Origin of the sequence: Streptomyces sp. NBC_01334 (assembly GCF_035983595.1) — a bacterium.
Classification (GTDB): domain Bacteria; phylum Actinomycetota; class Actinomycetes; order Streptomycetales; family Streptomycetaceae; genus Streptomyces; species Streptomyces coriariae.
On the sequence record NZ_CP130718.1, the window covers coordinates 4,179,799 to 4,237,469 of the forward strand.

General features: G+C 71.2%; 49 protein-coding genes, 1 tRNA gene and 1 riboswitch (2 of these 51 only partly in view). Of the genes, 22 read left to right on the forward strand and 28 right to left on the reverse strand.

Annotated elements, in window-relative coordinates; genetic code table 11:
• The 5 genes from OG736_RS18595 to OG736_RS18615 form a co-directional block, all read left to right on the forward strand.
• Positions 1-450, forward strand: partial view of an ABC transporter ATP-binding protein gene (locus OG736_RS18595; protein WP_327183442.1) — the 3' end only. Its footprint begins 603 nt before the window's first position; the window shows 450 of its 1,053 coding nt (coding positions 604-1,053); its start codon lies beyond the left edge, outside the window; it ends in the stop codon at positions 448-450.
• Positions 447-1,088: an ABC transporter permease gene (locus tag OG736_RS18600; protein ID WP_327183443.1), complete on the forward strand. Its 642-nt coding sequence runs from the start codon at positions 447-449 to the stop codon at positions 1,086-1,088. The genes OG736_RS18595 and OG736_RS18600 overlap by 4 nt, the downstream gene beginning before the upstream one ends.
• Positions 1,088-1,759: an ABC transporter permease gene (locus OG736_RS18605; protein ID WP_327183444.1), complete on the forward strand. Its 672-nt coding sequence runs from the start codon at positions 1,088-1,090 to the stop codon at positions 1,757-1,759. The genes OG736_RS18600 and OG736_RS18605 overlap by 1 nt, the downstream gene beginning before the upstream one ends.
• Positions 1,760-1,772: 13 nt before the next feature.
• Positions 1,773-2,711 carry an ABC transporter substrate-binding protein gene (locus tag OG736_RS18610; protein WP_327183445.1) on the forward strand — a complete coding sequence of 313 codons (939 nt, stop codon included), beginning with the start codon at positions 1,773-1,775 and terminating at the stop codon, positions 2,709-2,711.
• Positions 2,712-2,870: 159 nt separating this feature from the next.
• Entirely contained in the window at positions 2,871-3,296 is a 426-nt protein-coding gene (locus OG736_RS18615; RefSeq protein ID WP_442817180.1) for a hypothetical protein, read from the forward strand.
• A gap of 27 nt (positions 3,297-3,323) precedes the next feature.
• Here the strand turns inward: OG736_RS18615 and OG736_RS18620 are convergent, their stop codons facing one another.
• A complete protein-coding gene (locus OG736_RS18620; RefSeq protein WP_327183447.1) occupies positions 3,324-4,139 on the reverse strand; it encodes an SDR family oxidoreductase in 816 nt (271 codons plus the stop codon).
• Between the two features lie 147 nt (positions 4,140-4,286).
• Here OG736_RS18620 and OG736_RS18625 point away from each other — a divergent pair, with 147 nt between their 5' ends.
• The gene (locus OG736_RS18625) at positions 4,287-5,117 is read left to right on the forward strand and encodes a helix-turn-helix transcriptional regulator (RefSeq protein ID WP_327183448.1); all 831 of its coding nucleotides are present in this window, start codon (positions 4,287-4,289) and stop codon (positions 5,115-5,117) included.
• A 418-nt stretch (positions 5,118-5,535) separates the two neighbouring features.
• Here OG736_RS18625 and OG736_RS18630 read toward each other — a convergent pair whose 3' ends face one another.
• Positions 5,536-6,924, reverse strand: a complete 1,389-nt coding sequence (locus OG736_RS18630) for a cystathionine beta-synthase (protein WP_054244172.1) — start codon at positions 6,922-6,924, stop codon at positions 5,536-5,538.
• A 161-nt stretch (positions 6,925-7,085) separates the two neighbouring features.
• Between OG736_RS18630 and OG736_RS18635 the strand changes: the two genes are divergently transcribed.
• The 3 genes from OG736_RS18635 to OG736_RS18645 all read left to right on the forward strand — a co-directional run bounded on the left by OG736_RS18635 (position 7,086) and on the right by OG736_RS18645 (position 10,668).
• The gene (locus OG736_RS18635) at positions 7,086-8,120 is read left to right on the forward strand and encodes an SGNH/GDSL hydrolase family protein (RefSeq protein ID WP_327183449.1); all 1,035 of its coding nucleotides are present in this window, start codon (positions 7,086-7,088) and stop codon (positions 8,118-8,120) included.
• A gap of 220 nt (positions 8,121-8,340) precedes the next feature.
• On the forward strand, positions 8,341-9,561 hold the full coding sequence (locus OG736_RS18640; protein ID WP_327183450.1) for an acetyl-CoA C-acetyltransferase: 1,221 nt from the start codon (positions 8,341-8,343) through the stop codon (positions 9,559-9,561).
• Between the two features lie 297 nt (positions 9,562-9,858).
• On the forward strand, positions 9,859-10,668 hold the full coding sequence (locus OG736_RS18645; protein WP_327183451.1) for a hypothetical protein: 810 nt from the start codon (positions 9,859-9,861) through the stop codon (positions 10,666-10,668).
• A gap of 3 nt (positions 10,669-10,671) precedes the next feature.
• Here the strand turns inward: OG736_RS18645 and OG736_RS18650 are convergent, their stop codons facing one another.
• Complete coding sequence (locus OG736_RS18650) at positions 10,672-10,953, reverse strand: hypothetical protein (RefSeq protein WP_327187642.1); 282 nt, start codon at positions 10,951-10,953, stop codon at positions 10,672-10,674.
• A gap of 134 nt (positions 10,954-11,087) precedes the next feature.
• Here OG736_RS18650 and OG736_RS18655 point away from each other — a divergent pair, with 134 nt between their 5' ends.
• On the forward strand, positions 11,088-11,315 hold the full coding sequence (locus tag OG736_RS18655; protein WP_020128488.1) for a DUF4287 domain-containing protein: 228 nt from the start codon (positions 11,088-11,090) through the stop codon (positions 11,313-11,315).
• 82 nt (positions 11,316-11,397) lie between these two features.
• On the opposite strand, the gene OG736_RS18660 is transcribed toward OG736_RS18655, so the two are convergent.
• From OG736_RS18660 to OG736_RS18670, 3 genes are all read right to left on the reverse strand, one after another.
• Positions 11,398-12,291, reverse strand: coding sequence for a Bax inhibitor-1/YccA family protein (locus OG736_RS18660; protein ID WP_327183452.1), 894 nt, complete (start codon positions 12,289-12,291; stop codon positions 11,398-11,400).
• A gap of 233 nt (positions 12,292-12,524) precedes the next feature.
• A complete protein-coding gene (locus tag OG736_RS18665) occupies positions 12,525-13,700 on the reverse strand; it encodes a 4-hydroxybenzoate 3-monooxygenase (protein ID WP_327183453.1) in 1,176 nt (391 codons plus the stop codon).
• A gap of 183 nt (positions 13,701-13,883) precedes the next feature.
• Positions 13,884-13,967: transfer RNA gene (locus OG736_RS18670), tRNA-Leu, on the reverse strand.
• A gap of 391 nt (positions 13,968-14,358) precedes the next feature.
• On the opposite strand from OG736_RS18670, the gene OG736_RS18675 reads away from it, so the two are divergent.
• Both OG736_RS18675 and OG736_RS18680 read left to right on the forward strand, forming a co-directional pair.
• Positions 14,359-15,129, forward strand: coding sequence for an ABC transporter ATP-binding protein (locus OG736_RS18675; RefSeq protein ID WP_327183454.1), 771 nt, complete (start codon positions 14,359-14,361; stop codon positions 15,127-15,129).
• Between the two features lie 50 nt (positions 15,130-15,179).
• Entirely contained in the window at positions 15,180-17,708 is a 2,529-nt protein-coding gene (locus OG736_RS18680) for an ABC transporter permease (RefSeq protein WP_327183455.1), read from the forward strand.
• A gap of 62 nt (positions 17,709-17,770) precedes the next feature.
• Here the strand turns inward: OG736_RS18680 and OG736_RS18685 are convergent, their stop codons facing one another.
• From OG736_RS18685 to OG736_RS18745, 13 genes are all read right to left on the reverse strand, one after another.
• Positions 17,771-19,060 (reverse strand): class I SAM-dependent methyltransferase, encoded by a 1,290-nt coding sequence (locus OG736_RS18685; RefSeq protein WP_327183456.1) that lies wholly within the window; start codon positions 19,058-19,060, stop codon positions 17,771-17,773.
• A gap of 379 nt (positions 19,061-19,439) precedes the next feature.
• On the reverse strand, positions 19,440-20,834 hold the full coding sequence (locus OG736_RS18690; protein ID WP_142264676.1) for an NAD(P)/FAD-dependent oxidoreductase: 1,395 nt from the start codon (positions 20,832-20,834) through the stop codon (positions 19,440-19,442).
• 453 nt (positions 20,835-21,287) lie between these two features.
• On the reverse strand, positions 21,288-22,229 hold the full coding sequence (locus OG736_RS18695; protein ID WP_327183457.1) for a Ppx/GppA phosphatase family protein: 942 nt from the start codon (positions 22,227-22,229) through the stop codon (positions 21,288-21,290).
• Positions 22,226-22,771, reverse strand: a complete 546-nt coding sequence (locus OG736_RS18700) for a DUF501 domain-containing protein (protein ID WP_327183459.1) — start codon at positions 22,769-22,771, stop codon at positions 22,226-22,228. The genes OG736_RS18695 and OG736_RS18700 overlap by 4 nt, the downstream gene beginning before the upstream one ends.
• An 87-nt stretch (positions 22,772-22,858) precedes the next feature.
• Entirely contained in the window at positions 22,859-23,335 is a 477-nt protein-coding gene (locus OG736_RS18705; protein WP_327183460.1) for an FtsB family cell division protein, read from the reverse strand.
• Between the two features lie 159 nt (positions 23,336-23,494).
• Complete coding sequence (gene eno / locus OG736_RS18710; protein WP_054244161.1) at positions 23,495-24,781, reverse strand: phosphopyruvate hydratase; 1,287 nt, start codon at positions 24,779-24,781, stop codon at positions 23,495-23,497.
• Positions 24,782-25,174: 393 nt separating this feature from the next.
• The gene (locus OG736_RS18715; RefSeq protein WP_327183461.1) at positions 25,175-25,891 is read right to left on the reverse strand and encodes a transglycosylase family protein; all 717 of its coding nucleotides are present in this window, start codon (positions 25,889-25,891) and stop codon (positions 25,175-25,177) included.
• 3 nt (positions 25,892-25,894) lie between these two features.
• Positions 25,895-26,081, reverse strand: a riboswitch (cyclic di-AMP (ydaO/yuaA leader).
• Between the two features lie 205 nt (positions 26,082-26,286).
• Positions 26,287-27,291 (reverse strand): transglycosylase family protein, encoded by a 1,005-nt coding sequence (locus OG736_RS18720; protein WP_327183462.1) that lies wholly within the window; start codon positions 27,289-27,291, stop codon positions 26,287-26,289.
• Between the two features lie 206 nt (positions 27,292-27,497).
• The gene (locus OG736_RS18725) at positions 27,498-28,793 is read right to left on the reverse strand and encodes a cytochrome P450 family protein (RefSeq protein ID WP_327183463.1); all 1,296 of its coding nucleotides are present in this window, start codon (positions 28,791-28,793) and stop codon (positions 27,498-27,500) included.
• Entirely contained in the window at positions 28,790-31,261 is a 2,472-nt protein-coding gene (locus OG736_RS18730) for a tetratricopeptide repeat protein (protein ID WP_327183464.1), read from the reverse strand. The genes OG736_RS18725 and OG736_RS18730 overlap by 4 nt, the downstream gene beginning before the upstream one ends.
• 43 nt (positions 31,262-31,304) lie before the next feature.
• Positions 31,305-32,300, reverse strand: a complete 996-nt coding sequence (locus tag OG736_RS18735; protein WP_327183465.1) for a nucleoside triphosphate pyrophosphohydrolase — start codon at positions 32,298-32,300, stop codon at positions 31,305-31,307.
• Positions 32,301-32,379: 79 nt separating this feature from the next.
• On the reverse strand, positions 32,380-33,024 hold the full coding sequence (locus OG736_RS18740) for a SurA N-terminal domain-containing protein (protein ID WP_327183466.1): 645 nt from the start codon (positions 33,022-33,024) through the stop codon (positions 32,380-32,382).
• 201 nt (positions 33,025-33,225) lie between these two features.
• Positions 33,226-34,056, reverse strand: a complete 831-nt coding sequence (locus tag OG736_RS18745) for a glycoside hydrolase domain-containing protein (protein WP_327183467.1) — start codon at positions 34,054-34,056, stop codon at positions 33,226-33,228.
• 282 nt (positions 34,057-34,338) lie between these two features.
• Between OG736_RS18745 and OG736_RS18750 the strand changes: the two genes are divergently transcribed.
• Positions 34,339-34,728 (forward strand): hypothetical protein, encoded by a 390-nt coding sequence (locus OG736_RS18750; RefSeq protein WP_327183468.1) that lies wholly within the window; start codon positions 34,339-34,341, stop codon positions 34,726-34,728.
• A gap of 115 nt (positions 34,729-34,843) precedes the next feature.
• Here the strand turns inward: OG736_RS18750 and OG736_RS18755 are convergent, their stop codons facing one another.
• Complete coding sequence (locus tag OG736_RS18755; RefSeq protein ID WP_327183469.1) at positions 34,844-35,587, reverse strand: GNAT family N-acetyltransferase; 744 nt, start codon at positions 35,585-35,587, stop codon at positions 34,844-34,846.
• 175 nt (positions 35,588-35,762) lie between these two features.
• Complete coding sequence (locus OG736_RS18760; protein ID WP_327183470.1) at positions 35,763-36,521, reverse strand: HNH endonuclease family protein; 759 nt, start codon at positions 36,519-36,521, stop codon at positions 35,763-35,765.
• A 189-nt stretch (positions 36,522-36,710) separates the two neighbouring features.
• Between OG736_RS18760 and OG736_RS18765 the strand changes: the two genes are divergently transcribed.
• A complete protein-coding gene (locus OG736_RS18765) occupies positions 36,711-36,896 on the forward strand; it encodes an antitoxin (protein WP_327183471.1) in 186 nt (61 codons plus the stop codon).
• A 160-nt stretch (positions 36,897-37,056) separates the two neighbouring features.
• Here the strand turns inward: OG736_RS18765 and OG736_RS18770 are convergent, their stop codons facing one another.
• Entirely contained in the window at positions 37,057-37,998 is a 942-nt protein-coding gene (locus tag OG736_RS18770) for an SCO6745 family protein (RefSeq protein ID WP_327183472.1), read from the reverse strand.
• A gap of 108 nt (positions 37,999-38,106) precedes the next feature.
• Between OG736_RS18770 and OG736_RS18775 the strand changes: the two genes are divergently transcribed.
• From OG736_RS18775 to OG736_RS18785, 3 genes are all read left to right on the forward strand, one after another.
• A complete protein-coding gene (locus tag OG736_RS18775) occupies positions 38,107-38,670 on the forward strand; it encodes a TetR/AcrR family transcriptional regulator (RefSeq protein WP_327183473.1) in 564 nt (187 codons plus the stop codon).
• Positions 38,671-38,732: 62 nt separating this feature from the next.
• Complete coding sequence (locus OG736_RS18780; RefSeq protein WP_327183474.1) at positions 38,733-39,497, forward strand: SDR family NAD(P)-dependent oxidoreductase; 765 nt, start codon at positions 38,733-38,735, stop codon at positions 39,495-39,497.
• Positions 39,498-39,583: 86 nt separating this feature from the next.
• Complete coding sequence (locus tag OG736_RS18785) at positions 39,584-39,955, forward strand: MerR family transcriptional regulator (RefSeq protein WP_327187643.1); 372 nt, start codon at positions 39,584-39,586, stop codon at positions 39,953-39,955.
• A 29-nt stretch (positions 39,956-39,984) separates the two neighbouring features.
• On the opposite strand, the gene mfd is transcribed toward OG736_RS18785, so the two are convergent.
• The 3 genes from mfd to OG736_RS18800 form a co-directional block, all read right to left on the reverse strand.
• On the reverse strand, positions 39,985-43,518 hold the full coding sequence (mfd, locus tag OG736_RS18790; RefSeq protein WP_327183475.1) for a transcription-repair coupling factor: 3,534 nt from the start codon (positions 43,516-43,518) through the stop codon (positions 39,985-39,987).
• A gap of 357 nt (positions 43,519-43,875) precedes the next feature.
• On the reverse strand, positions 43,876-46,455 hold the full coding sequence (locus OG736_RS18795) for an ABC transporter permease (protein WP_327183476.1): 2,580 nt from the start codon (positions 46,453-46,455) through the stop codon (positions 43,876-43,878).
• Entirely contained in the window at positions 46,452-47,240 is a 789-nt protein-coding gene (locus OG736_RS18800; RefSeq protein WP_171397724.1) for an ABC transporter ATP-binding protein, read from the reverse strand. Before OG736_RS18800 ends, OG736_RS18795 begins: the two co-directional genes overlap by 4 nt.
• Before the next feature lie 423 nt (positions 47,241-47,663).
• On the opposite strand from OG736_RS18800, the gene OG736_RS18805 reads away from it, so the two are divergent.
• The 3 genes from OG736_RS18805 to OG736_RS18815 all read left to right on the forward strand — a co-directional run bounded on the left by OG736_RS18805 (position 47,664) and on the right by OG736_RS18815 (position 51,627).
• Positions 47,664-49,229, forward strand: coding sequence for an MFS transporter (locus OG736_RS18805; protein ID WP_327183477.1), 1,566 nt, complete (start codon positions 47,664-47,666; stop codon positions 49,227-49,229).
• Between the two features lie 362 nt (positions 49,230-49,591).
• Entirely contained in the window at positions 49,592-50,020 is a 429-nt protein-coding gene (locus OG736_RS18810; protein ID WP_327183478.1) for a DUF485 domain-containing protein, read from the forward strand.
• Entirely contained in the window at positions 50,017-51,627 is a 1,611-nt protein-coding gene (locus OG736_RS18815) for a sodium/solute symporter (RefSeq protein WP_327183479.1), read from the forward strand. Before OG736_RS18810 ends, OG736_RS18815 begins: the two co-directional genes overlap by 4 nt.
• Before the next feature lie 177 nt (positions 51,628-51,804).
• On the opposite strand, the gene OG736_RS18820 is transcribed toward OG736_RS18815, so the two are convergent.
• Entirely contained in the window at positions 51,805-52,395 is a 591-nt protein-coding gene (locus OG736_RS18820) for a TetR/AcrR family transcriptional regulator (RefSeq protein WP_327183480.1), read from the reverse strand.
• 256 nt (positions 52,396-52,651) lie between these two features.
• Here OG736_RS18820 and OG736_RS18825 point away from each other — a divergent pair, with 256 nt between their 5' ends.
• Both OG736_RS18825 and OG736_RS18830 read left to right on the forward strand, forming a co-directional pair.
• Positions 52,652-53,671 carry an aldo/keto reductase gene (locus tag OG736_RS18825; RefSeq protein WP_327183481.1) on the forward strand — a complete coding sequence of 340 codons (1,020 nt, stop codon included), beginning with the start codon at positions 52,652-52,654 and terminating at the stop codon, positions 53,669-53,671.
• A 42-nt stretch (positions 53,672-53,713) separates the two neighbouring features.
• Positions 53,714-54,589 carry an LLM class flavin-dependent oxidoreductase gene (locus OG736_RS18830; RefSeq protein WP_327183482.1) on the forward strand — a complete coding sequence of 292 codons (876 nt, stop codon included), beginning with the start codon at positions 53,714-53,716 and terminating at the stop codon, positions 54,587-54,589.
• A gap of 117 nt (positions 54,590-54,706) precedes the next feature.
• Here the strand turns inward: OG736_RS18830 and OG736_RS18835 are convergent, their stop codons facing one another.
• Positions 54,707-55,591, reverse strand: coding sequence for a V-type ATP synthase subunit E family protein (locus OG736_RS18835; protein ID WP_327183483.1), 885 nt, complete (start codon positions 55,589-55,591; stop codon positions 54,707-54,709).
• A 228-nt stretch (positions 55,592-55,819) separates the two neighbouring features.
• Positions 55,820-57,671, reverse strand: the 3' portion of a protein-coding gene (locus tag OG736_RS18840) for an SUKH-4 family immunity protein (RefSeq protein ID WP_327187644.1). The gene runs 1,118 nt beyond the window's last position; 1,852 of the gene's 2,970 nt are visible here — the last part of the coding sequence; its start codon lies off the right edge, out of view — the gene reads right to left on this strand; the stop codon is at positions 55,820-55,822.

Below are 57,671 nucleotides of genomic sequence, written 5' to 3' on the forward strand. Positions count from 1 at the left end.
CTCGGCGACCAGATCGCCGTCTTCCGCACCGGCGGCCACCTGGTCCAGTGCGCCTCGCCCGCCGAGCTGCTCGCCCGCCCGGCCGACGACTTCGTGGCCGACTTCCTCGGCGCCGAGCGCGGTCTGAAGCTGCTCTCGCTGAAGACCCTCGCGGACGTCCCGCAGGGCCCGGCCCCCGAGGGCGGCGCCTGGAGCCTCGTCCTCGACGAGGCTCGCAAGCCGCTGCGCTGGACGTCGAAGACCGTCGGCGGAACCGCCGGAACCGACGTGCCCGTCCGGCCGCTCAGGGACTCCGACTCCCTGCTGTCGGCGCTCAACGAGTCGGTCGCCGCGCCCACCGGACTGGTCGCGCGGGTCGACGCCGACGGCGTCCTCACCGGCGTGACGTCCCGCGACGACATCCACACCCACGCCGGACGGGCCCACACCGAGGCACGGGTGGCCGCGTGAGCATCGACTGGTCCTGGATATCCGGGCACACCGACGACCTGACCACCCTCACGATCTCCCACCTCCAGGCCGCCCTGACCGCCGTCCTCCTCGGACTGCTGATCAGCCTCCCCCTCGCGGTGGTCGCCCACCGGATCCGCCCCCTGCGCGGCTTCCTGCTCGGCCTCTCCAACGTCCTGTTCACGATCCCGTCGATCGCGATCTTCGTTCTGCTGCTGCCGGTCAGCGGCCTGACCCGCACCACCACCGTCATCGGCCTGACCGTCTACACCCTGGTCGTGCTGCTGCGGAACACGGTCGAAGGGCTCGACTCGGTCCCCGCGAAGACGAAGGAGGCGGCCAAGGCGATGGGCACGCGCCCCCTGCGCACGCTCCTCACCGTCGAGTTCCCGCTCGCGCTGCCCGTGATCATGGCGGGCGTCCGCATCGCCACGGTCATGTCGATCTCCCTGGTCTCCGTCGCCACCTACATCGGTGACGGCGGCCTCGGCCAGCTCTTCACCGACGGTTTCCAGCGCAACTTCCCGACGCCGGTGATCGCGGGAGTGGTCCTCACGATCCTTCTGGCGGTCGTCGCCGACGCGTTGCTGGTCGGCGTCCAGTACGTCCTCACCCCGTGGAAGAGGCGGCGAGCCTGATGTTCGAACTGTTCAAGAACCTCGGCAGCTGGCTGACCAGCGGCGCCCAGTGGTCCGGCTCGGACGGCATCGCGCACCGCCTCGCCGAACACCTCCAGTACTCGCTGCTGGCCACCCTCATCGCGGCCGCGATCGGCCTCCCCCTCGGCCTGCTGATCGGCCACACCGGCCGGGGCGCGTTCCTCGCGATCAACCTGGCCTCCTTCGGCCGCGCGCTGCCCACCGTCGGCCTGGTCGTCCTCGTCTTCCTGGCCGGCGGACTGTCGATGCTGCCGGTCTACGTCGCGCTGGTCGCCCTCGCGGTCCCGTCGATCGTCACCAACACCTACGCCGGGATGACTGCCGTCGACCCGGACGTGAAGGACGCGGCACGCGGCCAGGGCATGCGCGGCCACCAGGTCATGCTCCAGGTGGAGCTGCCGCTGGCCCTCCCGCTGATCATGACCGGCCTGCGCCTCGCGCTCATCCAGGTCGTCGCCACGGCCACCATCGCCGCGTACGTCTCCTTCGGCGGCCTCGGCCGCTACGTGTTCGACGGCCTCGCCCAGCGCGACCTCGTCCAGGTGCTCGGCGGCGCGGTCCTGGTCGCCGCCGTCGCCATCGCCTTGGACCTGGCGCTCTCCGGCCTCCAGCGCCTCCTCTTCCGACACCGTCCCGCACAGACCGCCTAGGGAAGTCAGCGAAATGAACCGACGCACGATCCTCGGCGGCCTGTTCGCGGCCGCGACCGTCCCCGCCCTGACCGCCTGCGCGAGCGGCATCACCTCCCTCGACAACGAGGGCACCACCTCCGCCGGCGGCGGCGGCTCCAGCAAGGACGGGGTCACCATCGGCACCGCCAACTTCACCGAGAACCAGGTGCTGGGCTACCTCTACGCGGCCGTCCTGGAAGCGGCCGGAGTGAAGGTGAAGGTCCGCCCCAACCTCGGCACCCGCGAGATCCTCATCCCCGCGCTCAGGGGCGGCGACATCGACCTGCTCCCCGAGTACCAGGGCGCCCTGCTGCACTACCTCGACCCGAAGGCGACGGCCACGGAGGAGGGCGCGATGCAGAACGCCCTCGCCGTCGCCCTCCCGGCCGGCCTCCAGGTACTGCCGTACGGCATGGCCGAGGACTCGGACGCCTTCGTCGTCACGAAGGAGACGGCGAAGAAGTACGGGCTGGCCTCCCTCGCCGACCTGAGGAAGCAGAACGGCAAGCTGGTGCTGGGCGCGGCGCCCGAGGTGAAGACCCGCCAGGTGGGCGCGGTGGGCCTCAAGGACGTCTACGGGGTGGAGTTCAAGGAGTTCCGCTCCCTCGACTCGTCCGGCCCGCTGGTCAAGGGCGCCCTGAAGAAGGGCGACGTCGACGTGGCGAACCTGTTCACCACCGACACCGACATCCAGGCCAACGACTGGGTGGTGCTGACCGATCCCGAGAACCTGATCCCGGGCCAGCACATCGTCCCGCTCATCGCCGACCGCAAGGCCGACTCCACCGTCCGCAAGGCCCTCGCGAAGCTCGGCAACGTCCTCACCACCGCCCAGCTCACCGAGCTCAACCGCCAGGTGGACAAGGACAAGAAGGACCCGGAGGACGTGGCGAACGCGTACGCGAAGCAGCACGGGCTCACGAAGAAGTAGGCCCCGCGCTCTCCGCCGACACTCCGCCCGCTCTTCGCCCGCTGTCCCTCGCCCTCCCTCGCCCTCCCGCGAACCCGACTCCGGACAGGGGGGCTATCCCCAGTGCGGCGGGCGTTCCCGCTGCCTAGCCTGGTCGGTATGACGGGATGGGAGACCACCATGGAAGCGCGCGACACGGACCTGAAAAAGGAACTCGACGCCACCCTTGCGACCCGCAGGGAACTGGGCGAGGAGTACGAGTCCGCGCTGGTGGACTCGTTCCTGGAGAAGGTCGACCAGCGCATCGACGGCGCGGTGGAGCGCCGGGTGCGGCGCCAGTTCGCGGAGCAGCAGATGGTGGCGGCCCGGGACGCCCGCTCGCCCAAGGCGACGGACTCGTGGGGCGAGCGCTTCGGCTTCGGCATCGTCTCGCTGGTGCTGGCGGTCCCGCTGTCCGCGATCGGCGCGGGCACCGCTCACCTGCCGGGCCTGATCGTCTCCTGGGTGGGCATCGTCGGCGTCAACGTGGTCCAGGCCGCCCGCTCCCACCCCGGCCTCTTCGGCACCCGTCGCGGCTCCGCGAAGGGCAGCGACTGGGAGGAGTGACCCGGACCCGGGAACGGGCACCGGGGTTCACGCCTGCCGGGTCGGCAGCACCATGATCTGGCGCAGGTTGACGTGCCGGGGGCGGCTGGTGGCGTAGCCGACGACGTCGGCGAGCTCGGCCGCGGACAGCCCGCCGATGGCGTCGAACATGCCGTCCAGCTGCCCGGCCAGCTCGTCGTTGTCGAGGTGCGTCGCCAGCTCGGTCTCCGTCAGCCCCGGCTCCACGTTGGTGACCCGCACGTCCCGCGGCCCGAGTTCGACGCGCAGGGCCTGGGAGAGATAGGTGACGGCCGCCTTGGTGGCGCCGTACACCCCGTAGTTCGGGAACGCGATGTGCGCGGCGATGGACGAGATGTTCACCAGGTCCGCGGACCGACCCGCGGCGGCGGCTCCCACCAGGTCCCCGGTGAAGGCGCGGATCACCCGGAGCACTCCGGTGACGTTGGTGTCGAGCATCCGCCGCCACTCGTCGATCCGGCCGTCGTCGACGGGGTTCGGCAGCATGACGCCGGCGTTGTTGACGACCAGGTCGACGTTCCCGTAGGCCTCGCGGATCCTGGCGGACGCCGCGTCCACCGACGCGTCGTCGGTGACGTCGGCGACGACGGCCAGGGCCTCGCCCCCGTCGGCGCGGATCTTCTCGACGACCGACTCCAGCCGGTCCCCGCGCCGGGCCAGCAGGGCGACCCGGGCACCCGAGGCGGCGAGCAGCACGGCGACGGCCTCACCGATACCGCTGGCGGCGCCGGTGACGACGGCGGTACGACCGGCCAGACTCGCGTACGGGTTCCCGTACAGGTTCTGGTTCTGGTTCACGTACTGGTTCTGGTTCTCGTGCGACATCCGTTGCTCCTGGGAAGGCGGGGCCGGGGTGGTTCCCCGGCGGCACGCACCACCCTCGCCGTCCGCGTCCGCGCTACCCAGGGATGCGCTTTTCCTGGGTCTGCCAGTACCAGGTTCGCGGCCCGCCGCTCCCCTACCATCGAACGCATGGACGGGGATCTTGGGGACTTTCTGCGCTCGCGCCGCGCCCGTATCCAGCCGGAGGAGGTCGGGCTGCCCTCGCACGGGCGCCGACGGGTACCCGGGCTGCGACGCGAGGAGGTGGCGCAGCTGGCCGGAGTGAGCGTCGACTACTACATCCGCCTGGAGCAGGGCAGGGGCCCGAGCGTCAGTGACGCGGTCCTGGACGCCGTGGGGCGTGTGCTGCGCCTGGACGACACGGAGCACGCCTATCTGCACGCCGTCGCCCGCCCCCGCAAGCCGGCCGGGCGACCGGCCGCGCCCCGCGTCCGCGCGGGCGTCCGGTTGCTGCTCGACAGCATGGAGCGCACCCCGGCCTTCGTGCTGGACCAGCGGATGGACGTGCTGGCGTGGAACACGCTCGCCGACGCGGTCTTCGGCTACAGCCGCACCGGGCCGGAGGGCCGCAGCATCCCGCGGCACGTCTTCCTCGACCCCGGCTCCCACGACTTCTACCCGGAGTGGTCCGCGGTGGCCGTCCAGTGCGTCGCGCATCTGCGGATGCTGGCCGGCCACCACCAGGACGACCGCCGGCTGACCGCGCTGGTCGGGGAACTCTCGCTGAAGAGCGACGACTTCCGCAGGCTGTGGGCCGATCATCCGGTCCGGGAGTGCGCGTACGGGGTGAAGCGGATCCAGCACCCGGTCGCGGGCCTGCTGACCTTCCCGTACGAGACGCTGGCGGTCTCGGCGGACCCGGACCAGTCCCTGCTGGTCTACACCCCGGAGGCGGGCTCCGAGACGGAGGAGCGGCTGCGGCTCCTGGGCAGCTGGAAGGCGACGCCGGTCCAGACGTAGTCCTGGCCGGGGTCCGGCGCACACGACTCAGGGCCTGTCCGGTGGACAGGCCCTGAGGGAGGGAAGCTTGCGCGGGGACCGCCGCACCCCCGTTACCGGGGGGCGGGACGACGGCGGTCCCCGCGAGGGACGCGGGCCGGGTCAGGCCGGGCTTGCGCGTCCGTGGCGTCGGTGGAGGTCCGGGAGCCGCTCCGGAGGTCCGTGACGCCGTTTTGGTGCCGGTGGGGCGGGGAGCCGCTCCCGCCCTGCCGACACCCATAAATATGCCGGACGCGTGTTAACCGAGTGCTGCGTGGACGTGACACCCTCGTACCACTTCCGCGAAGTCCACCACTTCGGTAGGCAAACGGAAGTTCAGCGCCCAAGGGGGCCGTTCACCGGAGGTTTCCCCGAGGTTTCGGCCCCTGTCCCCAGGAAGTCACTTCCCGCCCTTGGCCAGGAAGGCCAGCAGGTCCTGGCGGCTGACGACGCCGGTGGGCTTGCCCTCGACGAGGACGATCGCCGCGTCCGCGGTGCCGAGCACGGACATCAGGTCGCCGACCGGCTCACCGGAGCCGACCTGCGGCAGCGGGGCGGACATGTGCTTCTCCAGCGGGTCGTCGAGGGAGGCCCGCTGGGTGAACAACGCGTCCAGCAGCTCCCGCTCCACGACCGACCCGACGACCTCGGCGGCCATGACGTCCGGGTGACCGGCGCCCGGCTTCACGATCGGCATCTGCGAGACGCCGTACTCGCGCAGCACCTCGATGGCCTGGCCGACGGTCTCGTCCGGGTGCATGTGGACGAGGGACGGGATGGCGCCGTGCACCTTGTCGTTGAGGACGTCGGCGACGCGCGCGCTGGGACCCTCGTCCTCGAGGAAGCCGTAGTCGGCCATCCACTCGTCGTTGAAGATCTTCGAGAGGTACCCGCGACCGCTGTCGGGCAGCAGGACGACGACGACGTCGTCCGGGCCGAGCCGCTCGGCGACGCGCAGGGCGGCCACGACGGCCATCCCGCAGGAGCCGCCGACGAGCAGCCCCTCCTCCTTCGCGAGCCGCCGGGTCATCTGGAAGGAGTCCTTGTCGGACACCGGGACGATCTCGTCGGCGACGGTCCGGTCGTACGCGGTCGGCCAGAAGTCCTCACCGACGCCCTCGACGAGATACGGCCGCCCGGACCCACCGGAGTACACGGAGCCCTCGGGGTCGGCGCCGACGACCTGGACCCGGCCCTCGCTGGCGTCCTTCAGGTAGCGCCCGGTCCCGGAGATGGTGCCGCCGGTGCCTACGCCGGCGACGAAGTGGGTGATCCGCCCCTCCGTCTGCTCCCACAGCTCAGGGCCGGTGGAGTGGTAGTGGGAGAGCGGGTTGTTCGCGTTGGAGTACTGGTCCGGCTTCCACGCGCCCGGCGTCTCCCGCACCAGCCGGTCGGAGACGTTGTAGTAGGAGTCCGGGTGCTCGGGGTCCACGGCGGTGGGGCACACGACGACCTCGGCGCCGTACGCCCGCAGCACGTTGATCTTGTCGGTGCTCACCTTGTCGGGGCACACGAAGATGCACTTGTACCCCTTCTGCTGCGCCACGATGGCCAGCCCGACCCCGGTGTTTCCGCTGGTCGGCTCGACGATCGTGCCGCCGGGCAGGAGCTCCCCGCTCTTCTCCGCCGCCTCGATCATGCGCAGGGCGATGCGGTCCTTCACGGAACCGCCCGGGTTGAAGTACTCCACCTTGGCCAGGACGGTCGCCTGGATGCCCTTGGTCACGCTGTTGAGCTTCACCAGCGGGGTGTTGCCGACGAGGCTGATCATCGAGTCGTGAAATTGCACCGTTGTCTCCGGTTGCTTGCAAAAACAGTGGTCGTAGTGGTTACGCCAGGGTACGGCCCGGGCGGTGGCCGGGTCGGCACGTTCACTCCCGGTTGAGATTGGGCGACGGTCCGTACGGGGCAAGGAGTGGGTGTACGGACACGAGGAGGTGGCGTCGAGGCATGACGAGCATGTCGAGGGCGAGAGTGGCCCGGCGCATCGCGGCCGGCGCGGCCTACGGCGGCGGCGGCATCGGACTGGCCGGGGCAGCGGCCGTAGGGCTGGTAGTGGCGGAGGTGCATCTGGCGCGGCGCCAGGTGAACAACGGGGCGCATCCGCACGTCCCGCAGGCGGAGGGCCGCTACGGCCTCGCCTACGACGCGCCCGGGCCCGGCAAGGAACCCCTGCGCCTGACGATGCTGGGCGACTCCACGGCGGCGGGCCAGGGCGTGCACCGCTCCGGGCAGACCCCGGGCGCACTGCTGGCCTCGGGCCTGGCGGCGGTCGCCGAACGGCCCGTGGAGCTGCGCAACGTGGCGCTCCCGGGTGCGCAGTCCGACGATCTCGACCGCCAGGTCGCGCTGGTCCTGTCGGACTCCGACGAGGTGCCCGACGTCTGCGTGATCATGATCGGCGCGAACGACGTGACCCACCGGATGCCGGCCACCCGCTCGGTCCGCCACCTGTCCTCGGCGGTGCGACGGCTGCGCACGGCCGGCACCGAGGTCGTCGTCGGCACCTGTCCCGACCTGGGCACGATCGAGCCGGTCCAGCAGCCGCTGCGCTGGCTGGCCCGCCGGGCCTCGCGCCAGCTGGCGGCCGCCCAGACGATCGGCGCCGTCGAGCAGGGCGGCCGCACGGTCTCCCTGGGCGACCTGCTGGGCCCCGAGTTCGAGGCCAACCCGCGCGAGCTGTTCGGCCCCGACCACTACCACCCCTCGGCGGAGGGGTACGCGACGGCGGCGATGGCGGTCCTTCCCACGGTCTGCGCGGCCCTCGGCCTCTGGCCGGAGGAGGAACGCCCGGACGTCTCCCGCCGCGAGGGTTTCCTGCCGGTGGCCCGAGCAGCGGCGGAGGCGGCCTCGGAGGCCGGTACGGAAGTCACCGCGGCGATGCCGACCGGCCCACGGGGTCCCTGGGCCCTGCTGAAGCGCCGCAGGCGGCGGCGGGTCTCGGAAACAGAACCCGCGTCCCCTGCCAGCCCGTCCGGCGTTTGAGGACGAGGCCCCTTCAGGGCCGACGGAGGTCCGGGGGCACAGCCCCCAGGGCCGGCGCGTGGACACACCCGCACATTCCCCGCCCACCGCCGGAGACCCAAGCAAGCGCTTAGTAAATTGCGGTCAGGGTCACACCGCCATCCCCGTGACCCAGCCCATACGTACGGGTAACTTCCCAGACAGCCGTGCCCGTAAGAACACCCTCGCCAATGGAGCCGTGATGCCCGAAGCCGTCATCGTCTCGACCGCCCGCTCACCCATCGGCCGCGCTTTCAAGGGCTCCCTGAAGGACCTGCGCCCGGACGACCTCACCGCCACGATCATCCAGGCGGCCCTCGCCAAGGTCCCCGAGCTGGACCCGAGGGACATCGACGACCTGATGCTCGGCTGCGGCCTGCCCGGCGGCGAGCAGGGCAACAACCTCGGCCGCATCGTGGCGGTGCAGATGGGGATGGACCACCTCCCCGGCTGCACGATCACCCGTTACTGTTCCTCGTCCCTGCAGACCAGCCGCATGGCCCTGCACGCCATCAAGGCCGGCGAGGGCGACGTCTTCATCTCGGCCGGCGTCGAGACGGTCTCCCGGTTCGCCAAGGGCAACTCCGACAGCCTGCCCGACACGCGCAACCCGTTCTTCGCCGAGGCCGAGGCCCGCACCGAGGCCGTCGCCACGCAGGAGGGCACCACCTGGCACGACCCGCGCGAGGACGGTCTCGTCCCGGACGCGTACATCGCGATGGGCCAGACCGCCGAGAACCTCGCCCGCCTCAAGGGCGTCACCCGCCAGGACATGGACGAGTTCGGCGTCCGCTCGCAGAACCTCGCCGAGGAAGCCATCAAGAACGGCTTCTGGGAGCGGGAGATCACCCCGGTGACGCTCCCCGACGGCACGGTCGTCAGCAAGGACGACGGCCCGCGCGCCGGGGTCACGCTGGAGGGCGTCCAGGGCCTGAAGCCGGTCTTCCGCCCCGACGGCATGGTCACCGCCGCCAACTGCTGCCCGCTGAACGACGGCGCCGCCGCGGTCGTCGTCATGAGCGACACCAAGGCCCGCGAGCTCGGCCTCACCCCGCTCGCCCGCATCGTGTCGACCGGCGTCTCCGGCCTGTCCCCCGAGATCATGGGCCTCGGCCCGGTCGAGGCGAGCAACCAGGCGCTGCGCCGGGCCGGCCTCAGCATCGGCGACATCGACCTGGTCGAGATCAACGAGGCGTTCGCCGCCCAGGTGATCCCCTCCTACCGCGAGCTCGGCATCGACCTGGACAAGCTCAACGTCAACGGCGGCGCCATCGCCGTCGGCCACCCCTTCGGCATGACGGGCGCCCGCATCACCGGCACGCTCATCAACTCCCTCCAGTTCCACGACAAGCAGTTCGGTCTGGAGACGATGTGCGTCGGCGGTGGCCAGGGCATGGCCATGGTCATCGAGCGCCTGAGCTGATCGCCCGGCCGCAGACCCCCAACAGGGCCCCTGCGTAACCGATTCAGCACCTGCGGTGACGGATCAGCCCGGAGTCCGGAAAGCCCCTGGACTCCGGGCCGTTTTGTGATCCAATCTCCCCCAGGATGTGACCTATCTCCCTCCCCGGAGGGATTTACGCAGCTCAGCGCCTTTCGGCACCAAACCCCAGGCCCAAAGTCCTGCCCGTTTCGTGACGTTACGCACTGACAGTTGGATAGTCCACCCTTCAAGCTGATGTAGGAAGTCGGGGGTCGACTTTGAACCGGGAGTACGTCAGTGAGCGCCATGCCGATCGCCTTGCTGGTCACCACGGCCGCCACGGGCGCCGTGGGCGTCGCCGTCCTGCGCACCCTCTTGCAGTTGCGCCGGCAGGTCGCCGCCCTGCACACCCAGCTCGCCAAGGACGCCAGGAACGCCGAGGAGACCGCCGCCGAACTGCGCGGCTTCGTCCCGGCCGCCCGCGGCACCGCCGACGCGGCTGAGATACGCGCCGCCGTCGCCGACGCGCTGGCGGAGGAGCGGGAGCGGGAGCTGGCCGAGGCCCGCGCCTTCTGGGCGGCGCAGGAGGGCCGTGACGCCTCCGACACGCCCACGCTGCTGGGCCTCCCGGACAGCGAGCTGTTCCTGCCCCGTCAGACCGACTTCGTGGGCCTGGAGCCCCTGGAGTCGGTGAGCGAGCCGACCGCGGACGCCGACGAGTTCGCCGGGGACTCCGCCGAACTGGCCGCCGCCCGCCGCCGTCACCCGTCCCACCCCGACTTCGTACCGGTCCAGTCACCGGTCGTGAACGACCACGAGCGCACGGTGGCGACGCTCGAGGAACTGGCCGCGTCCCAGATCGAACTGACCGACGTCCGCCCGGGCCCGCTCGGCACTCTCGACGTCTACGTCTTCGCCGACGGCACCACCCTGTGCATGACCCCGGGCCACCGCGAGACGGCGGAGCGCCTGGCCGCGGCCCTCACCGCGGGCGAGACGCCGTTCCTGCTGGGCGGGTCGGGCATCTCGGGCGCGTACACCCTGACGTTCCAGTGCGGCGCGGAGAACGTCTACATCCTGGCCGACCGGGTCATAGCGAGCCTGTGAGGCTCACACGCCCGCCCGCTTCTGCGCCTGCGCCACCAACTCCAGAGCTTCCTCGACCTGGCCCTCGTCCGTGAGTACGAGGGCCAAGTCGTGCGCCGCGACGGTGATCTGGTCCGCGGCGGCGAACATCCCGGCGTCCGGCATCTCGCGCGGCAGCGCCCCGGGCTCCTCGATGAGCTGCGCGCGCCGGACCAACTCTCTGGCCAGCGCCAGCGCCTCCGTGGCCGCGCCTCTCTGGAGCCGGCTCTGCGAAGCGGCGCGCAGACGATCGGCGAAGTGGTCCACCGCACGGGTGAGGGACGTCGTATCAGCCACGCCGCGAGACTACGCGTCGTACCGGCACTGTTGCCAACGGGCGAACACTCAGGCACCGTGACCTGAAGGACCGGCTTACATCCCCTTTGCTACCGGAGGCGCCGATGTCCCATGTCCTCTCCGAGGAGACCCACCGCAACATACTGGCCCGCATCCCCCATTGCACCGGTCGTGAGGTCGCCGACTGGCTGCGCACCGTCGACGAAGGCCCCGCTCTCCGCTTCGAGGAGAAGGTCAGCTGGCTGCGCGCCGAGCACAACCTCGCGTACGGCCACGCCAAGGCGATCATCCACGAGTACGACCTGAGGAGGGCCGCGCGCAAACTCCTCTAGCGCGCACGCGACACACCACCCTGTGGACACGGAGAAGGGCCCCGGGATCGGATCCCGGGGCCCTTCTCACTGCCTGGGTGGATCAGTCGCTGTTGAGGATCGAGAGGAGTCGCAGGAACTCCATGTAGATCCACACCAGCGTCAGCGTGAGGCCGAAGGCGGCGAGCCAGGCCTCCTCGCGCGGGGCGCCGTACGCGATGCCGTCCTCGACCTGCTTGAAGTCGAGTGCGAGGAAGCAGGCGCCGAGCAGGATGCCGATGACACCGAACACGATGCCGAGCGGACCGCTGCGGAAGCCGAGACCGTCACCGCCGCCGAAGACGGTGAACAGCAGGTTCACGGCCATCAGCAGGACGAAGCCGAGCGCGGCGGCCATCACGAAGCCGTAGAAGCGTCGGTTGACGCGGATCCAGCCCGCCTTGTACGCCACGAGCACACCGGCGAAGACTGCCATCGTGCCCATCACCGCCTGGGCGACGACGCCGTCCGCGATGTACGTGGAGACCGCGCTGGAGATCACGCCGAGGAAGACGCCCTCGAGGGCGGCGTACGACAGGATCAGCGCGGGGGCCGCGCGGCGCTTGAACGACTGGATCAGGGCCAGCACCATGGCGACCAGACCGGCGCCGATGGCGATGCCGTACGACTTGCCGAGGTTGGCCTCGTCGACGGGCAGCAGCACCCAGGACAGCACCGCGGTGACGACCACGGTGCCGAGCGTGGTCGCGGTGCGCGCGACGACGTCGTCCATGGTCATCCGGCCGGTGGCGGCCGGGGCCTGCGGCGGGGCGCCGTACGAGAGGTCCTGCTGGGCGTAAGGGTTCTGCGCGTACGGGTTGCCGGCCTGCTGGGCGTAGGGGTTGCCCTGCTGCGTGCCGACTGCGGGTCCCCCGGCCTGCGGCGCGGCGTTGAAGCCCGCGTAGCCGTTGTCGCGGCTGAACCCCCGTCGCGAGAAGACCGGGTTTCTGCTCCTCATTGCACTCCTCCGTGGCCACACTGCGCGGCCTTGAGCTCAAGGGTAATGGGTAGGCAAAGGATTGACCCTAGTGCTTGGGGAGGATCTTTCCCTCTTCCTGCTGGCCAACACGCTACGTGGCGTCGTGATTCCCGGCACAGGAGGGCCGTATTCATGACCAAGCCGCGACATGGCCGGTACCGCGCGGAGACCGGAGGGGCCCGGACGGGCCCTCGACGGGATCCGCCGTCCGTTCACCCGAACGGGAACCCGGTGTACGCCTCGGCCAGGTCGGTCTCGGCGGCGCGGGAGGAGGCGACCCGCTCCAGCCGGGCCAGCTGGAGACGGTCCTCGAAGGGGGTGGCGTCGGGAGCGCGGTGCAGGAGGGTGGTCATGTCGTACGAGAACCGCTCGGCCTGCCACACGCGCCGCAGACAGGTCTCGGAGTAGGCGTCCAGGAGAGTGGTGGACCCGGTCTCCCTGCGGTGCGTCAGCGCCCGCGCGAAGGTGACGACGTCCCCGACGGCGAGGTTCAGCCCCTTCGCCCCGGTCGGCGGCACGATGTGGGCCGCGTCCCCGGCGAGGAAGAGCCTGCCGTGCCGCATGGGCTCGTGCACGTAGGAGCGCATGGGGGTGACCGACTTCTGGGTGATCGCCCCGCGCTCCAGTTTCCAGTCGTCGTCGGTCTCGAAGCGGCGCTCCAGCTCGTCCCAGATCTGCTCGTCCCCCCACGCCTGCGCGTCCGTGCCCTCGGGCACCTGGAGGTAGAGGCGGGAGACGGACGGGGAGCGCATGGACAGCAGCGCGAAGCCGCGGTCGTGGCGGGCGTAGACGAGCTCGTCGTGCGAGGGCGGCACGTCGGCGAGGATGCCGAGCCAGCCGAAGGGGTACGTCCGCTCGAAGACACGGGTCGATGCGGCCGGGATCGCCTGCCGGGCGACGCCCCAGAAGCCGTCGCAGCCCACGACCCAGTCGCACTCGAGGACGTCCTCGACGCCCTCGTGGCGGAAGCGGATCCGCGGGTGGTCGGTTTCGGCGTCCTCGACGGCCAGCGCCTCCGTCTCGAACAGCAGCGGGCCGCCGTCCTCGAGCTGGAGCGCGATGAGGTCCTTGCAGACCTCGGTCTGCGCGTAGACCATCACCGACCGGCCGCCGGTGAGGGCGGGGAAGTCGACGCGGTGACGCCGCCTGGCGAACCGCAGCTCTATGCCGTCGTGGCGCAGCCCCACGCGGTCCATGCGCTCTCCGGCGCCGGCCGCGCGCAGCACGTCCACCGTGCCCTGCTCCAGGATCCCGGCGCGCTGGCGCTGCTCGACGTAGGCCCGGTCGCGGCTCTCCAGCACGACGGAGTCGATGCCGGCGTTGTGCAGCAGACGGGCGAGGAGGAGGCCGGCGGGGCCGGCGCCGACGATGCCGACGGTGGTGCGCATCGGGCGTTTCCCTTCACTGTTCGCACAGTGAAGTTTTCTTCACTGTATTGGGACGTGAGTCTGCGCTCCTGTTCACCGGGTGTCAACGGTCGAGACGCCGAGACGCATGGGGAAGGAGGGGGCCGACCGCCGCGGCGGTCAATGCCTCGATGGAGGATGCAGCGATCGCCGAGACGTCGGAAGTGCCCAGAGCCGGACTTGAACCGGCACGCCCGCGAAGGGGCAGCGAGGTTTAAGCTCGCCGTGTCTGCATTCCACCATCTGGGCAGGCCTGACAGCTCCGTTGGAGCTTCCGACCCTATCGGGATCCGTCCCTCGAACAGCGGAACAGCGGACCGATGTTGTCTTATTTTATTGACGTCTGAGGGTGCATCAGCACCTGGAACTGGCCATCCGCACTTGCCAGTAGCCTCGCGCGCGGCAACCGCTTGCGTACGCGGAATGACGGAATTTCACCGTCCGAACGAGGTTGCTCCACCGGTTCTTGACGAGCTGGCCCTCAGGGACGGGCGTCATCCCCAGGTATGACACGGCGGTCCACCGTCCGACCCGAGTCTGCCCTCGGAACCGGAACAGCGGGTGACTACACGGCCGTCGGCGGCCGGGACGATGGTTCATGTCCCCCAGACTTGCCGTCGTCCCGTCAGGAGCCACGCCCGTGACCACCAGCCCCCTCGCCGAACGGACCACCGCCGTGGCCGCACGCGCCACGGACCTGTCGAAGATCTACGGACAGGGCGAGACCCAGGTGGTCGCTCTGGACCGGGTCTCGGTCGACTTCCGGCAGGCCGAGTTCACCGCGATCATGGGGCCGTCCGGCTCCGGCAAGTCCACGCTGATGCACTGCGTGGCGGGCCTCGACAGCTTCTCCTCCGGCTCGGTGCGCATCGGTGACACCGAGCTCGGCGCGCTGAAGGACAAGCAGCTCACCAAGTTGCGCCGGGACAAGATCGGGTTCATCTTCCAGGCGTTCAACCTGCTGCCGACGCTGACGGCGATCGAGAACATCACGCTTCCGATGGACATCGCGGGGCGTAAGCCGGACAAGGAGTGGCTGGAAAAGGTCATCGGGATGGTGGGGCTCGCCGACCGGCTGGGCCACCGACCCTCGCAGCTCTCCGGCGGTCAGCAGCAGCGGGTCGCCGTCGCCCGTGCCCTCGCCTCCCGGCCCGACATCATCTTCGGTGACGAGCCGACCGGAAACCTCGACTCGCGTTCGGGCGCCGAGGTGCTGGGCTTCCTGCGCAACTCGGTGCGGGAGCTGGGGCAGACGGTGGTCATGGTGACCCACGACCCGGTGGCGGCGGCCTACGCGGACCGGGTGATCTTCCTGGCGGACGGGCGGATCGTCGACGAGGTGTACGGCCCGACGGCCGACTCGGTGCTCGACCGGATGAAGCAGTTCGACGCCAAGGGCCGCACCAGCTGATCCCCCACCGGGACCGACCGCTCGTCGACGAGCAGGACTGAGAAGAACCCATGTTCCGTACCGCCTTGCGCAACGTACTCGCGCACAAGGCCCGGCTCCTGATGACCGTGCTCGCCGTGATGCTCGGCGTGGCCTTCGTGTCGGGGACCCTGGTCTTCACCAACACCCTTTCCGGCGCCCTCCAGAAGAGCTCCGCCAAGGGCTTCGACCAGGTCGACGTCGCCGTCACCGCCGAGGTCCAGGACGACGTCGGCGACCGCATCGTCAAGACGCCCGAGCTGACCCAGGCGCTGCTGGAGCAGAGCGCGAAGGTGCCGGGCGCCGCGTCCGCCATCGGCGTCGTCAACGGCTTCACCGCCATCGCCGACAAGGACGGCAAGCTCGTCGGCGGCGGCTTCCAGTCGCAGGGCGGCAACTACTGGGGTGACAAGGACGCCCGGTACCCGCTCGCCACCGGGCACGCGCCGAGCGGCGCCGACGAGGTCGTCATCGACTCCCGGACGGCCGAGCGGGCCGGGTACAAGGTCGGCGACACCGTGCGGATCTCCGTCGACGGCCCCGTCCTCAGCCCGAAGATCACCGGCATCTTCACCACCGACGACGGCAACGTCGCGGCCGGCGGCAGCCTCGCCCTGTTCGACACGGCGACCGCGCAGACGCTCTTCGGCAAGACCGGCGCCTACGACGAGATCGACGTCCGGGCCGCCGCCGGGACCTCGCAGAGCGCACTGAAGTCCGCACTGGACAGCGCCCTGCCGAAGGACAGGGTCGAGACCGTCACCGGAAAGCAACTCGCCGACGACCAGGCGGAGATGATCGCCGCCTCGATGAGCGGGATGAAGCAGGGACTGCTGGTCTTCGCCGGGATCGCGCTGTTCGTCGGCACCTTCATCATCGCCAACACCTTCACCATGCTGGTCGCCCAGCGCACCAAGGAACTCGCCCTGATGCGGGCCGTCGGCGCCTCCCGCCGGCAGGTCACGCGGTCGGTGCTGATCGAGGCGTTCGTCGTCGGCACGGTCGCCGGGGTGACCGGTCTCGTCGCCGGCATAGGCATCGGGGCCGGGCTGCGCTCGCTGCTGGGGACGCTGGGGGCGACCGTCCCCGACGGACCGCTCGTCGTCTCGGGCGGCACGGTCGCCGCCGCCCTCGTCGTCGGCGTCGTCATCACCATGCTGGCGGCCTGGCTGCCCGGCCGCCGGGCCGCGAAGATCCCGCCGGTCGCCGCGATGAGCAGTGTGCACGCCACCGCGAGCACCAAGTCGCTGGTGCTGCGCAACACCCTGGGCGCGCTGTTCTCGGCGGCGGGCGTCGCCGTGGTCCTGGCCGCGACGACGATGAGCGGCTCGGACGGCCAGGCCCCCATGGGTCTCGGCGCGGTCCTGCTCATCATCGGCGTCTTCATCCTGACCCCGCTGCTGTCCCGTCCGCTGATCGCGGCCGCCGCGCCCGTCCTGCGGATCTTCGGGGTGTCCGGCAAGCTGGCCCGGCAGAACTCGGTGCGCAACCCGCGCCGTACGGCGGCCACGGCCTCCGCGCTGATGATCGGTCTGACCCTGATCACCGGTATGACGGTGATGGCGGGCAGCCTGCAGAAGTCCATCGACAAGATGGCGTCCTCCGCGATCCGGGCCGACTACGTCGTGTCCATGGCGAACGGCAACGAACTCTCGGCCGACATCGACGAGAAGCTCAAGGCCACCGACGGGGTCACCGCCACCAGCCCGATGCGCAACGCGCCCGGCCGGATCGACGGCACGACCGAGTACCTCACCGGCGTCACCGGCTCCACCATCGGCGGGCTGACCGACCTCAAGGTCGAGGACGGCTCCTTCAAGGTGGGCGGCGGGCAGGTCGTCGTCGACGACGCCACCGCCGAGTCCCACGGCTGGAAGGCCGGCTCGTCCTTCACGGTGAACTACGAGGACGGCAAGAAGCAGCAGCTGACGGTCTCCGGGGTCTACGAGGGCAACGAGCTGATCGAGGGCATCCTGCTGGACAACGCAGCCCTCACCCCGCACCTGACGGACCCGGCCGACATGCGGGTCATGGTCAAGACGTCCGGCGGCACCTCGGACGCCACGAAGGACCGGCTGGAGAAGGCCCTCGGCGCCAACCCGGCCATCAAGGTCCAGAGCAAGCAGGACCTCTCCGACGAGGTCGCGAAGATGTTCACGCTGATGCTGAACATGCTCTACGGGCTGCTCGCGATGGCCGTGATCGTCGCGGTCCTCGGCGTCATCAACACCCTCGCGATGTCGGTCTTCGAGCGGTCCCAGGAGATCGGCATGCTGCGGGCCATCGGCCTGGACCGGCGCTCGGTCAAGCGGATGGTCCGGCTGGAGTCCCTGGTGATCTCGCTCTTCGGCGGGGTGCTCGGCATCGGCCTGGGCGTGTTCTTCGGCTGGGCCGCCGGTGAGCTGCTCGGCACCCGCATGCCGACGTACGAACTGGTCGTGCCGTGGGCCCGGATGGCCGTCTTCCTGTCACTGGCCGCCGGCGTGGGCATCCTCGCCGCGCTGTGGCCGGCCCGGCGGGCGTCGCGCCTGAACATGCTGGCCGCGATCAAGTCCGAGTAGGCCAGGCCCGGTCGGGGCCCCGTCGCGCGATGCGACGGGGCCCCTCGTGCGTCGGGCGGCCGTCAGTTCCAGGTGCGGGCGCGCAGCGGCATCCCGGAGTCGCCCGACCCGGGGGTCCGGACGGCCAGGACCTGGTTGACGCCGATCTGGTTGCGTTCGAAGGCGACGGCGGAGGCGGCCATGTAGAGCCGCCAGACCCGGGCGCGACCGGGGCTGGTGAGGCGGACGGCCCGGTCCCAGCCGGCCTCCAGCCGGGCGACCCAGCGGCGCAGGGTGAGGGCGTAGTGCTCGCGGATCGACTCGACGTCACGGACCTCGAAGCCCGCGCGTTCGAGCTGGCCGACCGTGGTGCCGACGGGGGCGAGTTCGCCGTCCGGGAAGACGTACGCGTCGATGAAGGAGTCCACGCCGTACGCCGACTCGTCGCGCTGCGGACGGCGGGCGATCTGGTGGTTGAGCAGCCGGCCGCCGGGCCGGAGCAGCGCGAACAGGACGTGCGCGTACTCCAGGTACTTCTCGGAGCCGACGTGTTCCGCCATGCCGATGGAGGAGACCGCGTCGAACGGCCCGTCGGCGACGTCCCGGTAGTCCTGGACGCGGATCTCGACCTTGTCGGTGAGCCCGGCGTCGGCGACGCGCTTGCGGGCGAACGCCGCCTGCTCCTGGGAGAGGGTGATCCCGACGACGGTCGCGCCGTGCTCGCGGGCCGCGTGGATGGCGAGGGAGCCCCAGCCGCAGCCGACGTCCAGCAGCCGCGACCCCGCTCTCAGGTCCAGCTTGCGGCAGACGAGTTCGAGCTTGTCGCGCTGGGCGAGTTCGAGGGTGCTGTCCCCGGACTCCCAGTAGGCGCACGAGTAGACCATGGACGGTCCGAGGACGAGTTCGTAGAAGTCGTTGCCGACGTCGTAGTGGTGGCTGATGGCGCGTCGGTCGGTGCGGCGGGTGTGGAGGTGTCCGGTCCGGCGGACCTCTTCACGCGGCGGGGCGGGCGGCAGCGGCGGTCCGGCGAGTTTCAGCAGGCCGCGCACCGCCGAACGGAAGTCCGGGTCGCGCAGCGCCCGGCCGAGCGTGCGAGCGTCCTCGCCGCGCTGCCAGATCAGGCCGGAGATCAGATCGAGAGCGGTGTACAGGTCCCCCTCGACGGCCAGGTCGCCGGCCACCCAGGCGCGGGCGAGGCCGAGTTCGCCGGGCTTGAAGAGGAGCCGGCGCAGGGCCCGGCGATTGCGTACCACCAGGGTCGGCGCGTCAGGCGGGCCCGCCTGCGAACCGTCCCAGGCGCGGACGCGCACCGGGAAAGGGGCTCCCAGCAACTGCTCGACGAGGGCATGGAGCCGCGGCGCGACGTCAGCCATGATGCACACCTCCGTGACGGGTGATCCCGCAATGTCCTGACACCACGTAAACACGGAAGAGCGCGCCGTCCAGTCCCGCGCGGCCGTCACGGCTCGGCAAAATACATGCACAGGGCACGCGTCGCCGACGGCGCTCGGTTCGGGGGCGCCGGCGCGAAGGCCCGGCGCGGACCCCCGATCAGGCTCGGCGGACGCCGAAGGGGCCGCCCGCACCACGGATGGCGGACGGCCCCTTCGGGGGTGTTTCAGTGACCGGCGGCCCGGGGGCCGGAGGTCGGGTGACCGAAGGTCAGACGACCGGAAGTCAGGTGACCGAGGGTCGGGTGACCAGAGGCCAGATGACCGGGGGTCAGGTGACCAGAGGTCGGGTGACCGGAGGTCAGGAGGCCTTGGCCTTCTCGTTCTCGGTCTTCTCGGCGGCCGGCTTCGCGGCGACCGGCGCCGGCTTCGCGGCCTCGTAGAACTCCTCGCGCGGGGACTCCAGCGCACCCAGCGCCACGACCTCGCGCTTGAGGAACATGCCGAGCGTCCAGTCGGCGAAGACACGGATCTTACGGTTCCACGTCGGCATCGCCATACCGTGGTAGCCGCGGTGCATGTACCAGGCGAGACGGCCCTTGACCTTGATCTTCATCTTGCCCATGACGATCATCGCGACGCCCTTGTGGAGGCCGAGGCCCGCCACCGCACCCTTGTTGGAGTGCGAGTACTCCTTCTGCGGGAAGCCCCGCATACCGGAGATCACGTTGTCGCCGAGGACCTTGGCCTGCCGCAGCGCGTGCTGCGCGTTCGGCGGGCACCAGGCGTTCTCGACGCCGGCCTTGCGGGCGGCGACGTCCGGGACCTGGGCGTTGTCGCCGGCGGCCCAGATGTAGTCGGTGCCCTGGACCTGGAGGGTCGGGGCGGTGTCGACGTGACCGCGGGGCCCCAGCGGCAGGCCGTAACGGGCGAGCACCGGGTTGGGCTTGACGCCGGCCGTCCACACGATGGTGTTGGAGTCGACCTCGAGGCCGTTCTTCAGCACCACGTGGCCGTCGACGCAGGAGTCCATGGAGGTGGAGAGGTAGATCTCCACACCGCGGCCCTCGAGGTGCTCCTTGCCGTACTGGCCCAGCTTGGGGCCGACCTCGGGAAGGATCTTGTCGGCGGCGTCGACGAGGATGAAGCGCATGTCCTCGCGGGACACCGTCTTGTAGTACTTGGCCGCGTCCCGGGCCAGGTCCTCGACCTCACCGATGGTCTCCGCACCGGCGAAGCCGCCGCCGATGAAGACGAAGGTGAGCGCCTTGCGGCGGATCTCCTCGTCGGTCGTGGAGTCGGCCTTGTCGAGCTGCTCGAGGACGTGGTTGCGCAGGCCGATGGCCTCCTCGACACCCTTCATACCGATGCCCTGTTCGGCGAGGCCGGGGATCGGGAAGGTGCGGGAGACCGCGCCGAGCGCGATCACCAGGTAGTCGAAGGGCAGCTCGTACGCCTCGCCGACCAGCGGCGCGATCGTGGCGACCTTGCGGTCCTGGTCGATGGTGGTGACCCGGCCGGTGAGGACCTCCGCCTTGGGCAGCACGCGTCGCAGCGGGACGACGACGTGGCGCGGGGAGATGTTGCCGGCGGCGGTTTCGGGGAGGAAGGGCTGGTAGGTCATGTACGACCGGGGGTCGACGACCGTGACGGTCGCCTCGCCGTAGCGCATCTTCTTCATGATGCGCCGAGCTGCGTACAGGCCTACGTACCCACCGCCTACTACGAGGATCCTGGGACGCTCCGTGGTGCTCATGCCATCGAGTATCCACCCGCTCGAGGGGGGTCGCTCGTGCGCCCCTTCACAAGCTTCCCGGGGGTGTGTGCTATCCTCCGCGACCCGCGTGATCCACGTCATGGCGCGGAGCGGGAACCAGCGTGTAGGGCATGGCGTTGTCAATGCCGCGTGAGCTGCCTCTCCGGGCTCGGAAGGGCTCCGTGAGGGCCGCCGGAGACACCCTCCCCGGACCTCCGCGATACGTCCGCGCGCGCCTCTTTTGAACACGTTCACAGAGGTGTTGGGCCCCCGGAAGGGTCAACGGAGACGCCTCTGTCCTCCGACAGGGCCGAATTCCTTGTGAAGAACTTCACGAACTTTCCCGAGGGGGTGCCCCCGGAACGCGTCCGAGGGGCCACGAAGGGCCCCTCGGGTCTGCTCATACGCGCATCCTGCCTGCTCAGCAGAGTGCAGGTAGCGGGTCCGCCGGAGTCACGCGATCGACCAGGCGATGCCGTCGAGGATGTCGTGCTCGCTCACGACGACCTCCTGCGCGCCGATCCGCTCCATGATCGCCAGCAGGACGAGCGCGCCCGCCGCGATCACGTCCACCCGGCCCGGGTGCATCGCCGGATGCGCCGCGCGCTGTTCGTGGGTGGCCCGGAGAAGGTCGTCGCTGATGCTCCTGACCCGGTCGAGACCGATCCGCGCATGGTGGATCTTCGTGGAGTCGTACGCGTCCAGTCCCAGGGCGATCGCCGCGACCGTCGTCACCGAGCCGGCCAGGCCGACCAGGGTGTGCGCCTCGCGCAGCGGGACCGTCCGCTCGGCGAGGTCGAGGGCGGCCTCGATGTCGGCGCGCATCGCGGCGATCTGCCCGGCGGTGGGCGGGTCGGTGACCTTCCCGTCCACGACCAGGTGCCGTTCCGTCATCCGTACGCAGCCCACGTCGACGGAGCGCGCGGCACGCACCCGGTCGTCGCCGACCACGAACTCGGTCGAGCCGCCGCCGATGTCCACCACCAGGAAGGGCTTGGCCAGGTCGGCGCGCCCCTCGAGTTCCTTCGTGGCGCCGGTGAAGGAGAACTCGGCCTCCTGGTCGCCGGTGATGACCTCGGGCTCGACGCCGAGGATGTCCAGCACCCCGCGCACGAACTCGTCCCGGTTCTCCGCGTCCCGGGAGGCGGAGGTGGCGACGAAGCGCAGCCGCTGCGCGCCGTACTCCTTGACGGCGGCCGCGTACTCCCGGCAGGCCGCGAAGGTCCGCTCCAGCGCCTCGGGAGCGAGCCGTCCGGTGCGGTCGACGCCCTGGCCCAGGCGGACGATCGTCATCCGGCGGTCCAGATCGACCAGCTCGCCGGTCTCCGGGTCGGCGTCGGCGACGAGGAGGCGGATCGAGTTCGTACCGCAGTCGACGGCGGCGACCCGGGTCACCGGCCGGCCGCCTTCGCGTCGTCCCGCTCGACCGGCACCACGCACGTGCCCTTGCGCCACCACTGCGGGAGCATCTCCAGGGCCTCGTCGCCGAGGGGGTTCACGCCCGGGCCGGCCGCCAGGGAGTGCGCGACGAGCACGTGCAGGCACTTCACCCGGTCCGGCATGCCGCCCGCGCTCGGGAAGTTCTTCAGCTCCTCGATCTCGTCGCGGCGCCGGATGTAGTCCTCGTGCGCGGCACGGTAGGAGGCGGCCAGCTCCGGGTCGGCCTGGAGCCGCTCCGTCATCTCCTTCATCACGCCGTTCGCCTCGAGCGTGCCGATGGCCGAGTTGGCCTTCGGGCACGTCAGGTAGTACAGCGTCGGGAAGGGCGTGCCGTCGGGCAGGCGGGGGGCCGTCTCCACGACGTCCGGCTCACCGCACGGGCAGCGGTGCGCGATCGCGCGCAGACCGCGCGGCGGCCGTCCGAGCTGCTGCTTGAAGGCCTCGACGTCCGCGTCGGTGGGCTCGGTGCGCGGGGTGGTCGGCGGGGGCGTTTCCATGCCTGTCTTTCTATCGGTTCTGGCCACCGGCTCCGGCCACCGGCTCTGGGTACCGGTTCTGGCTGCGGGTCCTGGCCGACGGTCGGTTCACTGGTCGGAGGCGTCGGACTTGTCGACGCCGTCCCAGACGTTCGAGTACCAGGGGCGGTCGGTCGCCCCGAGGTCGGCGCGGGACTGCCTGGCCGCGTCCGGGTCGATCACGACGAACCCGGTCTCCCCCGGCAGCACGTAGTGCAGCCGCTGGCGGATCTGCTGCTCGGCGTAGGCGTCGTCCTGCCAGCGCGCCTTGAGGTCGCGCAGCTGCTCGACGCGTTCGCCGGCCTGCCGCTTCTCGCGCTCCAGATCGGCGATCTCGGCGCGCTGGGAGACGTACTGGCGCATCGGGTAGGCCAGGGCCACGATCAGCGTGCACAGGACGAGCGCGAGAAGCGCGGCACGGCCGGTGAGCCGGGAGCGGCGGGCCTGGCGCTTGGTCTGGGAACGGTAGACCCGGGCCGCGGTCTGCTCGCCGAGCAGCTTGATCCTGGTCGCGGTGGAGAAACGGTCCCGGTCCTTCACGGCCACTGCTTCCCGCCTCCCGTCTCACACGTGCGTACGTCCCCGCACACGGTACGGGACCGGTACGGGGACGTACGTACGACTGGCGGAGCCTTGCCCCGGTTGGGGTCGGCGGCGTCAGTCCTTGCTGTGCCCGAGGTCCGCGGAGCGGACGTGCGGGAAGGTTCAGCCCTTGAAGCGCGGGAACGCGCTGCGGCCGGCGTACACCGCGGCGTCGTCGAGGATCTCCTCGATGCGCAGCAGCTGGTTGTACTTGGCGACGCGGTCCGAGCGGGCCGGGGCGCCGGTCTTGATCTGACCGCAGTTCACCGCGACCGCGAGGTCGGCGATGGTGACGTCCTCGGTCTCGCCGGAGCGGTGGGACATCATGCACTTGAAGCCGTTGCGCTGGGCCATCTCGACGGCGTCCAGGGTCTCGGTCAGCGAACCGATCTGGTTGACCTTGACGAGCAGGGCGTTGGCGGAGCCCTCCTCGATGCCGCGGGCCAGACGCTCGGGGTTCGTGACGAAGAGGTCGTCGCCGACGATCTGGACCTTGTCGCCCAGCTTGTCGGTGATGACCTTCCAGCCGGCCCAGTCGTCCTCGTACAGCGGGTCCTCGATGGAGACGAGCGGGTACGCGGAGACGAGCTCCTCGTAGTACTCGGTCATCTCGGCGGCCGAGCGGGACTTGCCCTCGAACTCGTACTTGCCGTCCTTGTAGAACTCGGACGCGGCGACGTCGAGAGCGAGCGCGATCTGCTCGCCGGGGACGTAACCGGCCTGCTTGATGGCCTCGATGATGAGGTCGAGCGCGGCGCGGTTGGACTCCAGGTTCGGGGCGAAGCCGCCCTCGTCGCCGAGGCCGGTGGACAGGCCCTTGGTCTTCAGCACCTTCTTGAGGGTGTGGTAGACCTCGGCACCCCAGCGCAGGGCCTCGGAGAAGGACTCCGCGCCGATCGGGGCGATCATGAACTCCTGGATGTCCACGTTGGAGTCGGCGTGCGAGCCGCCGTTCAGGATGTTCATCATCGGCACCGGCAGCAGGTGCGCGTTGGGGCCGCCCAGGTAGCGGAACAGCGGCAGGTCGCTGGCCTCGGAGGCGGCGTGCGCGACGGCGAGCGAGACGCCGAGGATGGCGTTGGCGCCGAGCGAGCCCTTGTTGTCGGTGGCGTCCAGGTCGAACATGGCCTGGTCGATCAGGCGCTGCTCGGTGGCGTCGTAGCCGACGAGCTCCGGGCCGATCTGCTCGATGACGGCGAGGACGGCCTTCTCGACACCCTTGCCGAGGTAGCGGTTGGGGTCACCGTCGCGGAGCTCGATGGCCTCGAAGGCACCGGTGGAGGCGCCGGACGGAACGGCGGCACGACCCGTGCTGCCGTCGTCGAGGCCGACCTCGACCTCGACCGTGGGGTTGCCTCGGGAGTCCAGGATTTCCCGGGCTACGACGACGTCGATGGACGGCACGAGCATCTCCTTCTTGGGATGTGACGCTGGTTGTGCGGGGCCCAGGGGTCTTGACGAGCCCTTGCTGAGCCTTGCGACTAGAGCCTAACCGCCCCGGGACCGTCGGCAGCCGACCGACCGTCCCGTGGACAGACAGACGGTACCTATTGTTTCCGCCCGGAACAAAGGGGGTGGCCGAGAAAAGCCGACAGGAAGTGACGAACGGGCAAAGAGAAACCCCGCTCCGGTGCGTACGGGGGAACACGCACCGGAGCGGGGAGCCCGTGGGGACGGGGGGTGACCCTCACGAGGTCTTCAGTGTGCCGACCTCGGATATGAGGGCGCTGTGGCTTCTCTGGGGGCCAGGTGTCACTTCACGCGAAGCGACGCCCTGGGCGCAGGGTCATTTCAGGCGCAGTGTCACTTCAGGTGCAGCTGCTGGCCCGGGTAGATCAGGTCGGCGTCGACGACGATGTCCTTGTTCAGCTCGAACAGCTTCGCCCAGCCGCCCTTGACCTTGTGCTTCTCGGCGATGGTGCTGAGGGTGTCGCCCTTGACGACCTTGTACTCGCCGTCACCCTTCTTGACCTTCTTGCCGGTCGGGGTGGTGACCGTCTTGGAGGCGGCCGGGCGGTCGGTCGAGCGGGAGGCGCTCTGCTCCTCGGTCGAGCGGCTGCCGGTGCTGCCGCTGCTCGACGAGCCGGCGGAGCCGGAGGAGCTGGACGAGCCGGAGCTCGAGGAGTCGGCGCTCGAGCCGTTGTAGGCGGCGCCGGACAGGCCGGTGCCGCAGACCGGCCAGGCACCCTTGCCCTGACCGGCGAGGACCTTCTCGCCGATGGCTATCTGCTGGGACTTGGAGGCCTGGTCGGCGGTGGAGGCGTAGGCGGTGCCGCCGTACGCGGCCCAGGTGGACGCCGAGAACTGGAGACCGCCGTAGTAGCCGTTGCCGGTGTTGATGGACCAGTTGCCACCGGCCTCGCACTGGGCGACCGCGTCCCACTCGGAGGCGGTGGCGGCGGAGGCGTTGCCGGCCGCCATCAGCGGAGCGGCGATGGCGACGCCGGTGACGCCGGCGAGCGTGGCGACGCGGGTCGCCTTGGAGGGACGGCGGTGCTTGCCCTTACCGGAAAACAGCATGGTGGATCCCCTCACCGACGCCTGCGAGGTGAGCTGTCGGGTTCGGGCCGTGTGAGTTGCCCGGCCACTTCCTCGCCCGTCGGAGCGCTGCTCCGTGGGAGGTGTGGCTTCACCCCGAGCCGTTCCGGTCAACCGACCGGCGCGGCACTTACCTTGGGTCCCCCGCTCCTGCCTACGGCGCTTGACGCGACGACTGTTCCCGGGTCGTCGCTGGCAGGATTCGGCGTTGCGACGGCCGGGGCTCGGGTTGCCGAGCGGCCTCGACCGTAGACACGCGATCGGCGGAATTTCAAAGACGATCAGGGCTTCTGAGACTCATCCCACACTTTCACCAAAACGGACATTCGGCGCGAAGTGTGACGCGAACTCCCGCTGCTTTTCTTGGGCTTTGCGCCCTATTCCACCCCTGTGTCGAGAGTCTGACCGGCGGCGATGTTGCTCGGGTCGACGCCGATGAGGTCCCTGTTCTCGTCGTAGAGGGCACGCCATCCACCGTCGAGACCAAGGGAGTCGGCGATGGACGCGAGAGAGTCGCCCTCCTGGACGACATAGGTGGCCGCTGCATGCCGGCCCGCGGAGGCGGCGGCGGTGCCGTCCACGCCGGCGTCGGTCGCGCTCTTGGTCGCGGCCTCGTCGGCGGTGGCGCCGCGGTGCTTGCCCGAGCCGAGGGAGCCGGTGTCGACGAGGCTCCAAGAACCTTCGTCCTGGACGTATTTGTCCGAGTCGTCCGCACCCGGGGTCGCCGTGGGCGAGCCGTCGCCCGTCGAGCCGTCGCTCCGGCCGCCGGACGTGCCGGATTCGCCCGTGGCGGCGGAAGAGGACGAAGGGGAGTAAGCGGACGCCGAAGGCGAACCGGCGGAATCAGCGGACGAGTCGGACGATCCGGTCGAGGAGTCGTCGTCGGCCGTGGAGCCCGAGGATCCGGACAACCCCCTGGACAGGTCGGACAATCCGGAAGACCCAGATGAGTCGGACGAGTCGGACGAGTCGTCCGCCACGCCGGTGTCCACGTTCAGCGCGCCGTTCTCCTGGGTGAGCCCGGAGGTCAGCCCGCAGGTGCCCCACGCGCCGATCCCCTCGGCCGCGAGCACCTTCTGCGCGACGGCGATCTGCTGGCTGCGACTGGCCTGGTCGGGGCTGGTCGCGTAGTCGAGGCCGCCGTGCGCCTCCCAGTCCTTCTGGGTGAGGCTCAGGCCGCCGTACTCGCCGCCCCCCTCGTCGGCGCTCCACGAGCCGCCGGTCTCGCACTGCGCCACCTTGTCCCACACCGTGCCGTCCGCAGCGCTCGCGCCGGAGGCGGCGAGCAGCGGGATGGCGATGGCGGAGCCCGTCACTCCGGCCGCGACAAGGAGTGCCGGGGCCTGGCGGGGGCGACGGTGACGACCGTTCCCGGAGAGCATGCGAGGGGCCTTTCTCTGGACAGCACTGACCGGCGCGGCGGGTGGAACCGATGTCGTCGCGCTGACGAGAGAACGTATCGGCAGACGATCACTTGTCACAAGTTAATGCCGCGCAGATCACGTGAAGATCACAGACTTGAGTGTTGGTCACCTTCACTCCGCCGAGCGGTCACACTCCGGCTGACATCCGGTCAGGTATGGATCACTTATGAACCGGAATGCACCGGAGTGAACTCGACCGGCAAAGTCCGCAGTCCGCGCATGATGAGCCCGCCGCGCCACCTCAACTCGGTTGGATCCACGGCCGGTCGGAGATCGGGCAGCCGGGTGAGCAGGGTGGCCAGGGCGGTCTGCCCCTCCAGCCGGGCCAGCGGGGCTCCCAGGCAGTAGTGGATGCCGTGGCCGTAGCCGAGGTGCTGGTTGTCACGGCGGGACAGGTCGAGGGTGTCGGGGTCCGAGAAGCGCGCCGGGTCACGGTCGGCGGCTGCCAGCACCACGAGCACGGGATCGCCCGGCGCGATGTCCTGGCCGCCGATGCTCAGCGGCTCGGTCGCGAACCGCCAGGTGGCGAGTTCCACGGGGCCGTCGTAGCGCAGGAGTTCCTCGACGCCCGTTTCGAGGAGGCCGCGGTCGCCGTCGTCCTCGGTGAGGGACCGCTGGAGGCGTGCGCGCTGCTCGGGGTGGGTGAGGAGGGCGTAGGTGCCGTTGCCGATGAGATTGACGGTCGTCTCGAAGCCCGCGAACAGCAGGATGAAGGCCATGGCGGCGGCCTCGTTCTCGGTGAGGTGCTCGCCGTGGTCCGAGGCGCGGATCAGACCCGAGAGGAGGTCCTCGCCGGGAGCCGGGTCGGCGGGAAGCTCCGCGCGCTTGCGGTGGATGAGCTCCAACAGATAGCCGCGCATCTTCTTCACCGACCGCGCGACACCGCCCCGCGGACCCCCGCCGTGCCGGATCATCATCCCCGCCCAGTCGCGGAAGTCGTCCTGGTCCTCACGCGGGACGCCCAGGAGGTCGCAGATCGCGTAGATGGGGAGAGGGAAGGCGAAGTCGTGGATGAGGTCGGCCTTCCCCTCGGCGGCGAACCGGTCGATGAGCTGATCCGTCAACTCCTGGACCCGGGGTGCGAACTCGGCGACCCGGCGCGGGGTGAAGGCCTTGCTGACGAGCCGTCGCAGCCGGGTGTGGTCCGGCGGGTCGATGTTGAGCAGATGCGTCATCAGCTCGGCCTTGCGCTCACCGGGGATGCCGGTCCTGCCCTTGGCGTGCGCCGGTTCGTCGTGGTGCGCCGGGTTCTTGGAGAGCCGCTGGTCGGCGAGGGCCTGTTTCGCGTCGGCGTACCGGGTGACCAGCCAGGCCTCGACACCGCTGGGAAGAACGGTGCGGTGCACGGGCGCGTGCTCGCGCAGCCAGGCGTAGGCGGGGTAGGGGTCGGTCGCGAACTCCCAGGTGAAGAGTTCGGGAGCGGTGCGGTCCGGGTTGTCTGTGTCGGGCTGCTCGGTCACTCCCTGACCGTAGCGGTGTCCTCGCTGCGCTCCGCGAGGGCCTTCCGCGCGGCGGGGTGCCCCATGTCGGCGGCCTTGCGGTACCAGAGGGTGGCTTCGGCCGGGTTGTCCTGCTTCTCGAGGAGCAGGGCGAGCCGGTAGGCGGCGTAGGCGTCGCCCCGGGCGTGACCCTGCTCGTACCCCTGGCGGGCCTCTTCCGGGAGCCCCATCTTCTCCGCCACGACGGCCTGGTGCGTGGCGTCCAGCCTGCCGTCGCCTGCGAAGTAGCCCGCGGCGTCGTCCAGGCTCTGCCGCGGCTTGCGGATGTCGGCCAGCAACTCTGCGGCCCCCTCGTCGCCGTCGGCGGCGGCGCGGGCCAGCAGTACCTCGGCGGCCTCTTCCTCGTGACTCAGCAGGAAGGACACGGCCGCGCTGCGCGCCACCGGGGTGTATCCCTGCATCTCGGCACCTATGTAGTGGTCCATCGCCTCGCTGAGGTCGCCGCGCCCCAGCAGCAGGTCACCCAGCCGGTGCGTCGCCGCCATGTCGGCGTCGGCCACCGCCTTGCGCAGCCACTGCTCGGCCAGCGCCAGGTGCGCCTCCCCGACCAGCCGCGCCTGTGGACCATCGGGCTTCGCCTCGGCCGCCACCCGCAGATAAGGCAGCGCCTCCTCCGCCTCCCCCTGCCCGAGGAGCCGCTCGCCCACCTGCCCCGCCAGCTCCTTCTTCCCCGCGTCCACGGCCTTGCGCAGCCAGTCCAGCGCCGTCGCCTCGTTCTCGGAGAGCAGGCTCAACATGTGCATCGCCCCGGCGTCACCGTCCCGCGCCCTGGCCGAGAAGAGGATGTCGGCGGTCGCACGGACGTTCAGGTGCACCCCGGCGTCGTATTTCGTCCCCTCCAGCGCACAGCGCCAGACGGCTTCCGGGACCGCCCTCGCGGCCTCCTGCTCCATGTCGGCCACCAGCGAGCCGTACGGCCGCCAGGTCTCCTCGCTCTCCCCCACCCGGAGCGGCGCTCCCGGTACCAGCATCCCGGTGACCCCGTGCAGCGGCTGGACGGCCCAGTCGACTGCTTCCTGGAACGACTCCGCATCCGGACGCCCCGCCGACCGACCCGCCCCGTAGCTCCGGCACGTCTCCTCCAGCAGCCGACGGGGGATGTCCCCGGTGACGCCGCAGCGGGCGAGATCCGTCGCGGCCCGGATCAGCAGGTACCCGTACGGATGGCGGCTGTTGGAGCGCCCGGCCCGCTGCCACTGCGCCCGGAGTTCCGCGCCGATGGCCAGGTACTGGGTGACGCCGGTGGCGCCGCGCCGGTCGAGGGCCTCGCCGAGCCGGTCGTCGCGCAGGCCGGTCAGCCGCTCGACCTCCTGCTCGCTCCACCCCGAACTCACCCGCTCCGACCGGGCCAGCGTCATCAGCCGGGACGCGGGTCCGCCTCCGAAGCGATGCGTGTCGTAGGCGTCGTCGCCCATGGTGGCCACCACCGGGACCCCGAGCGTCCTCAGCTCGGCCAGCAGGCCCACCGTCAGGCCGTGCTCGCCGAGGTGGCCCTCCAGCTCGTCCAGCCAGAGCACGTACGCGCCGTCCCGGCCGCGCAGCAGGGCGGGCAGTCCGCGCAGGTCCGTGCCGGGGGCCGGCGCGTACACCCGGGTACCTGGCTCGGTCTCGCGGACCACGGCCGCCCAGGCCGTCCTCGACTTGCCGGTGAGCGGGCCGCCCGTGATCACCAGCAGCCTGTCCTGCGTGGTCCAGCCCCGCAGCGTCTCGTCGAGGTCACGGGGCACGTACGGCGGCAGCCCCGGGCCCGTCGCGCGCCGCCCGGCGGGCCGAACGCCCAGGGTCACCAGGTCGGCGCCCTCCACCGTGGGCCAGCCGGCGGGGTCGGGCACCACGAAGACGCCGGGCGGCGTGGCATAGGTGTGCTGGTTCAGAACACCCACGACGGGACCGTGGTAGTTGCCGCCGTAGTAGCCGACGGCGTCACCGGAGGAGGCCAGGGCAGCGGGCCCGGAAAGCGGGGCAGCGGGCCCGGAGAGCTGAGGAGTCCGCTCGGAGAGCTGAGGAGTCCGCTCGGAGGATCGGGCAGGGTGCCCGGAGAGCTGGGCGGCAGGCTCGGACACCTGCGGGACCCGCTCGGAGGACCGGGCAGTGGGATCGGCGCGCTGGGGAGTGGGCTCAGGCAGCCATGGAGTCTGCTCGAAGCGGTCGATCAGCTCGAACAGATCGGTGAGCGCTCCTCCCTTTCCGGACAGGAGCCAGGCCTCGAAGTGCCGGCCCTCGACCTCGACGAGTGTCTCCTCTGAGCCGTCTGAGCCGTCTGAGCCGTCGAACGGAGAGGTGATCTGCGCCGGAACCGACCCGGCTCCCCCGTGTCGCACGAACCACTCGACGAACGCCCGCCGGATCTCCTCCCGGTTCTCCGACAGCAGCCCCCTGTTGAGCACCTCCGCGGCCCAGACCGCCAGCTCCTCCGACTCCCGTTCCATACAAGCCCCCGCACCCCACGAACCGGATCAGGAGCTCACCGTACTAACCATCGACCCCCTCGACACCCCGGATCGCGTCCCGGTACGCCCGGGCCGCCGCGCGCAGGGCCGCCTCCGGGTCGACGCCCTCCGATTCGGCTCGTGCCGCCAGGGCCAGCAGTTCGTAGCCGATGCCCTCGGCCGTCGGCAGCGGCACCTCCAGCCGTGCGGTGCGGGCCCGGGACACCAATTTCGCCGCGAGGGCCAGGCCGGGCTGGTGGAGGGGGACGCCGTCCGTCACCGACTCCCGCCGCTTCTCCGCCGCCTTCGTGCGCAGCCAGTGCTCCTTCACTTCCTCCGGGGTGGTGGCCGTGGCGTCGCCGAAGACATGGGGGTGGCGGTGGATGAGCTTGGCGACGATCGTGCCCGCGACGTCGTCGACGGAGAACGGGGACTCCTCGTCCTCCTCGGCGATGCGGGCGTGGAAGACGACCTGGAGCAGGACGTCGCCCAGCTCCTCGCGGAGTTCGTCGTGGTCGCCGTCCTCGATCGCCTCGACCAGTTCGTACGACTCCTCGACCGCGTACTTCGCCAGGCCCTTGTGGGTCTGCTGGGAGGACCACGGGCATTCGGCGCGGATCCGGTCCATGACCTGGACGAGGTCGAGGAGCCGGGCGCCGGGGAGGTCGTAGGAGGCGGGGAGCAGTTCCAGGTCGGGCATGGACACGCGGCCGGAGCCGGCCAGGCGGGCCAGGCCGTCGGTGAGGGCCGGTTCGCCCTCGCCGGTGGCCACGACCACGACCGTGCGGCCGTCGGCGCAGGCGGAGAGCAGTTCCTCGGCGGTCGGGGAGGTCTCCTCGACGGTGATGCCCGCGTCCCGCAGATAGGGCAGCTGCGGATGCGCGCCGTCCGCGCACAGCACCCGGTCCGCCGTGCGCAGGGCCTGCCAGGCGGGCCAGGACAGCAGGCCGGGGGCGACGCGATGGCTGGTGGTGAGCAGGACGACGCGGCCGGGGGCGTCGGCCGTGGTGTGGGCAGCGTCGGAGCTGATGGCGTTCACACCCCGAACGTAACCCACGCCCGTCAGCGGCCCCGCGAGTTATCCACAGGAAGGGCCGACCGGTCATACGGTCACATGGTCACGTCGTCTGCTGCGTCCCGGCCGCCGAGATCTCCCGTACCCAGGGCGTCTTCGCGTCGACGCGGGCGACCTTCTGCGCGTCCCAGTTCCCGTAGCGCGGGTTGAGATCCACGTCGAGTGCCTTGGACGCCTTGGACAGCGCGTTCCAGAAGGCCGGCTGGCTGGTGTCCGTGCCGAGTTCGGTGGCGAGTTTCTGGGCCTCCAGCTGGAGACGGAGGTTCTCGTCGAGACGCTGCGGCGGAATGCCGTACTGCTGGAGCCACGCCGTCTCCAGGCCCTTCGCGCCGCCCGCCTGCTGCTCCAGGCCGGCCCGCATCTCCTGGACCTCCCGGCGGCTGACGGTGATGCCCGCGTCCTCGGCGGCGCGGTGCAGCACCTTGTCGAGGACCATGCCGTGCAGGGTGTCGCGGGCGAGGGAGCCGGTCTGGGCGACGGCCTGCGCGTACTGGGCGTCGTCGGTGACCGCGGCCCGCTGGGCCGTGCGCACCTCGTTCACCCGGCTCTCCAGTTGCGCGACGGTGATCCGCTGGTCGCCGACGACGGCCGCCGCGCCGGGATGCGCGTCGTTCCCGCAGGCGGCGAGGAGAGGGGCCGCCACGATCGCGGCGGACAGCAGGAGCGCGGTGCGACGACGGCGGTGCAAGGGAAACCTCCCGAGGAGATTGTGCGACGGTGCACAAAGTCTTGCGGTGATCGATGTTAGGCAGTGGGGCGGCTGGGGCCAACCCATTCGACCAACGATTCACCAGGACTTCGGGCACCGCCGCGCCCGCTCGTCGCCCGCTCTTCGGTGCGAGGGCTCAGCCCGCCGCGCGCGGGGCACCCCTCACGAGGGCGATCCGGTTCAGCCGACGATGGCGACCGGGGCGTCCCAGGCGTCGCGGTCCACGGTGATCGTGTAGCCGCCGCGGGTCTCCTTGCTGTTCACCATGTACTGATGACCACGGCTGTGGCCGGTGTACTGGGTGGCGCCCCACGGCCAGTCGGTGGTCGTGGTGTCCTTCTTGTCCCACAGGGCGTACCAGAGGTTGCCCGGCAGGTCCGTCTTGTTCGTCGCGGTGGCGACGGCCTTGGCGCTGGAACTGCTGAAGCCGTAGTAGCCGGCCCGGTACGTCTTGGCGCGCAGCGTCTTGGTGAAGGAGCGCACATACGTCAACACGGCGTCGTTGCACGCCTTGTTGGTGATGTCGTAGGGCTCCATGTCGAGGTAGACCGGGCTGCCGGCCTTCATGCCGAGCGCCGAGGCCTTGGCGACCGCGTCCGCGCCGTCGGTCGCGCCGAGGGAGGCGGCCGTGGCGGCGGTGAGCTTCTCGGGGCTGGAGCCGGTCTGGCAGGACGGCTGGGCGCCCACGTAGATCGGGATCAGCTTCCAGCCGGCCGTGTTGACCGACTTCACCCAGGAGGCCGTCAGGTTGGGCTGCGCGCAGCCACGGTTCTTGCCGCCGACGTAGACGGCGGCGCCCCCGTAGTAGCCGTCGGTCTTCCAGGCCTTCATCGCGGCCAGCGAAGGCGCGGTGCAGGCATCGAAGGCGCGGCCGGTGTACGTCTTCTGGGCGGGCCAGGTGGTGGCCGCCATCGAGGTCTGCGCCGCTATCCCGGCCCCCGCGAGGACGGCCGCGCCGGCCACACCCCACGTGATGTATCTGCGCTTTCTGGACTGCCGGTGCTCGGCCATCCCCACCCCATCGTTCGTTTTTCGCGTACGGCGCTGTCGCTGCGTACGGTCGTGTCCGGCTGAAATCCCCTGATTCGGTGCGACGATACGGCCTCGGCTCGACGTCCAGCACCTGAACGGAACGCACGGTAACCCGCGGCCTGTCACCGATCGGGAAACGCAGGGCCCTCATAGACACAAGATTCACTCATGTCACAGTAAAGAAGCGATGCCCTGCAGCGGCCTGTCCGTGTCCTACCCTTGGCCCCTGGTGACTTGGGGGGCGACATGACAATGCCGACGATGCCGACCGGGGCGGGCGCGGAGAGACAGCTGACGGCCGGCTGGTTCCAGCGGCTCGCCTGGGTGGCCCTGGTCTGGGGCTCGCTGGGCTTCCTGGTGTGGGTGCCCTTCCTGTACGTGGCGATCCGCCGCGGCCTGTCCTCGGACTGGGTGGCCTTCGGCTCGTTCGCGCTGTACGAGTGCGCGATCCTGCCGTGGGCGGTGATCACGCCCGACGGCGACGGGGACGCCCTCTTCGGCGTCGCCATCCTGGTGACCCTGCTGACGGCGACGGTGCTGCTGCTGTCCGCGGTGTTCGACAAGAAGATCCCGACCGCCCAGCCTGTGTACGGAGCGGCCATGGCCCCTCAGGGCCAGCCGTATCAGCAGGGCTATCCGTACGGGCGGTAGCCGCCGCGCGCCAGGGACTTCGGGCGCGGCACGGGGGGCAGGGGGGGAACGCTCCGGGTACCGCCGGCAGCGACACCGCCCGCCCGCCCCGAAGAGGGTGCCCGCCCCGAAGACCTCAAAGAGGGTGCCGCATCCACACGTTGGGCTCGACGTACACCGCGTAGTCCCGCTCCGGCTCGCACCGGACGGGGACCAGCGCGCCGGGCACCTCGACGTCGCCCTGCGTGTCGAAGGGCAGCCCGGTCCAGCGCCGCCACTCCGCCAGCGAGCCCGCCACCGTCATCGACGCCGGCGCGACCCGCTCGATGCTCGCGCCCGCCCGGGCGTGCACCCGCAGCCACGGGTCGTACGGCAGCCCGTCCTCCCGCACCCGGTGCGCGTACTCCTCGATCGGAGTGCGCGGCTCGAGGTGCTTGGCGTTCGGCCGGACCGGGGCCACGACCTCGGTGAAGCCCTTCGCCCGGGCACTGTCCCGCATCGCCGCGAGCATCCGCCCGGACAGGCCGAGACCCTGCGCGTGCGGGGCGATGACGATCGAGATCGCGCTCACCGTGTCGGGCCGCGCCCCGCTCCGCTGATCGGCGAAGGCCCAGACGAGCACCTGGTCCCAGCCCCGGGCGGGCAACCCGCCCCGGCCGTCGGCGTGCAGGGCGAACGGCACGCTGTAGGCATGGGCGACGACCTGCCCCCGCTCGTCCTGCGCGAACAGCACGTACTCCGGGAACTCGACGGGGATCCGGCCGTAGTGCGCGTTGCCCACCGGGTCCTGTGTCGCGAACTCCGGCCAGGTGTCGGGCATGTCCTGGACCGGGCCGAGCATGTCGGGACGGTCGGCGAGGCTGGACACCTTCAGTTCCATACGGTCACGGTAGGCGAGGAGCCGAGCGGACGGGACTGGATTTCGGCGGCCTCGGCAGTCTCGGCGACCTCAGAGGCTCGGGGCTCTCGGTCGGCTGCTTCGCCGGGCGCCGGAGGACCGCCGTAGGCCCACGTGAGGCAGCCCCCGGTGCCGCCGCTGGTCTGCCGACCCTCACTCACCCCGCGTGGAAACGCTCCGGCGCCTTCGTGGGGTTGCCCCCGGTGGGGAGTTTCTGGGCGGGGCAGGTCTCCAGGACCTTCTCCATCGCGGACTTCTCCGCCGCGGTGACCCACAGTTCGTATTTCTTCTTCACGGCGACCTGCGCCGCTACGTACGTGCACCGGTAGGCCTTGTTGGGCGGCAGCCAGGTCGCCGTGTCGCCGTCGCCCTTGGAACGGTTGGTGCTCGCGTCGACCGCCAGGAGGTTGAGCGGATCGTTGGCGAGAGCGATGCGCTTGCCGGCGTCCCAGTACTTGGCGCCCTTCTGCCAGGCGTCGGACAGGGCGACCACGTGGTCGATGTCGACCTTGCTGCTGCCACGCCGGTACGTCACGTCCTTCCCGGAGTACGGGTCCGACTCCAGCACACCGTAGGACACCTTGCACACGCCGCCGGTGAACTTCACCTCCTCCAGGTCGCGCTTGAGTATGTCGTCACGGGTGTCGCAGGAGTTGGAGTCCGTGTCCGCCCAGGCGGAGCCGAACTTCTCCCGGTCGTAGCCGGTCTTGGGTGCCCGTCCCTTCACGGCCAGCGACTCGGCCGCCGCGAGAGCCGCTCCGCCGCTCCCCGCTCCACCGCCCGCCGTCGCTCCCGCACCACCGGAACCCGCGCCGGAACCGGAGTCCGAGCCGGTGACCTGCTCCTTGCATCCGGCCAACGAAACGGCACACATCAGCACGGCGGCGACCGCCGCCCCACCCCTCAGACGCTTCACGCGCCCCTCCCCTTGCCTGCCCGACGCCACCCCGCACAGGGCGCTTTCCCCTGACGGGGACTGGCACACACGGTAGCGAGGGAGCGCTCGGGGGCAGTCGGGAGGTCCAGACCACCATCGACTCAAGTGGGCATCTCGTACTTGTCGGGAATATCGTCGGTGGAGAGTCACCTCCGGAAGGAGCTCTGGATGGGCATCCTCGACAGGTTCAAGAGCAACAAGACGGCACAGGACAAGGCCAGGAACATGTCCGACGCCGCGGAGCAGAAGGCGAACGAGAAGACGGGCAACAAGTACGAGTCCCAGGTCGACTCCGGGCAGCAGAAGCTGAACGAGCGGCTCGGCATGGACGAGGAACGGCCCGACCAGCCCTAGCCCGCAGTCTCGACCCGGACCCGGCCGCAACGCCCGGCCGCAGCCCGGCCCGAAGACTCATGGGGCCGAGCCACCGACATCACCCGGCACATGAGGCCGTCCGCGCAGAGCGAGCCCGCCGCGGGCGGCTTCACCCTGTCCCCCGGCGGAGCGGCGGCGCTCACACCCTGCCGATGCCGAGCGTCGACTCCGAGGGCAGCAGTCCGGATCCCAGCACCGCGACCCAGTAGTCGCCGAGGAGTGCGGCCAGGCGTTCCGTGAACTGCGGGCCGAGGGCCTGCCAGGGACCGAGCGCCAGCCGGTCGGTGTCCTCCTCGACACGGCGCCGCAGCTCACGGCCCGCTTCCGTCGCCGTACCGTCCGCCTCGAGCAGGCCCCTGGCCGCCAGCCGCTCGCTCGCCGCCGCCCATTCCTCGCGGGTCCAGCCGCGGCTCTCGAAGCGCTCGACGGACGCGGCACCTATCGCGGCGAAGGACACCAGCGCCTCGGCCGGGTCGAGGCCGGCGAGAAGCAGGGCGGCGAGATGACCGTCGCCGCGGTGTTCCCGCAGGACGGTCGCCGCCTGCCAGAGCTGGAGGTGGGGCTCCCTCGGCCACTCCAGCGCGGCGTTGGCCGCGGCGAGCGGGCGCCCTGCCGTGACGGCCGCCTCGGCGGCGCGGCGGGCGAGAGCGGCGGCCTCGGCCAGCTCGGGACTGTCCACCAGGTCGCCGAACAGCTTGCGGTACAGCCGGTCGATGCCTCTCCGTCGCGCCGCCAGGGCCGCTTCGGGCGTGGCGACCTTCCAGGCGTCCTCGACGTACCGGGCGACCATGGCGGGCTGGAAACTGTAGAAGGCGGAGGTCACCGCCTCGGCGCTCACCGGGCCCAACGGGGCGGCACGCAGCGGGAAGTAGCTCCCCCAGCGGTCCTCGGTCGAGTAGCCGAGCGCGCCGGCCTCCTCGAAGACCTCGGGCGCGTAGTACACCACCGCGTGCAGCGGCTCCAGCAGATGCCAGAGCCTGCGCGCCTGCGCCGGCGCGACCTGTTCGCCCCGCGCACCCGGCCCGAACCGCTCGCCCCGCTCGGCCTGTTCGGTTGCCTGGTGCTCGTGATTCTGGGACATGACGTCTCCCCCTCGTCGCGTTCGGACATCGACCACAACTTGACACTGACAAGATTGCCGGAACCTCGCGAACTTGTCAATGCCTAGATACCGCGTACGCTGCTGTCCATGAGCGACCGGCCCTACCACCACGGTGACCTGCGGCGCGCCATCCTGGCCGCCGCCCTCGACGTCATCGCCACCGACGGCCCCACCGGGCTGAGCCTGCGCGACCTGGCCCGCCGCGCCGGTGTCTCGCACGCGGCGCCGGCCCACCACTTCCGGGACCGCACGGGTCTGCTGACGGCGATCGCGGCCGAGGGGCACGGGCTGCTGGCCGGCGCGCTGGCGGAGGCGACGGATCTACGGGACGCGGGCGTGCGCTACGTCCGCTTCGCGCGCGAACACCCGGCGCACTTCCAGGTGATGTTCTCGCCCGAGCTGCTGCGCGCCGACGACCTGGAGCTGACCACGGCCCGCGCCCTGTCGGCCGCCGCCCTGACCGACGCCATCGCCACCACCGCACCCGCCGGGGACGGCACGGACGCCCGGCTGGCCCGTATCGCCGTCTGGTCCCTGGCCCACGGCTTCGCCACCCTCCTGCTCGGCCACAACCTCGACGGCCTCCTGGGCGACGAGGACCCCGAGGAGGTACTCCGCGCGCTGCCGATGGTGCTGTTCCCCTCCGCCTGATCACGACGGGCCCGAGCGCGCGCTTGACCTTGACACCGGCGTCAGGGTCCGACGATCGCCCCATGAGTCCGAGTCAGCAGCACAGCAGCCGTACCGTTGTCGTCACCGGCGCGGGCACCGGGATCGGCCGCGCCACCGCCCACGCCTTCGCCGCGCAGGGAGCGTGCGTGATCGCCGTGGGCCGGCGCCCGGCACCCCTCGCCGAGACCGCCGACCACGACCGGGACCGCATCGTCCCGCTCGCCGTGGACATCACGGCCGAGGACGGACCGGCCACGGTCGTCCGCACAGCACTCGAACGGGGTGGCGGCCGGGTCGACGTCCTGGTCAACAACGCGGCGATCGTCGACGCCTCGTCCCTGCGCACCTACACCCGCGACTCCGTCGCGCCCCAGCTCGCGACGAACCTGATCGCCCCCGTCCTGCTCACCCAGGCCGCGCTGCCGGCCCTGACGGACACCCGGGGCGTCGTCGTGAACGTGACGACGGCCGTCGGACAGCGCGGCTGGCCCGGCAACTCCCTGTACGCGGCCGGGAAGGCGGCCCTCGAAGTGCTCACGCGCAGCTGGGCGGTCGAGCTCGCGCCGCTCGGGATCCGCGTCGCCGCGGTGGCGCCGGGCGCGATCGAGACGCCGATCGCCGACCACAGCGGCCTCACCCCGGAGCAGCGTGTCGCGATCCGGGCGTGGCAGCTCGAGCACACCCCCCTCGGCCGGGTCGGCCGGCCGGCGGAGGTCGCCTGGGCGATCACCCGACTGGCCTCACCTCAGGCCTCGTTCATCACGGGAGTGATCCTCCCGGTGGACGGCGGAGCGGTGGTCGCATGAGACTGGCGCGCATGCAGCAGACCGGCCCGGACGACGACGACCGATTCCCCTCCGGCGAGGAACGCTCCCGTCCGCCCGGGCGCGCGCTGCGCATCGGTGAGGTCGGCAGGGCGACCGGTGTCTCGGCGCGGGCACTGCGGCACTACGAACAGGCGGGGCTCATCGTCTCCGAGCGGGCCGCCAACGGCTACCGTCTCTACGACCCCGCCGTCGTCGTCCGCGTCCGCAACATCCGTCATCTGGTGAACGCGGGGCTCACCTTGGACGACGCACGCGTCTTCCTGCCGTGCCTGGACCGGGACGTGACGGCGTCACCGCCGAGCGGCCGCAATCTGGCGGTCGCACTGCGGCGTCTCGCGGTCATGGACGAGCGGATCGCGGCCCAGGTCGCGGTCCGCGACCGTCTCGCGGCGGCACTGGCCGAGGCCACCGGCGGACGGATCCGACCGGTGGCCTGAGGACGACCGCGCCCTACGACCGCCGCGCCCTACGACCCCAGCACCGTCGCCAGCAGCTCGCCCACCCAGCCCAGCAGTTCGCGTCCGACCAGCGGCTTGCCGCCGACCTTCGCGGTCTTCGGGCGGGGCACCAGGATCTGGTGCGCGGCCGGCTTGAGGACGGTCCCGGGGTAGAGCCGCTTGAGGCGCAGCTCCTGGGACTCGCGCAACTCCACCGGCGCGAAGCGGATGTTGGGCCCCTGGAGCACGATCTCGCCGACGCCACACGCGCGTGCCAGCATCCGCAGACCCGCCACCAGCAGCAGGTTCTCCACCGGCTCCGGCAACTTGCCGTAGCGGTCGACGAGTTCCTCGCGGACCGCCTTGACGTCCTCCTCCGAGTTGGCGGAGGCGATGGCCCGGTAGGCCTGGAGGCGCAGCCGCTCGCCGGGCGCGTAGTCGTGCGGGACGTGCGCGTCGACGGGCAGCTCGATCTTGACCTCGAGCGGCGGCTCCTCCTCGACCCCGCCGGACTCCAGCTGACGCCGGTAGTCCGCCACGGCCTCGCCGACCATGCGGACGTACAGGTCGAAGCCGACACCCGCGATGTGACCGGACTGTTCGCCGCCGAGCAGGTTTCCGGCGCCCCGGATCTCCAGGTCCTTCATCGCCACGTACATGCCCGCGCCCATCTCGGTGTGCTGGGCGATCGTGGCGAGACGCTCGTGGGCGGTCTCCGTGAGGGGCTTCTCCGGCGGGTAGAGGAAGTAGGCGTAGCCGCGCTCGCGCCCGCGTCCGACCCGGCCGCGCAGCTGGTGCAGCTGGGACAGACCGAAGGTGTCGCCGCGCTCCACGATCAGCGTGTTCGCGTTGGAGATGTCGATGCCGGACTCGACGATCGTCGTCGAGACGAGCACATCGAACTTCTTCTCCCAGAAGTCGACGACCACCTGCTCCAGCGCCGTCTCCGACATCTGGCCGTGGGCGGTGGCGATGCGCGCCTCGGGCACGATCTCGCGCAGTTTCGCCGCCGCGCGGTCGATCGACTCGACCCGGTTGTGGATGTAGAACACCTGGCCCTCACGCAGCAGTTCGCGGCGGATGGCGGCGCCGATCTGCTTCTGCTCGTAGGGGCCGACGAAGGTGAGCACCGGGTGGCGCTCCTCCGGGGGCGTGGTGATCGTCGACATCTCGCGGATGCCCGTCACCGCCATCTCCAGCGTCCTGGGGATCGGGGTCGCCGACATCGTCAGGACGTCCACGTTCGCGCGCAGCTTCTTCAGCTGCTCCTTGTGCTCGACACCGAAGCGCTGTTCCTCGTCGACGATGACCAGGCCGAGATCCTTGAACTTCGTCTCGGAGGAGAACAGCCGGTGGGTGCCGATGACGATGTCCACCGCGCCCTCGTGCAGCCCCTCCAGGGTGGCCTTCGCCTCCGTGTCCGTCTGGAAGCGGGAGAGCGCCCTGACGTTCACCGGGAACTGCGCGTACCGCTCGCTGAACGTGCCGAAATGCTGCTGCACGAGAAGGGTGGTGGGCACCAGGACGGCGACCTGCTTGCCGTCCTGTACGGCCTTGAAGGCGGCCCGGACGGCGATCTCCGTCTTGCCGTAGCCGACGTCGCCGCAGATCAGGCGGTCCATCGGGACCGTCTTCTCCATGTCGTCCTTGACCTCGGCGATGGTCGTGAGCTGGTCGGGCGTCTCCGCGTAGGGGAAGGCGTCCTCCAGTTCGCGCTGCCAGGGGGTGTCCGTGCCGAAGGCGTGGCCGGGGGCCGCCATCCGCGCGCTGTACAGCTTGATCAGGTCGGCGGCGATCTCCTTGACCGCCTTCTTGGCGCGCGCCTTGGTCTTCGTCCAGTCGGCGCCGCCGAGCCGGTGCAGCGTGGGTGCCTCGCCGCCGACGTACTTGGTGATCTGCTCCAGCTGGTCGGTCGGGATGTAGAGACGGTCGCCGGGCTGGCCGCGCTTGGCGGGCGCGTACTCCACGACCAGGTACTCGCGCGTGGCGCCCTGGACCGTGCGCTGCACCATCTCGATGTAGCGGCCCACGCCGTGCTGCTCGTGGACGATGTAGTCGCCCGCCTCCAGGGTGAGCGGATCGATGGTCTTCCTGCGGCGCGCGGGCATGCGCGCGCCGTCCTTGCCGGCCGCCTTCTGGCCGGACAGGTCGGTCTCCGTGAGCACGGCGAGGCGGAGCGCCGGGTCGACGAACCCGTAGTCGATCGAGCCGCAGGAGACGTGGACGACGGAGGGACTCAGCTCGGTCAGGTCCGCGTCGAGGCGGGCCGCGACGCCTTCGCCGCCGAGCACCTCGACCGTGCGGGCCGCCGGGCCGTGCGCCTCGGTGACGAAGGCGACGCGCCATCCGTCGGCCAGCCAGCCCTTGGTGTCGGCCAGCGCCTTCGCGGTGTCGCCCCGGTAGGTCTCGGGAGCGTGCATGCCGAGCTTCAGGGTGCCGGCGTCCAGCTCCTCGTCGGCCGCGAACGGCGACACCGACCACCACATCATGTCCAGCTCGCGCGCGTGGTCACGGACGTCCGCGATGGACCACAGGGAGGCCGCGCCGACGTCGATGGGTGCCTCGCCGCCGCCGGCGGTGGCCGCCCAGGACGCCTGGAGGAACTCCTGGGACGTGGCCACCAGGTCGGTGGCACGCGTGCGTACCCGCTCCGGGTCGCAGACGACGGCCATCGCGCCCTTGGGCAGGACGTCGATCAGCAGCTCCATGTCGTCGACCAGCACCGGGGCCAGGGACTCCATGCCCTCGACGGCGATGCCCTCCGCGATCCTGCCGAGCAGCTCGCCCAGCTCGGGGTGCTCCTCGGCGAGGGCACCCGCACGCGTGCGCACCTCTTCCGTCAACAGGAGTTCACGGCACGGCGGGGCCCACACGCCGTGTTCGGCGACTTCCAGGGAGCGCTGGTCGGCGACCTTGAAGTAGCGGATCTCCTCCACGTCGTCGCCCCAGAACTCGACGCGCAGGGGGTGTTCCTCGGTGGGCGGGAACACGTCCAGGATGCCGCCCCGTACGGCGAACTCGCCGCGCTTCTCGACGAGTTCCACGCGCGCGTAGGCGGCCGCGGCGAGGGCTTCGACGATGTCGTTCAGGTCGGCGGTCTGACCCGTGCGCAGAGCCACCGGTTCCAGGTCGCCGAGGCCCTTGACCTGCGGCTGGAGTACGGAGCGGACCGGCGCCACGACGACCGAGACCCGGCCGGTCTCCGGGTCGTCGGGGCGCGGGTGGGCCAGCCGGCGCAGGATGGCGAGGCGGCGGCCGACGGTGTCGCTGCGCGGGCTGAGGCGCTCGTGCGGGAGCGTCTCCCAGGAGGGGTACTCCACGACGCCGTCCGGTGGGAGCAGCGAGCGCAGGGCGGCGGCCAGGTCCTCGGCCTCGCGGCCGGTGGCCGTCACCGCGAGGACCGTGCGGCCGGTCTCGCGGGCGAGGGCGGCGATGGCGAAGGGGCGGGCCGCCGGGGGGCCGACCAGGTCGACGTGCATGCGGTTGCCGTCGGCGGCCGCGGGGATCGCTTCCGCGAGGGCGGTGTCCTTGACGACGGCGTCGAGCAGACCGTGCAGGCTCATGGAGGGCTGGGCTTTCCGTCCGAGGGGCCGGGGTGCGTCCGGGGGGCGGGCGTACCGGGGTCCGGGGTGGGCAACGCGAAGGGCCCGACGCGTGTCACGGGCCGGGGGTGTCCAGCGTACGTCGGGGCGGGGTTGTTCGCCGGGGGCTGTGGACAACCACGGGGGCGGTGGGGGCTGTGCACGACTTTCCTCGCCCCCGCCGCGCCTTCCCTTCCCGACCTGGGCGCCGCGCCCCCGGAGCCCCGCTTTCGGCCCGGCCTGCCTCGTCCTCAAACGCCGGACCGGCGGAAAGACACGAAGGAGCCCGGCACCGAGAAGACCCCCGTTCTTCTCGGTGCCGGGCTGGTTCGGGTGGGGCTAGTCCGTCGCGATCGCGTTCAGGACGTTCATGCGGCCCGCGCGGAACGCCGGGATCAGGGCGGCGAACAGGCCCACGAAGGCGGAGCCGATGAACACGCCGATGATCGTCGGCCACGGGATCTCGAGGACGTTCAGGCCCTGGAGGGCGAGGAGCTGCTGGGCGGTGGCGCCCCAGCCCATGCCCAGACCGAGGCCCAGGAGGGCGCCGAAGAGGGCGATGACGACCGACTCCATGCGGATCATGCGGCGCAGCTGACGGCGGGAGAGACCGATCGCCCGCATCAGGCCGATCTCCCTCGTGCGCTCCACCACCGACAGCGCGAGGGTGTTCACCACGCCCAGGACGGCGACGATGATCGCGAGGGCGAGCAGGCCGTAGATCAGGTTCAGCAGCTGCCCGATCTGGTCCTTGAGCTCCTGCTTGTAGTCGGTCTGGTCGCGGACGGTGTACTGCGGGTAGTCGTGCAGCGCCGACTTCAGGGACGTGTACGCGGCGTCCTGCTGCCCGTCCTTCGCCGTGGCGAAGACCAGGTCGTCGAGCGGCAGCTTGTCGGCCGGGACGTACTTCTTGAGGGTGGCGATCGAGGTGTACATCGCGCCCTGGTCGATGACGGCGTCACTGCTGGTGATCGCGCGGACCGTCAGCCGGGCCGTGGAGCCGTTCTTGAAGGCCACCGAGATCTTGGAACCGAGGGCGATCTTGTGGTCCTCGGCGAACTTCTCGTGGACGGACATCGAGTCGGGACGGTAGGCGTCGGCGAGGTTGCCGGCGACGGTCTCGACGCGCAGGTCGGTCGCGTAGGTCGGATCGGCCGCCGTGATCGCCGTCTTGTCGAGCGTCTTGCCGTCGGGCGTGGTGAAGTCGGCCTCGGTCCACTTGTACTCGGTGACCCGCTCCAGGCCCGGCGTCGACTTGATGGCCTGCACCGCCTGCGGGGTCATCAGCTGACCGCCGTCGCTCTGGATGATGAAGTCCGTGCCGACGCTCTTGTCGAGCTCCTCCGTGGCGGAGGCCACCATGGAGGAGCCGACCACCGACAGACAGGCGACCAGCGCGAGGCCGATCATCAGGGCCGCGCCCGTGGCGCCGGTGCGGCGCGGGTTGCGCAGCGCGTTGCGCTCCGCCATCCGTCCGACCGGGCCGAAGGCCCGCAGCACGATCGCGCCCAGCACCCGGACCACCGCGCCCGCCAGCAGCGGGCCGATCACCACGAAGCCGATCAGGCTCAGCACCACGCCCAGGCCCAGCCAGAGCGAGCCCTCGGCGGCCTTGTCGGCGGCTGAGGCGAGGTAGAGGCCCAGGCCGCCGGCGCCGGTGAGGAGCAGGCCGATGACGGCCCGTACGGCGCCCGCCTTGGCGTCGGCGGGGGCGCCGGCGTCGCGCAGCGCGGCCATCGGGGAGACCTTGCCGGCCCGGCGGGCCGGGAGGTACGCCGCGAGCACCGTGACGACGATGCCGAGGCCCATGCCGACCACCGGGGTCGTCCAGGCGACCGTCAGGTCGTCCGTGGACAGGTTCATGCCGGTCATGCCCATGAGCTTCATCAGCCCGACCGCGATGCCGACGCCCGCGCCGACGCCGAGGAGCGAGCCGACCACGCCCAGCAGCAGGGCCTCCGCGAGAACGGACCGGTTGACCTGCTTGCGGCTGGAGCCGATGGCCCGCATCAGGCCGATCTCACGGGTGCGCTGCGCGACCAGCATGGAGAAGGTGTTGATGATCAGGAAGATGCCGACGAGGAAGGCGATCCCGGCGAAGCCGAGCATCGCGTACTTCATCACGTCCAGGAAGCCCCCGACGCTGTCGCGGTTGGCGTCGGCGGTCTCCTTGGCGGTCTGCACCTTGTAGTCGGCGCCGATCTCGGCCGCCACGTTCTTCTTCAGCTGCGCGTCGCTCACACCGGACGCGGCCGTCACGTTGACGTTCGTGTAGACGTTCGACTCGCCGACCAGGGCCTCCTGGGCGGTCTTCGTGTCCAGGTAGAAGATCGCCGCGCCGGGGTTGGTGACCTGGAAGGCGGCGATGCCGGAGATCTTCGCGGTGTGCGTGCCGACCGCGGTGATCACGCCGATCTCGTCGCCGAGCTTCAGATGGTGCTTGTCGGCGGTGTCCGCGTCCACCATCACCTGGTCGGAGCCCTTGGGCGCCGCACCGTCGGTGATCTCCATGGTGCGGGCGTCGTTGCCGTTCCAGTTGCCGACGATGGTGGGCGCGCCGCTGGTGGGCGACAGGCTGTCCTTGTCGGCGTCGACGACGGTCGCGGAGGTCGAGAAGACGGTGCCCTCCGCCGACTTCACCCCGTCCGCCTTGCGGACCGCGCCGAGCACGGAGGCCGGCATGACCGGCGGCTTCCCGTTGTCGGATGTCGTCTCGCCGGTGTCCGAGGCGCCCTTCGCACTCACCGTCACATCGGAGGAGGTGCTGGCGAAGAGCTTGTCGAAGGTGGTGTTCATCGTGTCGGTGAAGACGAGCGTCCCGCAGACGAACGCCACCGACAGCAGGACCGCCACGGCCGACAGGGCCATGCGCCCCTTGTGCGCGTAGAAGTTGCGCATCGAGGTCTTCATGACGGTCATGACGTACGCCCCCGCGCGTCGAAGTCCTTCATCCGGTCCAGGACGGTCTCGGCGGTCGGCTTGAACATCTCGTCGACGATCCGGCCGTCCGCGAGGTACAGCACCCGGTCCGCGTAGGAGGCCGCCACCGGGTCGTGCGTGACCATCACGATGGTCTGGCCCAGGTCGTCCACCGAACGGCGCAGGAAGCCCAGGACCTCGGCGCCCGCGCGCGAGTCGAGGTTTCCGGTCGGCTCGTCCCCGAAGATGATCTCCGGGCGGGCGGCGAGGGCGCGCGCCACGGCGACGCGCTGCTGCTGACCGCCGGAGAGCTGGGTGGGCCGGTGCCTGAGGCGGTCGGCGAGTCCGACGGTCTCCACGACCTGGTTCAGCCACGCCTTGTCCGGCTTGCGGCCGGCGATGTCCATCGGCAGCGTGATGTTCTCTATCGCATTGAGCGTGGGCAGCAGGTTGAACGCCTGGAAGATGAACCCGATCCGGTCCCGGCGCAGCTTGGTGAGCTTCTTGTCCTTGAGCCCGGTGATCTCGGTCTCGTCCAGGTAGATCTGCCCGGACGAGACGGTGTCGAGACCGGCGAGGCAGTGCATCAGCGTGGACTTGCCGGACCCCGAGGGGCCCATGATCGCGGTGAACTGACCGCGGGCGATGTCCACGTCGACGTGGTCGAGAGCGACGACACGGGTCTCACCGGACCCGTACGCCTTGACGACCTGCCGCGCCCGCGCGGCTACGGCCGTACGCCCTCCAGTGCCCCCGTGCCTGGGAATGGTCACAGCCGAAGTCACGGTAAGTCTCCTATGTCGGATGTAAGAAGCAGATGAGCAGCGCATCGGATGTGCAAGGGATGGTGCGAGGCGCTACGTCGAAGAGTCTGTCGGCGGGAGGGGGTCCCTCGCGCTGGTGCTCGGGCCCGTCTTTCCGGGGGGTTAACCCCACCCCCCGGAAGTGGTGCCGGCCGCCCCCCAGCGGCGTAAAGCCAGGTTAAGGACGGGACCCCGCCCATCTCCTCCTCCGGCAGTACGAACCCTCCCCGAGCCGTAGTACGGAGGTACCCCTAGGGGCCGTCCACCGTGAGGTGGAGGGTCCTTCGGGGTCGTCTCCACCCTCCGGCCCAGTCAGGCTCCACCCTCCCGCGACGCGAGGGTCAAGTGGGAAGCTGACCCCCGGCAGTTAGATGCAAGGGGCACGGGAGATACGGGGGGCATCAGGTGGGGGACATCCAACCGGCGACACGCGAGGCCGCGCGGCCGACCGCACCGGGCAGACGGGGAGCGGTCGTCGCCGCCCTCATGCTCTCCATGGCGCTGGCCGCCCTCGACTCCACCGTGGTCTCCACGGCCGTCCCGCAGATCGTCGGCGACCTGGGCGGGTTCTCCGTCTTCTCCTGGCTGTTCTCCGGCTATCTGCTAGCCGTGACGGTCACCCTGCCGGTCTACGGCAAGCTGTCCGACACCTTCGGCCGCAAGCCGGTGCTGGTCGCCGGGGCGGTCCTCTTCCTGCTCGGCTCGCTGCTGTGCGCCCTGGCGTGGAACATGGGGGCGCTGATCGCGTTCCGCATCGTGCAGGGCCTGGGCGGCGGGGCGTTGCAGGGCACGGTGCAGACGCTCGCCGCCGACCTGTATCCGCTGAAGGAGCGGCCGAAGATCCAGTCGAAGCTGTCCACGGTGTGGGCGGTCTCGGCGGTCGCGGGGCCCGGCCTGGGCGGGGTCCTGGCCGCCTACGCGGACTGGCGCTGGATCTTCCTCATCAACCTGCCCATCGGGGCGGTGGCGTTGTGGCTGATCGTCCGTCATCTGCACGAGCCGCAGCGCCAGTCGTCGCCGTCCGGGCAGAAGACGACTCCACGCGCGCGTGGCGGGTCGCGGGTACGCGCGACGCGTGGCGCCACGCGTGCACGCGCGCGTGTCGACTGGGCGGGTGCGCTGGCGGTGTTCGCGTGCGGCGGGGTGCTGCTGACCGCGCTGGTGCAGGGCGGGGTGGCGTGGCCGTGGCTGTCGGGGCCGTCACTCGCCCTGTTCGGTGCCGGGCTGGCGCTGGCAGGGCTCGTCGTCGTCATCGAACGCCGGGCGGCGGAGCCGATCATCCCGGGCTGGGTGTGGCGCCGCCGTACGATCGCGGCGGTCAACCTCGCGCTCGGCGCGCTGGGTCTGCTGATGGTGGCCCCTACGGTGTTCCTGCCGACGTACGCCCAGTCGGTGCTGGGCCTGGGGCCGGTGACCGCCGGGTTCGTCCTCTCCGTCTGGACCCTGAGCTGGCCGCTGTCCGCCGCCCTCAGCCAGCACGTCTACCGGCGCATCGGTTTCCGTGACACGGCGCTGCTGGGCATCGGCGCGGCGACGCTCATCCTGCTCGCGTTCCCGTTCCTGCCGTATCCCGGCCAGGCCTGGCAGCCGGCCCTGCTGATGCTGCTGCTCGGCGCCGCGCTGGGCCTCTTCCAGCTCCCGCTCCTGGTCGGCGTGCAGTCGACGGTGGGCTGGTCGGAACGCGGCACCACGACCGCGTCCGTGCTGTTCTGCCGTCAGACCGGGCAGACGATCGGCGCGTCGGTGTTCGGCGCGGTGGCCAACGGGGTGCTGGCGGCCCGGCTGGGCGGCGCGGGCGATCTGGACTCCGTCACCCGCGCCCTCGCCGCCGAAACGGCGCCCGAGGCCGTCCGGGACGCCGTCGCGAGCGCCGTTCACGCCGTCTACCTGGGCGCGGCCTGCGCGGCGGCCCTCGCCTTCCTGGTGCTGCTGTGCGTGGCCCCACGACGGTTCCCCGTGCTGACGGACTGACGGCCGACGGGCCGAGCTATCGACAGACCGACGGGCCGACCGATGGGCTGACGGGCAGACGGGCCGACCGACGGGCCGACGGACCGACCGATGGGCTGACGGGACCGGGCGGCCGGCCGATGGCCCCACCACGCTTCCGTGAAGATGATCACCACAAAGGCCACAGGAGCCACACAGATGTGGGGTTAACGCGGGTAACACCCCAGGTCAGGCGGCATTTCGCGCAGTAAGCGCATACCGACCACTCAGTTTGGTGAAAACCCTTCGCAGCCGCCGTACTCCCGAGTAACGTGCGTCCCTCGCACCACCCCCCACTCCCTGCGGTCCGCCGCCACGGACCCGAGCCACGCAAGGAGCACGGGATGTCACACGACCCGTCACACCCCGGCCCGACCTACCCATGGCAGCCGCCACCCCAGCCGCCCGAGCCACCTCGGCGCCGGCCGGCCGACCACGCCCCGCTGGGGCGCCACAGCGACCTGCGGGTCCTGCGCGGCGCCTACCGCCGCCAGCGGCGGGTGGCCACACTCACCGCGCTCGGCTACTTCGTCGTCTTCCTGGTCCTGTCGGCGTTCGCGCCGTCCCTGATGACCGGCAGGGTCGCCACCGGCCTCCCCGCGGGTCTGCTGCTCGCCCTGCTGCAACTCCCGGTCACCTGCGCGGCGATCTTCCTGTACGAGCGCACCGCCCGCCGCCATGTGGACCCGCTCGCGGACCGCATCCGCAAACTCTCCGAGATCGACGCGAAGCGGGACGCGCGCGGAACCCGTACCAAGGAGGCCGGACGATGACGGAGTTCAGCGACGACGCGCAGACGATGTCCCTCGTCGCGTTCACCGCGATCGCCACGATCACGTTGCTGCTGTGCGTGATGACCGGCCCCGACCGCGACGACCTCGCCGAGTTCTACACCGGCTACCGCTCCCTCTCCCCGCTGCGCAACGGCCTGGCCATCGCGGGGGACTACATCTCGGCGGCCACCGTCCTGGGCACCGGCGGGGTGATCGCACTGTGCGGCTACGACGGTGTCGTCCTCGCCCTCAGTACGGCACTCTCCCTGATGCTGATGATGTTCCTGCTGGCCGAACCGCTGCGCAACGCGGGCCGGTTCACCATGGGCGACGCGCTGGCCCGCCGGATGCCGGGGCGTGCGGTGCGCATCACGGCGTGCGCGGTGACACTCGCCGCGCTGTTGCCGATGATGCTCGTGCAGCTCGCCGGCACCGGTCAGCTGCTCGCCTTCATCCTGGGGTTCTCCGGCGCCTCGGTGAAGACGGGATGTGTCGTCTGCATGGGCGTGCTGATGATCAGCTACGCGGCGATCGGCGGCATGAAGGGCACCGCCCTCATCCAGATGCTGAAGATCGTGATGCTGCTCGGCTCCGGCACGGTCATCGCCGTGCTCGTCCTGTACCGCTTCGACTGGAACCCGGGCACCCTCTTCGACGCGGCGGCCGAGGGCAGCGGCGTCGGCGACGCCTTCCTGCACTCGGGGCTGGAGTTCGCCGGCGGCCCCTTCCCCCGCGTCGACATGATCACCGCCCAGTTGTCGGTCGTCCTGGGCGGCGCCTGCCTGCCGCACATCACCATGCGCATGTACACCGCCTCCAGCGCCCGTCAGGTACGCCGGTCGATGTCCTGGGCGGTCTCCGGCGTCGCGCTGTTCGTGCTGATCATGACGGTCGTAGGCTTCGGCGCGACGGCGATCGTCGGCCGCGCGGTGATCGCACAGGCGGACCCGCAGGGCAACACCGCCTACCTGCTGGGCTCCCGGGGCGCCTTCGGCAGCGAGGTCTCCACGGCCGAGACCCTGCTCTTCACGACCGTCACGACGGCGATCTTCCTCACCGTGCTCGCCTCGGTCGCCGGCATGATCCTCGCCTGCGCCAACTCCCTCGCCCACGACGTCTTCGCGGCACGCGACCCGCAGATGTCGGCGCGCCGCGAGATGCTCCTGGCCCGGCTGTCCGCGCTGGCCGTCGGCGTCCCGACGATCCTGCTCGCCGCCCAGGTCCAGCACCGCAGCCTCCAGCCCCTGGTCACCCTCTCCTTCTGCCTCGGCGCCTCGGCGCTCGCTCCCGCCCTCGTCTACAGCCTCTTCTGGCGCCGCTACACCCGGACGGGCCTCCTCGCCACCCTCATCGGCGGCACCCTGTCCGTCCTGATCCTCATGCCGGGCACCAACCTGGTCTCGGGCTCGCCCGTCTCCGCCTTCCCCGAGGCCGACTTCAACTGGTTCCCCTTCACCACCACGGGCATCGTCACCGTCCCCCTGGGCTTCGCCTTCGGCTGGCTGGGCACGGTGGTCTCGGGGCACCGCAAGGCGGAGGAACAGCGCCGCCAGTACGAGGCGGTGGAGGGCTGGATCCTGGCGGGCGCGGGACGCAGGGAGGCGTGAGCGCGGGCGGTGCGGACGCTCACCCACCGCGCCACACCGACCGCCGCGGACCGACCGCCCCAGGCCGACTGCCCCATGCCGGCCGCCTGACGGCGGTCAGTGCAGTCAGTACGGTCGATGCGGTCAGTACGGTCGGTGCGGTCAGCCCAGTCAATGCAGTCAATGCAGTCAATGCAGTCAATGCGGACGACGCAGTCCCGCGACGAGGAGTTCGACCAGTCGGGGCGGGTCGTAGCGGGGGTCGTTGTCCGCGCCGACGCACAGGTTGCCGACGCCGCGCATGACCTCGTAGGCCTGGAAGCCGGGCCGGATCTCACCGGAGGCGGCCGCGGCGTCGAGCAGTCGGCCGCACACGGGCACCAGGCGGTCGAGGAAGTACGCATGCAGCGTCTCGAAGCCCGCGTTGTCGGACTGGAGCACGGCGGCGAGTCCGTGCTTGGTGGCCAGGAAGTCGACGAAGAGGTCGATCCATCGCCCCAGCGCGGCGTACGGGGTCGGGCCTTCCGCCAGCAGGGCCGGACCGGCTTCGGCGCAGGCGTCGACCTGGTGCCGGTAGACGGCGATGATGAGGTCCGCCCGCGTCGGGAAGTGGCGGTAGATCGTGGCCGTCCCGACGCCGGCCCGGGCCGCGATGTCGCGCACCGGCGCTTCGACGCCCGCCGTCACGAAGATCGCGGCGGCCGCGTCGAGCAGGGTCTCCTTGTTGCGCCGGGCGTCCGCCCGCTGGGGCCGGGCCGTGTGCCCCGCACCCCGGTCACCGTCGTTCACCGCGCCGCCTCTCCTCCGCCTGCTCGCCCACTGCCTGCCTGCTCACTGTCCGCTTGCTCACTTCCCGCTCGCTCACTGCCTGGCTCGCGCTCAGCGGACCGGCCTGCCATCCACCCTGTTGCTAAACGGAACAACGTTCCGTATGTTCAAACGGGACACGGTTCCGTTTGCTCATCATGCCAGAGCGGCGGGCTCGTGACCAAGCCACGCACGCGTGGCGACACGACGCCTCATCCTCGAAGAGGAGACAACGGTCATGCAGTACCGCACTTTGGGCCGCACCGGTGTGCAGGTCAGCTCCCTCGCGCTCGGCGCCATGAACTTCGGCAGGATCGGGCGCACCGGCCAGGACGAGGCCACCGCCCTCGTCGACGCCGCCCTCGAGGCCGGGATCAACCTCATCGACACCGCCGACATGTACAGCGACGGCGAGTCGGAGGAGATGGTCGGCAAGGCCATCGCCGGTCGGCGCGACGACGTCGTGCTGGCCACGAAGGCCGGCATGCCCATGGGCGACGAGCGCAACCGGCGGGGCAGCTCGCGCCGCTGGCTCGTCACCGAGCTGGACAACAGCCTGCGCCGGCTCGGCGTCGACCACGTGGACCTCTACCAGATCCACCGATGGGACCCGAGCACCAGCGACGAGGAGACGCTCTCGGCGCTGACCGACCTCCAGCGCGCCGGAAAGATCCGCCACTTCGGCTCCTCGACCTTCCCGGCCTATCGCATCGTGCAGGCCCAGTGGGCCGCCCGCGAGCACCACCTGAGCCGCTACGTCACCGAGCAGCCCAGCTACTCGATCCTCCAGCGCGGCATCGAGACCCACGTCCTGCCCGTGACCGAGGAGTACGGGCTCGGCGTCCTGGTGTGGAGCCCGCTGGCCTCGGGCTGGCTCACGGGCGCGATCCGCGAGGGCCGGCCCGTCACCACCAGCCGCTCGACGTTCATGCCGCAACGCTTCGACACCGCCGTCCCCGCCAACCGGGCCCGGCTCGACGCCGTCGAGCAGCTGGCCGCGGTCGCCGACGAGGCCGGGCTGACCATGATCCAGCTCGCGCTCGGCTTCGTGACCGCGCATCCCGCCGTGACGAGCGCGCTCATCGGCCCCCGCACACCGGACCATCTGCGCGCGCAGCTCGCCGCCGCGGACACCGTGCTCTCCGCCGATGTGCTCGACGCGATCGACGCCGTCGTCGCCCCGGGCACCGACCTCGCCGCACACGAGAAGTTCGACACCCCGCCCGCGCTCCTCGACCCGTCACTGCGGCGCCGCTGACCCGCGGGACGGCCTCCCCTCACCGAAGGAAGCGACCACTCCATGTCACCCACACCCCGGCCCCGCTTCGGGATCATGACCGCCCCCATGCAGGTCGACTACCACGACGTCTTACGGGTCTGGCGCGAGGCGGACGCCATCCCGGAGATCGAGCACGCCTGGCTGTTCGACCACCTCATGCCGATCGGCGGCGACCCCGACGGCCCCACCCACGAAGGCTGGACCCTGCTCTCGGCGCTCGCCGCCCGGACCCGACGGCTGCGGCTCGGCGTCATGGTGACCAGCAACCGCTTCCGGCCGCCCGCGATGCTGGCCAAGATCGCCACGACCGTCGACATCGTCTCCGGCGGACGGCTCGACTTCGGCATCGGCGTCGGTTCGCGCCCCGACCACCCGCTGGCCCGGCGCGAGTACGCGGCGCACGGCCTGCCCTTCCACGACACGGCGCACGCCGTGGGGAGCCTCGCCGAGGCCTGCACGGTGATCCGACGGTTGTGGACCGAGGAGAAGCCGTTCGACTTCGACGGCATTTACCACCGGCTCACCGGCGCGTTCGGCAACCCCAGACCCGTCCAGCGCCCACACCCGCCGATCCTCGTCGGCGGCCGCTCGGCCGCGACCCTGCGCGTGGCCGCAGAACACGCCGACCTGTGGAACATCCCGGGCGGCGACCTCGACGACGTCGTCCGCCGCAGCGCCCTCCTGGACCGCTACTGCGCCGAGATCGGCCGCGACCCCGCATCGATCACCCGCTCGATCCACCTGCCCGTCTCCTACGACCGGCCCGACGCCACCCGGGACGCGGTCGGCGACGCGATCGCCGCCGGCTTCCGGCACATCGTCCTCGGACTGCCGACGCCCTACCCCGCCGACGCCGCACGGTGGGTCGCCGACGAGATCGTCATCCCGTCGTCGTAGACACCGGCCGTCCGCGCGGCCGACAACTGCGGCCGGGTCCCGATCCCGCAGGGTCCCGATCCGCCACGTCCCAATCTCACCGGTCCTGATCGCGTCAGGCCCCGATCGCGTCAGGTCCTAGTCGACCGTGCGGCCGGTGAGTGCGCTCAGGCTGTTGCGTACGTGGTCCATGTGCGCCTGCACGTCGTCCCGACGTTCGCCGTGCTCCCGCAGCAGCCGCTCCGTCTCGTGGACGACGCGCTCCTCCCGGGCGTGCGCCTCGGCGAGAAGCTCGGCGGCACGCGCGTGTGCCTCTTCCTGACAGAGGCGGTCCGACTCCTCGGCCTCCGCGTACGCCTGCTCGGCCTCGGACAGTGCCGCCTCGGCGCGGGCCATCGCCCGATCGTGCCGCGCGTCCAGGGCGGCGGCGCGCTCGGCCTCCTCGCGCTCCGCCGCAGCCCACCGCTCGGCCTGCTCCTTCTTCTGTTCGGCGAGCATGCCGGCGGTGCGCTGCCGCACCTCACGCAGGGCGCCCAGCGCCTCGCCCCGATACTCCTTGACCTCGCGCCGGGTGCCGATGCGGAGCTCGTCGGCCTCGGCGCGGGCCGCGAGCAACCGCTGGCGGGCGCGTTCCTCGGCCTCCGCGCGCAGCGCGTCCGCCTCCTCCTGCGCCGCGCGGCGCACGTCGAGGGCGCACGTCTCGACGTATGCGAGGTGCTCACGCGCTTCACTCCGCGCGTCGTCGCGGACCGCCGCCGCCTCTTCCAGCCCGAGCTGGAGAATGCGCCGTGCGCGCTCCCCGAGGGATTCGTACGTCTGCGGCGCGAGCCGGGTCACCACCTCGCGCAACCGCTCGGCCTCCTCCTCCATCTCCCTGGCGAGCACCGTGAGCCGGGCGGCCCGCTCCCACGCGGCGTCCCGGTCGGCGCAGAGGGCGGCGGTGTACGCCTCGACCTGTGCCGGGCGGTAGCCGCGACCGCGAACGGTCACGAACCCCGGCGGTGACATCGATGCGCTGCTCATCCTGTAACCCCTCGCCACCCGACGGACACGACATGATTATTTCGCGCATATCTTGATGGATCGGGCGTAAGGGTTCATAACGCGACACTCCGCGCACAGGTCACGGCCAGCCCCGAACGCAAAGGGGCCGGACCCGATCATCCGACCGGGTCCGGCCCCATTCCGTCCTGCTCGCCCGCGTACGCGTACGAGGTTCCGCGCGCCCTTACGAGGCGCGGCGACCGCCCGTCACAGCAGTCCGTCCCACATCTGCTCCAACAGCACCGACCACCAGCTCTCGGGCGAACCGAGCGCCGCCGGGTCGAGCGAGGCCAACTGGGCCTGGAAGTCGACGGTCCAGCGACCCGCCTGCTCCTGGTTCAGACCGAACCGCAGCCGCCACATCCGCCCCAGCAGCGCCAGACAGCGCGCGAACTCCGGCAACCCGGTGTTCACGAACTGCGGCGGTACGGGCGCACCGCCCGGCCCCGCCTCCACCGGCACGGCGACGATGTTCGCCGTGCCGTACTGGACACAGATCGCCTTGCCGAAGTCGCTGCCCATGACGAGGTACGAGCCCGCGTCCGACGCCGGCTGCACGCCCCGTTCGGCCGCCAGCTCCGCCAGCGTCGGCACCGGCCGGCCCGGCTGGGCCTGTGCCCAGAAGAACGGCCCCATGTCCGCCGGCAGACCCGCCACCACCAGGGTGTGCGCCACGACCGGCGGCACGCCCTGCCGGGACACCGCGGCCTGCTCGAAGCGGAACACCGCCGGCCCGAACACCGCCGCCAGCTCCTGCCCGATCGCCTCCGGCGGCAACGGCGGCGCGGCCTGCACCGGCGGCAACGGCGCACGAACGGGCGCCGGACGCGCCGGTCCGTCCGCCACCTGGTGCAATTCGCCCTGGTGCGCCAGCAGCTGCTGCATGCCCTGCTGCCGGCTCGCGTGATCCGTGCCGTACGGCGCGATGCTCGTGATCCGGGCCTGCGGCCACTGCTCCCGCATCATCCGCGCGCAGTAGGCGCCCGGCAGCTCGCACGACTCCAGCTCCGTGTGCAGCTCCAGCACCTGGTCCGGCGGCACGTTCATCGCCCGCAGCTCGTGGAAGATCTGCCACTCCGGGTGCGGGGTCCCCGGCGCCGAACGCCGGATCAGCTGCTGCTCCGAGCCGTCCTGCGCGCGGAAGCGCAGCACGGCCTGATAACCCGGGCCGACCGTCGGCAGCCCCTGCTGCTGCGGATACCCGTACGCGGGCGGCTGCCCCGGCGCCGGCCCGCCCGGCGGCATCGGGGGCTGAGGGGCGCCGGGAGCCGTACCGGGGGCGGGAGCCATGCCCGGGGCACCCGGGAAACCGGGCGCCGCGGGAGCGCCGGCAGCACCCGGGAACCCGGGGCCACCGGGAGCCTGCGGCGGCGGGGGTGCGCCGGGGCCACCCGTGTGGGGCCCGGCCAGCATGGTCTGCGCATGGTGGACGACACCGGGCCCGCCGGGCGTACCGGGGGCGCCAGGGAAGCCAGGAGCACCGGGAGCCTGCGGTGCACCGGGGGCACCCGGAGCGGCCTGCGCGCCGGGCATACCCGGAGCACCGGGCGCGCCAGGCGCGTGCGGCGCACCCGGGACGCCAGGCGGCTGCGGCGCGCCCGGCCCCATCCGGCCGGGGTCGGCGAGCATCGTCGCGGCGTGGTGAACGCCACCGGGAGGCGTACCCCCGGGCGGGTTCGGCCCGGCGGGCGCGCTCGGCGCACCGGGCACACCGGGAGGCTGTGGCGCACCCCCCGCACCCTGACCCGCGCCCGGACCACCCGGGCCACCCGGACCCGCGGACCCGTCCGGGCCGAGGGACGACACGAGCTGGGTGGGCACATAGCCGCCCGCCGGGGTACCGGGCGCACCCGGGCCGGAAGGCGGCGGCGGAGGCGTGTTCCCCGGTCGCGCGCCCGGCGTTCCCGGCGCACCCGGCGGAGGCGGCGGCTGCGCCCCTCCACCACGCTGACGACGCGGAGGCGGCGCCGCCTTGCTGGTCGCGGCGTCCGCGATGTCACCGGCGTTCGGCGCGAGCGGTCGCGCGGGCGTGCCCGGACCGGCCGGAGGCGGCGTACCG

Excerpts from the sequence above, each read along its gene's own strand:
- OG736_RS18605 (WP_327183444.1), top strand. The coding sequence starts at position 1,088 with ATGTTCGAACTGTTCAAGAACCTCGGCAGCTGGCTGACCAGCGGCGCC.
- OG736_RS18610 (WP_327183445.1), top strand. The coding sequence starts at position 1,773 with ATGAACCGACGCACGATCCTCGGCGGCCTGTTCGCGGCCGCGACCGTC.
- OG736_RS18615 (WP_442817180.1), top strand. The coding sequence starts at position 2,871 with ATGGAAGCGCGCGACACGGACCTGAAAAAGGAACTCGACGCCACCCTT.
- OG736_RS18620 (WP_327183447.1), bottom strand. The coding sequence starts at position 4,139 with ATGTCGCACGAGAACCAGAACCAGTACGTGAACCAGAACCAGAACCTG.
- OG736_RS18625 (WP_327183448.1), top strand. The coding sequence starts at position 4,287 with ATGGACGGGGATCTTGGGGACTTTCTGCGCTCGCGCCGCGCCCGTATC.
- OG736_RS18635 (WP_327183449.1), top strand. The coding sequence starts at position 7,086 with ATGACGAGCATGTCGAGGGCGAGAGTGGCCCGGCGCATCGCGGCCGGC.
- OG736_RS18640 (WP_327183450.1), top strand. The coding sequence starts at position 8,341 with ATGCCCGAAGCCGTCATCGTCTCGACCGCCCGCTCACCCATCGGCCGC.
- OG736_RS18655 (WP_020128488.1), top strand. The coding sequence starts at position 11,088 with ATGTCCCATGTCCTCTCCGAGGAGACCCACCGCAACATACTGGCCCGC.
- OG736_RS18660 (WP_327183452.1), bottom strand. The coding sequence starts at position 12,291 with ATGAGGAGCAGAAACCCGGTCTTCTCGCGACGGGGGTTCAGCCGCGAC.
- OG736_RS18665 (WP_327183453.1), bottom strand. The coding sequence starts at position 13,700 with ATGCGCACCACCGTCGGCATCGTCGGCGCCGGCCCCGCCGGCCTCCTC.
- OG736_RS18680 (WP_327183455.1), top strand. The coding sequence starts at position 15,180 with ATGTTCCGTACCGCCTTGCGCAACGTACTCGCGCACAAGGCCCGGCTC.
- OG736_RS18685 (WP_327183456.1), bottom strand. The coding sequence starts at position 19,060 with ATGGCTGACGTCGCGCCGCGGCTCCATGCCCTCGTCGAGCAGTTGCTG.
- OG736_RS18690 (WP_142264676.1), bottom strand. The coding sequence starts at position 20,834 with ATGAGCACCACGGAGCGTCCCAGGATCCTCGTAGTAGGCGGTGGGTAC.
- OG736_RS18700 (WP_327183459.1), bottom strand. The coding sequence starts at position 22,771 with ATGGAAACGCCCCCGCCGACCACCCCGCGCACCGAGCCCACCGACGCG.
- eno (WP_054244161.1), bottom strand. The coding sequence starts at position 24,781 with ATGCTCGTGCCGTCCATCGACGTCGTCGTAGCCCGGGAAATCCTGGAC.
- OG736_RS18715 (WP_327183461.1), bottom strand. The coding sequence starts at position 25,891 with ATGCTGTTTTCCGGTAAGGGCAAGCACCGCCGTCCCTCCAAGGCGACC.
- OG736_RS18720 (WP_327183462.1), bottom strand. The coding sequence starts at position 27,291 with ATGCTCTCCGGGAACGGTCGTCACCGTCGCCCCCGCCAGGCCCCGGCA.
- OG736_RS18730 (WP_327183464.1), bottom strand. The coding sequence starts at position 31,261 with ATGGAACGGGAGTCGGAGGAGCTGGCGGTCTGGGCCGCGGAGGTGCTC.
- OG736_RS18745 (WP_327183467.1), bottom strand. The coding sequence starts at position 34,056 with ATGGCCGAGCACCGGCAGTCCAGAAAGCGCAGATACATCACGTGGGGT.
- OG736_RS18750 (WP_327183468.1), top strand. The coding sequence starts at position 34,339 with ATGCCGACCGGGGCGGGCGCGGAGAGACAGCTGACGGCCGGCTGGTTC.
- OG736_RS18755 (WP_327183469.1), bottom strand. The coding sequence starts at position 35,587 with ATGGAACTGAAGGTGTCCAGCCTCGCCGACCGTCCCGACATGCTCGGC.
- OG736_RS18765 (WP_327183471.1), top strand. The coding sequence starts at position 36,711 with ATGGGCATCCTCGACAGGTTCAAGAGCAACAAGACGGCACAGGACAAG.
- OG736_RS18770 (WP_327183472.1), bottom strand. The coding sequence starts at position 37,998 with ATGTCCCAGAATCACGAGCACCAGGCAACCGAACAGGCCGAGCGGGGC.
- OG736_RS18775 (WP_327183473.1), top strand. The coding sequence starts at position 38,107 with ATGAGCGACCGGCCCTACCACCACGGTGACCTGCGGCGCGCCATCCTG.
- OG736_RS18780 (WP_327183474.1), top strand. The coding sequence starts at position 38,733 with ATGAGTCCGAGTCAGCAGCACAGCAGCCGTACCGTTGTCGTCACCGGC.
- mfd (WP_327183475.1), bottom strand. The coding sequence starts at position 43,518 with ATGAGCCTGCACGGTCTGCTCGACGCCGTCGTCAAGGACACCGCCCTC.
- OG736_RS18795 (WP_327183476.1), bottom strand. The coding sequence starts at position 46,455 with ATGACCGTCATGAAGACCTCGATGCGCAACTTCTACGCGCACAAGGGG.
- OG736_RS18810 (WP_327183478.1), top strand. The coding sequence starts at position 49,592 with ATGTCACACGACCCGTCACACCCCGGCCCGACCTACCCATGGCAGCCG.
- OG736_RS18815 (WP_327183479.1), top strand. The coding sequence starts at position 50,017 with ATGACGGAGTTCAGCGACGACGCGCAGACGATGTCCCTCGTCGCGTTC.
- OG736_RS18825 (WP_327183481.1), top strand. The coding sequence starts at position 52,652 with ATGCAGTACCGCACTTTGGGCCGCACCGGTGTGCAGGTCAGCTCCCTC.
- OG736_RS18830 (WP_327183482.1), top strand. The coding sequence starts at position 53,714 with ATGTCACCCACACCCCGGCCCCGCTTCGGGATCATGACCGCCCCCATG.
- OG736_RS18835 (WP_327183483.1), bottom strand. The coding sequence starts at position 55,591 with ATGAGCAGCGCATCGATGTCACCGCCGGGGTTCGTGACCGTTCGCGGT.